Below are 56,714 nucleotides of genomic sequence, written 5' to 3'. Positions count from 1 at the left end.
TTATTGAAAGTGAAACGAAGTTAGTTCGGACATTGTTAAAGGCTAAAGAAAATCCAAATCAATTGTATATAATTGTGTTCGATGAAATGAACATGTCACATATTGAGCATTGGTTTACTCCGTTTCTATCCGTTCTTCAACTTGAAAAGAAAAATCGTATTTTGAGTTTGTATGAGAAAGTACAAGAAATAGAAAATCAAATTCCACCTTCAGTGGAAATTGGTGAGAATATTATTTTCGTAGGCACTGTAAATTTTGATGAAACGACGAAAGAGCTTTCCGATCGATTATTAGATCGAACAAATTTGATTACATTACAAAAAATTCCGTTTTGCGAGATGAGTATAGAACATGAGAAAGTTGTTCAGCAACCCCCGCTGAAAGTAACAACGGGAGAATTTCGACTCAATTGGTTTAGGAATAAAGAGATGATCGAAGTGTATACTGAAGAGGAATTAGAGTTATTGGATAAGTTACATGATGTATTATCATCACACGATATATCAAAAGGAATTTCTTTCCGATGTGCAAGCGCAATCGCTACGTATTTGCAAAATATACCGTTCCAAAATAATCAGTCCTATATGATTAGCAGGGAAGAAGGTTTTGATTTGCAAATAAAGCAGCGTGTATTAACGAAATTAAGGGGGACAGAAATGACAGTGGGCCCTCTACTTTCTGAAGAAGCAAAAAGGGGAGCGACATTGATACCACTTTTACAGTCTCCGCTTGCAAATCGTGTATCTACATTTGAACATTCTTTAGCTTATATAAGACAAAAGCGTAGAGAACTGGAGCTGTATGGCTATGCAAAATGAGGAGCGTTATGAAACAGCAATCGTCGATACGAAAGAAACGCTCCCGTTTGTATTGAAGCTAATTATTGGTACTGAGGGGAAAGGCGATTTTATTCTTTTAAACCGGCTTTGTACGTCTACTACAGCATTAGTTCAATGTATTTATAAAGTACAGGAATTAAAACCACTGAAATTACATTTCCATTATCAAAATCCAATGGATATTACATTCATATGGAATAAAGTATATGAGGGACAAAAGAATATAAAAGAGTCACAATATGAATTAAATGAAAAAAAACAAAGAGTATTAGTGTATGAACATGGAAAAACTGAATTTTTTTATCCGTGGCGCTGTGGCTTATACCATTTTGAAGTGCGTATAGAAGATAAAACTTATTATGGTGCGTTTCAAGTTGTTCCTAAAAACTTTTTTGATGACCAATTTGAAATGATTCAAGATTATGTGAAGTCAATTTTAAACGAGTTAATTTTAGATAGAGGTTATTACAAGAAAACTTTCTCAGCACTTAGCGATATTGAAGATTCTTCTTATTTGGTATTGTTAAGAAAGTTGCCACAAAAAATGAAAAGAATAAAACAAATTTTTAAGAAAGTAGAATCGAATGCGGAATTTGTACACGAATATGAATGGGAAACGAAAGCGCGGAAGGCAACGAGAAAAACTGCCATTATGACAGAAAGAAAGCTTTATGCGAAATATTACAACCGTAAATTTAAGGAGCAAAAAAATAGTATTGAAAATGCATTTCTTAAATTTAAAACGATGCAATTCTATTATTATTTACTTGAAGCAGAAATTTTTGTACGTAAAACTATTGAAATACTAGAAGGAGAAAAGAAGAAAAAGTCAGATGAATTTCAAGCTGTTAAAACAATTATGAAAACGATTGAACGAAATGGATCCGTGACGGATAGGGAAAAACAAAAATATAGAAATCTACATTTACTGAAAGAAGCAGATTTACGGAAAAGTTCTGTGAAAATACAAGAATATAAAATATTAGCTCATATCGTATATGAAAGTGTGCAATACTTTCGAAATTTATTGTATTCTCCATTTTGGAGGGAAGTTTCTGAAACAGCTACCATTAATTCGAACACTTTATCTATACCGCATCAACAATTAATCCACCATTTAGAATTGTTACCGCAACATACGGAGCAACCTCCATCTTTATTATTCGTATATAAACCAACGTTTTTAGTGTATGAGTATTACGCTTTTTTTATCGTTATTTCTATATTAGAACAAATCGGATTTGAAGATAAGAATCCTATCCGTGAACAAATACAAGAACATTTTTATTTAGACGGATTACAAGATGGAACGACAGTGATTTTACATCGAGATGATATAAAAGTGCACGTCGCGTTTAATGATTTAATTGAAACACACCCTCTTATTGCACTAAGCAAAGGAAGTAATTTTTATAACGGAGAGGACACAAAGAAGCCGGATATTCGTTTAGATTGTTATGTAAAGGAAGAAGAGAAGTATGTATATAAATCTTCTATTATTATCGAAGTGAAATATAGTCCTATGTACAATATTTTTCAGCCTGTAGGTAATACGAAAGCAACGGAGCAAATGTATAAATACTGGTCTATTAAGTATGTAGAAGAACAGAATGGTAAACGAATTTTTAAGCGAAGAGCGATTTATGAAGTGATTTGTGTATATCCAGGTAGCCATATGCATAGTAAAAAAATTGAATCTGGATGTGGAGTGTTTTTACAGCTATATCCATATAAAACGAAACAAGGAGAAGAGAAGTTGGCTGGGAAGCATGGGATGATTCAAATTTTTGAGAAATGGTTAAAAAGTAATGAAATGTAAAAGAAATCCTTTTTAATGAAGGATTTCTTTAGGTTAAGAAGAATTATATGCAGTACGGAAAGACACATTATACGGTTCGAACTTGATAGTGATTATCATTTTTTTATTAGAGTAATTGAATCTTGTTATGTTTGTAACAGTATGGGGAATTAAGGGGTTTTGCATGTGTATGAATGACTAATAAGTAGGAATTTAATTCATTTTGCAGAATATAATAAGACATAAATATTTTTAGTTGCATACGAAGATTTGTTCTTATATGATAGTAAGTGAAAGCGTTATCAAAAACAGAGCGGCGATGGGAAAGGCGGTTAAATATGTTCCAGCGTGTTCAAACAAAGGAAGAGCATTTTTGGTTCGAGCAACTGTGGGGAGATTTTTGTGAAGAAAGAAACTTAATGTTTGTAGAACGTAATTTAAATCCATCACGATTTTTATTAATAGAAGATGAACATCATATTGGTACAGTAGAATGTATTAAGTTTACAGTACCTGAACAATCAAATTCTGAGTTTTTCTATCCGTTTTCTAAAAATGATTTAGTGAAAGATTTGAAAAATGTGTATGAAATAGGAAAGTTAAGTATTGCGAAAACGTCTCGGGGGAGAGGACATTTCAAAAGGCTGGCAGCTATTTTATTTATGCATGCGTTAGAGACGAAAGCGGAATGGTATATTGCAGCAGTTACAAAAAGAATGTATATGTATTTACTTACACTCGGTTTTCCAATCGAACCGATAGATAGTCCATTCCAGTTTCATGATACTTTACAAGGTGTACCAGTGCGAATTCATGCTCGAAAAGGGGCTACACATCTGTATTCTTTGAAAGAATTCCGTGATATTATTCAAGGGAATGCTCATGCGCAGGCACTTATTGCAGAATACAGTAAAAATATTATGTTAACAAAATGAAAATATATGAATATGTATAGTATGAAGAAGAGTTACTTATTACGGGCATCTGTTTTCATACAAAAAGTAGACCCTTATTCTCAGAATAAGGGTCTACAATATTATAGTCCAAATATACTAAAAATCATTTTACGACGCTTCGGTTTCTTTTCTCTTTCATATGTTGGTTTTGCATCAGGAGTAATGTATATTGGTTCTTCTTTTTTTAGGGCAGCTTCTAGTTTTTGAATTCGTTCTAACATTTCCTCTATTTCGCGGCGATGTTGTAAAAGTTGGTATGTAACGACATCATTTGCTTTATCTTGCATTTGTTCTTCCATTCGATCTAGTCTTCTCGTAATTGTGGTAAATTGAGCTGTTAATTGCTCAAAATCATTCGATGATGTGTTTTGAACAATTGTGTTTACTTGAGTTTTTAATTTTTCTACATCATTTGAAGATGGTTTTTGAGTAGTTTGAGAGTTTTGAGGCTGGTCCATTTGAGAGCGATGGTATTCTAACATTAGATCTAAATCACCTTGTGTGAAAATAAAATGACCATATTTATTTTTTTTAATCGTAAGATTTAATTGTTGTGCAATCCGGACAACAGCCTTTGGGCTAACACCTAATTTCTTTGCGATAAATGGTGTTTTATATTCCAAAATAATCCCTCCTATATATATCCTGTTGAATGATTTCTAGTTATGTAGCAAGTTCCCTTCAGGTGTGACAAAAGAAGTGTGGAATCGGCAAAGAAAGTGTTTTTTCACGAAGTTCAGCTGTTTAGCACATACTATTTATATAAATTATTTTTAGTTATCGGAAAATTGGGCTTATTATAGTTTGACGATAATAAGCTAATTAGATTATCATAATTATAAATATCTTTTTTATGTATGCATATAATATATAAAAAGGTGGTTACTAATGTAGAATTTTATTAGAGTATAAGAATGCTTACTTCACTTGAATAAATTTAAGTAGGAGGTGGCTTCCTTGCTTACACTGTAAGTAAGGAAAAGTATTTGGACATATATAGTATAAGTATAGTGATTGTTTTAATTGCCTTAACGGCATTTTTCGTTGCAGCAGAATTTGCAATTGTTAAAGTGAGGAGTTCACGAATTGACTATTTAATTGCAAAAGGAAATAATCGTGCAATATCTGTCAAAACAATCATTACAAACTTAGACGAATATTTATCAGCTTGTCAATTAGGAATAACTGTTACAGCTCTTGGGATTGGGTGGTCTGGTAAACCTGCGCTGAAGCACATGTTTGATGTGTTGTTTGCAAATTGGAACGTCCCTACTCAACTCGCAGACATTTTAGCTATAATTTTAGTATTTTTGTTTATCACATTTTTCCATGTGGTAGTAGGAGAGTTAGCTCCAAAAACATTTGCGATTCAAAAAGCAGAACAAGTGAGTTTCTTTGTTGCTAAGCCACTCATTTTGTTTTATCGTATTGCATTCCCATTCATTTGGATTTTAAATGGATCAGCTCGGTTAATTACAAAGTTTCTTGGGTTGAAACCACCAAAAGGGCATGATGAAGTGCATTCAGAAGAAGAATTGCGGTTGTTAGTTTCAGAAAGTTATAAAAATGGTGAGATTAATCAATCTGAATATAAGTATGTGAATAAAATATTTGAATTTGATGATCGTATTGCGAAAGAAATAATGGTACCACGAACAGAGATGAATATTTTAAATAAAGAAATGCCTGCTGAAGAGGCTTTACAAAAAATGTCTCATGAAAAATATACGAGGTATCCGGTTGTTGATGGTGATAAGGACCATGTAATAGGCTTTGTGAATTTTAAAGATATATTTACAGATTTTGTGAAGCACCGAGTTGTTAGTGAAAAGACAGTGGAGCAATATATTAGGCCAATTATTTTAGTTATTGAATCTATCCCGATTCATGATCTATTTTTAAAAATGCAAAGAGAAAGAACACATATCGCTATATTAATTGATGAATATGGTGGTACATCAGGTCTTGTAACCGTTGAAGATATTTTAGAAGAAATTGTAGGGGATATTCAAGATGAGTTCGATACTGATGAACAACCGGAAATCCAACAAGTTAGTGAGACGAAAACGATTTTAGAGGGAAAAGTACTTGTTAGTGAAGTGAACGCATTATTAGGTTTGACTATTGACGACGATGATGTCGATACGATTGGCGGTTGGATCCTAACAAAAAATATTGAGATTTCCGAGGGTGATACCATTGAGATTGAAAATTATAAATTTTGCGTAAAAAAATTAGATGGACACTATATTAAGAGATTAGAAGTAACGAAACCTTCAGAATCGATTGTTATTGTAGGAGATGAAAAAAAGATTTCGCTCCAAGAACAAATTAGTTCGTAAACTCTGCTTTGTAGCAGAGTTTTTTTGAGCAAAATGTTTTTTTGATGTATTAGGGCTATGATACAATTACACAAGTCAGACCTTTCACTAGGTGAAATAAATGAAATGTATTATTGTATACATATATTCGGAAGGAGAACCACTATGAAAAAACATTTATATATAAATGGGGTATGGAAATCAGTAGAGACGTATAAACCATTGTATGCACCATATTCTGAAGAAACATTAGCGGAGATTGCGCAAGGTACAGAAGATGACGTTAAGGAAGCAATAGTTTCGGCCAAAAATGCAATGAAAGAAATGAAAAAATTATCCGCATACGACCGTGCAACTATTTTAGAAAAGGTTGCACAAAAAATGGATGAGAGAAGAGAAGAGTTTGCAGAGATTATCGCAAAAGAAGCTGCAAAACCAATTCGTGCTGCACGTGGAGAAGTAGATCGCACTGTTCAAACATATAAGTTTGCAGCTGAAGAAGCGAAGCGAATATATGGTGAGACGTTACCATTAGATGCTGCACCAGGAGCAGGTGGCCGTATAGCGTATACAATTCGACAACCAATCGGGGTTATTGGTGCTATTACACCGTTTAATTTTCCACTTAATTTAGTAGCACATAAGGTAGGACCAGCAATTGCGGCTGGAAATACTATTGTGCTAAAGCCTGCCGACCAAACGCCACTTTCTTCGTATGCATTGGTAGAATTATTTGAAGAAGCTGGTTTACCAAAGGGAGCTTTCAATATAATTTCTGGACCTGGATCTGTTGTAGGTGAGGCATTAGTAAAAGATGAGAACGTTGCTAGTATTACTTTTACAGGAAGTCCGAAAGTAGGTATTGGAATTAAGGCAAAAGCCGGGTTGAAACGAGTGACGTTAGAATTAGGATCGAACGCTGCAGTAATTATTGATGAAGATGTTGAATTGACAGACGAAATAATTGAACGTGTAAAATGGGGCGCGTTTGTGAATAATGGACAAGTTTGTATTTCAGTACAACGTGTTTTTGTGCATGAACGCAAAATGGAAGAGTTTATTACAAAATTAACGAAAGCAATGGAAAACGTTGTAGTAGGAGATCCGCTTCATGAAGAAACAGATGTATCAGCACTTATTTCAAAAAAAGATGTAGAACGTATAAATTCATGGGTGGAAGAGGCAGTTAAGGAAGGCGCTAATGTTGTATACGGTGGTAACAAACGTGATGCAAGGATTTTTGAACCAACTGTATTAACAAATGTTCCAGATTATGTATCTGTTCAGTGCCAAGAAGTATTTGGTCCACTTATGACTGTAAATACATTTAAAGAATTTGATGAGGCTTTAGAACAAGTAAATAATTCACGTTATGGATTACAAGCAGGTGTATTTACACACAATCTATGTAAGGCAATGCGTGCAATTGATGAATTAGAAGTCGGTGGTGTCATGATTAATGATATTCCAACGTTCAGAGTAGATCATATGCCTTATGGCGGTGTGAAAGAGAGTGGAACAGGCCGTGAAGGGATTAAATATGCAATAGAAGAAATGACAGAAATGAAATTAGTGTGTATTAAAAAATAAAGTAGATCGAGCTTAAACACCGCAATAAAAAACGAGCAGGAAATGTTTACGATTCCATACTCGTTTTTTATTGTTTGTTTTACGTTTCTCGGAACGATTACATTTAATCAAGTGTACCTTTTACTTCATTTCTTGTTTGAAAATATCATCTTCGACATAAATATGTTCTTTATCTACAGCAGTGCTATGAGAGAGTACTAAACCTATTGGTGTTTCAGTACCTTTATTTTGAACAATTGTAAAATGAATATTTTTTTCAGTTGCTAATTTAATGTATTTTGATAAATGTGGGTAAGCAATGCTTCCATTTAGGAATAGTTGTAATGATTGAGAAGAACGTATGTTACCCGTTACTTCTGTATACACATTACTTTGCATTACTTGACCGATTGTTAAAGCGATTTCTACACGCTCACGTAATGTAGTTAAGTACATATTACGTTCTTCTGGTTTGTTTTGCTTTTGGCCATATATGCCTTCTTGGAGATAGTCTTCCACATTTTTATTTACCATATTTTTCACACCTTTCACTTCTTATTGTACGCAAGAATTAAAAAGGATGCAAAAAAAAAGTAGTTTTGAACAGGAAAATAATTTAAAAAATGAGAAGGGAAAGGGATATAGGAATACAACTTATTTAAATAAGAAAGGAAAAATAAATTTTATCAACAGAAATTAACAAAATGTGACAAAAATCTATTAACGAAATGTATTTTTTGTGTTAATATTCAAAATATAAAGGGTATTCGTCGTATGGAAATGGAGGAATGGAGGTTTTTCCAATCGATAAGGATATTAAAGAAGTATTTTGTTCGCACTTGAAAAACAACAGGCACCAATTCGTAGAGAACTGGAAAAACAAAATGATAATTTCCGAAAAAGATCCATTTAAACAAGAGGTAGTTCAAAATGGAGCGAATTTATTAGAGTTAATTATCGAACTTATTATGGAAGATAAAGACATTAATTATCTTCAGCCATTATGTGAGAAAATTGCCATTGAGCGTGCAGGGGCAGATGCGAATATTGGAGATTTTGTTTACAATGCAAATGTGGGAAGAAATGAACTTTTTGAAGCGATGTGCGAATTGGATGTAAGCGCTCGAGAACTGAAACCGATTATGGCCAAAATACATACTTGTTTTGACAAATTAATTTATTATACCGTTTTAAAATACTCAGAAATTATATCGAGGAATTTAGAAGAAAAACAGCAATATATAAATGAAACACATAAAGAAAGGCTTACGATTCTAGGGCAAATGTCGGCTAGTTTTGTACATGAATTTCGTAATCCGCTAACTTCGATTATGGGATTTGTAAAGTTATTGAAGACAGATCACCCTAATCTATCGTATTTAGATATTATTTCACATGAATTAGATCAATTAAATTTTAGGATTTCGCAATTTTTACTTGTATCGAAAAAAGAAATGTGGAATGAATCTGAACGTTTTTTGGTAAATGACTTATTTCAAGATATTATACAATTCTTATATCCAAGTTTAGTTAATGCAAATGTTTTGATTGAAAAGAATTTGCCGTATCCTATTCCACTCGTTGGTTACCGGAGTGAAGTGAAGCAAGTAGTTTTAAATATTTTAATGAATTCGATTGATGCTCTTGAATCGGTGAAAGAAGAGCGGAAAATTATCATTGATGTATTTGAAGAGGATCAGGCTGTTCGCATTGTTATAAAAAATAATGGACCTATGATTCCAGCAGACAATGTAGAGACTATTTTTGAGCCATTTGTAACTACTAAAAAGCTAGGAACTGGTATTGGACTATTTGTATGTAAACAAATTGTAGAAAAACATAAAGGATCCATATTGTGTCGTTCGGATAACGATTGGACAGAATTTCAAATTACGTTTCAAAAGTAAACAGTCTACACCATGCGAATGGTGTAGACTGTTTTAATTTGTAAGTATAACGGTTTCTAATTTTGGATCCTCAGTTGAATAACCAACTATTGAAATTGTGTAAATTGTATTTGGTTCAACGTTGAATTTTGGAATGGTTAATAGTACTTTTTTTGTATCAGCAAGTGAAACTTCAATATCTGCTGTACCAGGGCTAACTTGTAAAAAATCTGTTATTTGCTTAAAGAGTACATTTTCAAATAAATGATCCCCATCTTTTAAATTTACATTTACAACTGGAGTGTCTGGTGAAAAATGTGCAAATCGTATTTTTGCTTGACCAGATGGTAAATGAGTATTATCAAGAATGGGTTGTAATTGGAGATGATTATCGCTATTGACCGCTGCAAGGGTATAAGTGTGATTCCCCATTATTGGTACTAATGCTGAAAATATTGGAGTTTCGTTTCCGACAGGGACAATATCAATACGGTATTTACCTTGCACTAATGATAAATACGGACTGAATTGTTTAAAAGAAATATTTTTAATAACCTTTTGTCCGTTTATTATAATATCAACTGCTGGTGTATGGGGAGCGGTGTGGAAGATTCTCATATGTGACGGTAAAGTCGCTTCTTGTGAATCTCTCTTTTCATATGCTTGTACAAGTTTTGTAATTGCATCATAGTATTTCATATAGAGTTCTACATATCTTTTAGGATTGCTATATTGATAGTAACGAGCGAGCTGTTCGTAACGTGCAGCTTCTTGGCCGTATTTTTCAATTTCGGATTGAGTCATGAACATTCCTCCTTTATCATCATTACAAATATATGCGAAGCTAGAAAGAGGTTATGCAAAAAACTTGCCTTTCTAGAAGGAAAAGTTTAAATGGGGATTTTTTTATTTATAGGCAAACACACATACAAATCGATAATTGTCCTACATAAATTATAAAGGAAAGGTAGTTTGACTTTGATGGAAGGAGTGGAACCATTGGGATGGGGATATCCCCATAGTTATTTGGAATGAAGTTATGGAGGATTTGGTGCTATAGGCTGTGGGACGAATTATGGATTTGTATTATGAGTATTTCTATTAATTTTAGTGATGCGTTGGATAAGGTAATACCGATAAAAGAGCGTCGTGCCGAACTGATTAATGTGGTTAATCGGTTCTTTTTTTATTGTTCTAAACAGGTGGTACTATTTGTTAAGAAATAGTTATGATAAATGAGGTGAAGTAAAATGTCGAATTTTGTTTGAAAATATGCAATATAAAGTAGGATAATAGGAAGGAGAATAACGGGAGTTTCGTCGAAGTTTACACAATGTCAGCAATTGAGGAAAGTTGATATTATATTAAAAAAATATTCAATTTGCTGTTATCTTAAATCAGGAAGGGGTATTTAAGCGTACAGGTAAGGTTGGTCTTCATTTTTAGTTCTGAATTTTCTGTTTTTAAAATAATATTTAGCAGTCATTTGTATATTTTATAATAGTTTTTTGATAAATTCACTGCTTTTGCAGAGGATTCTTTTTTATGAAAGAAACGTCAATTTTCTTCATATACATATACAAATTGGAGAAATGGGGGAGCGCTATGCGCGATTACTTAATTAAACCACTTGTTGGTCAGCCGTATCCGATGATTTCACATGGAAAAGGTGTGTATTTGTATGATCAAAACGGAAATAAATATTTTGATGGTTCGTCTGGAGCGATTACGGCAGGTATTGGACATGGCGTAGCAGAGATAGCAGAAGTTATAAAAAAACAGGCAGAGGAGATCGCTTTCGTTTATAGATCACAGTTTACGAGTGAACCAGCTGAAAAATTAGCGAAGAAGTTAAGTGATTTATGTGTAGGAGATTTGAACTGGAGCTTTTTTGTGAATAGTGGTACGGAAGCAAATGAAACAGCTATGAAAATCGCAATTCAGCATTTTCAGGAGCGTGGCATTCAAGGGAAACATAAAATTTTGTCACGGTGGATGAGCTATCACGGGATTACAATGGGAGCTTTATCTATGTCTGGGCATCCACTGCGCAGACAACGTTTCGTTTCTATTTTGGAAGATTATCCGACTATTCCAGCTCCATACTGTTTTAGATGTCCTGTACAAAAGGTATATCCAACATGTCAACTTTCTTGTGCGACTGAACTAGAAAGAGCGATTGATCGAATTGGTGCAGAACATATTGCAGCTTTTATTGCTGAACCGATTATCGGAGCTGCTGGAGGAGCGGTTGTCCCACCGAAAGAATACTATAAAGTAATTAAAGATATTTGTAGTCATTACGATATATTATTTATTGCGGATGAAGTAATGACTGGACTTGGTCGTACTGGTGCATGGTTTGCGATGGAGCACTGGGGTGTAGAACCGGATATTATGACCCTTGGTAAGGGGCTAGGAGCAGGTTATACACCAATGGCAGCAACAGTTGTAAGTGACCGTGTTATGGAGCCAATTTTACGTGGATCACGTTCTGTAATGAGCGGGCATACGCTTAGTGCAAATCCATTGTCTGCAGCAACGGCTTTAGCTGTTATTGAATATATGGAGAAACATAATTTACCTGAAAAAACAGCAGAAAAGGGAGAGTATTTATTAAAAGGTTTGCAGAAAGTTCAGCAACAATCGACAATCATTGCCGATGTTCGTGGAAAAGGATTGCTAATTGGAATAGAATTGCAACCGTTTACAAAAGCGTCGGAGCTTATTTCAGTTGCTGCTAAAAATGGACTGCTCTTATACCAAGCTGTTTCAGGGCAAGCAGGAAAAGAGGATAGTGCACTGCTTGTTGCACCACCAATGACAACTACATATTCCGAGTTAGATGAATTACTTTCAATTTTTGTAAAGAGTGTGGAAGAGATGATGCAAAAAGGAGGGCATAGTATCGCATGACAACTATTACAAATACATTCGGTAAATTAAAAGAAATAGAGGAAGTAATTTCTTTGTTCCATGATGATATGACATTAATGTTTGGGGGATTTGGAGGAATCGGATCCCCTCCATCTTTAATTCAAGCTGTTTTAGATAAAGGCATTACAAATTTAAATTTAATAGGAAATGATACTGGATTTCCTGATGTAGGAATCGGTCGTCTTGTTACGAATGAAAGGGTTAAATCTTTAGTTACTTCTCATATTGGGTCAAATCCAAATGCGGGAAGACAATTAAATGAAGGAAGATTGCAAATTGAATTCTCTCCGCAAGGAACACTCGCAGAGCGTATTCGCGCTGGTGGTGTAGGGCTTGGTGGTATTTTAGTTGACGTTGGTGTTGATACGATTGTAGAAGAAGGAAAGCGTACAGTTGAAATGAATGGAAAGACATATTTAGTTGAAACAGCTTTAACGGCTGAAGTCGCAATTGTATATGCGAAAAAAGCGGATCCGTTTGGCAATCTTGTATTTGATAAAAGCGCTCGTAATATGAATCCACACGTAGCTATGGCTGGTGACATAACGATTGTAGAAGCAGAAGAAATTGTTCCACTTGGAAGTTTAGATCCAGAAGAAATTGTCGTCCCAGGTGTATTTGTAAATTATATCGTGCCATCGGAAGGAGTGAATTGGAAATGGGTATGGGCGTAGAAGTAAGAGATAAGATTGCAAGACGTGCAGCGAAAGAAATTCAGAATGGTATGCTTGTAAATTTAGGTATTGGAATTCCATCGCTTGTACCGAATCATTTGCCAGAAGATATGAATGTTATGTTTCATGCGGAAAACGGTATTGTTGGTATGGGACCAACGCCAAGTAAAGGGAATGAAGATGAGAATTTATGTAACGCAGCTGGTTTACCAACATCTCTTATTACAGGAGCAAGTTATTTTGATAGCTGCATGGCGTTTGGCATGATTCGAAAAGGATTACTTGATGTTACGATACTTGGTTCGTTACAAGTAAGTGAAAATGGTGATTTAGCCAACTGGATTGTACCAGGAAAACGCGTTCCAGGTATTGGAGGAGCGATGGATTTAGCGCAAAAAGCGAAGCGGGTCGTTGTTGTGATGAATCATGTTGATAAATACGGAAATGCAAAGATTGTTTCGGAATGTACATTGCCATTAACTTCGAAAAAATGTGTAGATTTAATTATTACAGACATGGCTGTCATGGAAGTGACCCAAAGAGGACTTGTCTTACAAGAATTAATGAGTCCATATACTGTAGAAGATGTAAAACGACATACGACAGCTGATTTTCATATAAGCTCAAATTTACTAGTAATTGAATGAGGGGAGTTGTAATATATGGAGCAATTAAAAAAACAAGTTTGTGATTATATTGAGGGTCATGAAGAAGAGAGTGTAAAATTTTTAACACGATTAATTCAAGAAAAGAGCGTATCTGGTGATGAAAGTGGTGCACAGGCAATTGTTATTGAAAAGTTGCGTGAGTTAGGTCTAGATCTTGATATTTGGGAGCCTGCTTTTAATGAAATGAAAGATCACCCTTATTTCGTATCACCTCGTACAAGTTTTACAGATAGCCCGAATATTGTAGCGACTTTAAAAGGAAGTGGCGAAGGGAAATCTATGATTTTAAACGGGCATATTGATGTCGTGCCAGAAGGGGATGTAAATCAGTGGGACCATCATCCATATAGTGGAGAGAAAATAGGAAACCGCATATATGGACGTGGAACAACAGATATGAAAGGCGGCAATGTTTCACTTATGCTTGCGATGGAAGCGATTATTGAATCTGGTATTGAACTAAAAGGTGATATACATTTTCAAAGTGTAATAGAAGAAGAGAGCGGTGGGGCAGGAACATTAGCTGCTATTTTACGAGGATATAAGGCAGATGGCGTTATTATTCCTGAGCCGACGAATATGAAGTTTTTTCCGAAACAACAAGGATCAATGTGGTTTCGTCTACATATAAAAGGAAAAGCAGCACACGGTGGTACACGTTATGAAGGAGTAAGTGCAATTGAAAAAAGTATGTTTGTTGTAGAGCATTTGAGAAAATTAGAAGAGAAGAGAAATGGTCGAATTACAGATCCGTTATTTAAGGGGATTCCGATTCCAATTCCAATTAACGTTGGGAAAATTGAAGGGGGAAGCTGGCCAAGTTCTGTTCCCGATTCATTAATTTTAGAAGGAAGATGTGGTATTGCGCCGAATGAGACTATAGAGGCAGCAAAAGAAGAGTTTGAGGGCTGGATTGGTGAATTAAAAGATGTGGATAGTTGGTTTGTAAAAAATCCTGTAGAAGTAGAATGGTTTGGGGCTAGATGGGTTCCTGGTGAACTAGAAGAAAATCATCCACTTATTACAACGCTTCAACATAACTTTGTTGAAATCGAAGGGAACGAGCCGATTATAGAAGCTTCGCCATGGGGAACAGATGGAGGTTTGTTCACACAAATAGCTAACGTACCCACGATAGTATTTGGTCCAGGAGAGACGAAAGTAGCACACTATCCAAACGAATATATAGAAGTTGATAAAATGATTGCTGCCGCAAAAATAATTGCATGTACATTACTAGATTGGTGTGAGGTGAAAAAATGAAATACTATGAATCTTTTAGTGAACAGACAAAGCATTATACAGTAGAAGGGGTTTTAGATTATTTTAATAAACGTATTAGAGTTGATCACTATACAGGAAATGTTGAAAGCATCATACAAACAATCGATGAATTAGCAAAGAAACATTCTTTCACTAAATGTATTATTAAAGGAAAGGGAGAACATGTTTCAACATGGCTCTCTTTCGGTTTTTTACTGGAAGCAACGATACCTCATTATTTTCAAGGGCACGATGCGCACTTCTTCGTGAAATATCATAATGATGAAAGACGAAATAGTATTCATTGGACTGAGGAAGATACTATTTTAAGTGGTGTAAAAGAAAAAGAAGTGAAAGAAAAAATAGTCCCAGAGGAATTTGTGTTAAGAAAAGCGACAGAAGAGGATGCGGAAGAATTAGCAATTGTCTTTGGAAAAGTATTTGAAGTTTATCCGACACCTTTAAATGATGGGAATTATGTAAAGCAGACGATGAAGGAAGACGATACAATTTACTATGTTTATGAATTCGAGGGGAAAATTATTAGTACAGCATCTGCTGAAATGAACGTGAAAGAAGGTAATGCAGAATTAACGAATTGTGCTACATTACCTGAATATCGAAAACATGGTTTTATGAAAAGTCTGTTAATTAAATTGGAGGAAGAGCTCCAAGAAAAATCTATTTTTTGTTCTTATACAATTGCTCGCTCGCTATCTTTCGGTATGAATGCAGCCTTTCATCAATTAGGCTATACATATACGGGAAGGCTTGCGAATAATTGCTACATTTTTGATAAGTTGGAAGATATGAATATATGGGTGAAAGATTTATCAAGCTATTCGAAAGCAGTAAGACTCCCGCCTCAAAATTCGGCTGTAAAGCAAAGAAGTTAAGTGGGAGTCGGGTTAATAATAAAGCCCCACTGATTAAAGTTTCACTTAACCATAAATAAGCAATAAAAATATATATACATTTCATCAAAATAATAGAACGGAATCGTCATGCTTATAATCGCACAGAGGGTGCCGGAAATTCGGCGTTGAATTTGCTGGATTTTCGGCAAAAGGGGGGATGACATTGCTAGCAGTTTCGACACAGGAAGTCATTGAAGCGATTTTGGGCAGTATAGATGAGGCCATACATGCAGTAGATGAAAATGGGATTACAATATTTTATAATACAGTTGCTGCAAAACATGATGGATCTAAAATTGAAAATGTGCTAGGAAAGCATTTATTAGAAGCATTCCCGTCATTATCCAGAGAAACAAGTACGTTGATGAAAGTATTAGATACAAAAAAACCAATCGTACACCAAGTTCAACATTACCAAAATTTAAATGGGGAAGACGTTTGTACGGTCAATACAACGTTACCTATTTTAATAGATGGAAATATTGCTGGTGCTGTAGAAATTGCGAAAGATTATTCTACTATTCAAAAGCTTACTGATACGATTGTAGATCTACAATCGAAAATAAAACGATCGACTAGCAAAAAAACGGTGAAAAAGCATGTTGCATTCGAGACAATTGTAACTGATGATTCCCGCTTTAAACAGACGAAAGAGTTAGCACAAAAAGTAGCGCCAACCGATGCGAATGTTTTAATATATGGTGAAACCGGAACGGGGAAAGAGCTATTTGTGCAAGCGATTCATGAGGCTTCTAAACGAAAAAACAAGCCGTTTATTGCACAAAACTGTGCAGCTTTGCCAGAGTCGCTATTAGAAAGTTTGCTGTTTGGCACGACAAAAGGTAGTTATACAGGGGCAATCGAACGAGCAGGATTATTTGAACTTGTAGATGGAGGGACATTATTTTTAGATGAACTGAATTCAATGCCGCTCGATTTACAAGCAAAAATGCTACGTGTATTAGAAGATGGAGTTATTCGTCGCATTGGTGATAATAAGACGAGAAAAGTAGATGTTCGCGTTATTACTGCAATGAATCAGCCTCCAGAAGTATGTTTAAGAGAAAATAAAATTCGCACTGATTTATACTATCGATTAAATGTGTTTTCATTATATATCCCGCCGCTTCGCGAAAGAACTGAGGATGTACTGTTATTAGCGTCTTACTTTTTGAAAGAATATAATAAAAGTTATAAAAAAGGTGTACTTCAAATTGATAAGGAAGCGAAAGAAAGATTACAAGCTTATCAATGGCCTGGAAATGTTCGTGAGTTAAAGCATACGATTGAACATGCTGTCATTATTACAGAAGGGAATTCGTTAACAGCAAATTGCTTGCCACGAACATTTCGGAAAGAGAAACTTCCGAAGAAGAAAAGTATATTACCGCTTAGGGAAGCTCTTCATCAAATGGAAAAGGAATTAATAGATCAAGCGTTAATTGAAACGGAAGGGAATATTTTGCAAGCAGCAAAAATGTTAGGTATTCCGCGTCAAACGCTTCAATATAAACTGAGCAAGTATGACAAAACCGCCGAATAACCGGCGGTTTTTGTGTGTTTGCACCAATAAAAGAGCGTTTACATATATAACAAGTAATGAATATGATAGTAAATATCGTTTTAGTACAGCACTTAAAAATATTTATTCTCTTATATAATAGGGTATTTCTCGCATTTACTTATCAAGAATATGAAGTTGGCATAATTATTGCTTATATAAAGGATGAGCGTATAAAAAGGGGGAATAGCAATGTTACATGATGTATACAAACCAAATCGTCACTGGAAGGATATTGAATTATGGAAAGATGTTACAGAAGAACAATGGAATGATTGGGTTTGGCAATTAACGAATACGATCAAAACTTTAGATGATTTAAAGAAAGTAATTAACTTAACACCTGACGAAGAAGAAGGCGTTAAAATTTCAACGAAAACGATCCCGTTAAACATTACACCGTACTATGCTTGGCTAATGAATCCTGATGACCCACGCTGTCCGATTCGGATGCAATCAGTACCGATTTCGGAAGAGTTATATAAAACAAAATATGATTTAGAAGATCCTCTTCATGAAGATGAAGATTCACCAGTTCCAGGATTAACTCATCGTTATCCAGACCGTGTACTATTTTTAGTAACGAATCAATGTTCTATGTATTGTCGTTACTGTACACGTCGTCGTTTTAGTGGACAAATTGGAATGGGCGTACCGAAAAAGCAATTAGATGATGCGATTGCTTATATTAGTGAAACACCACAAGTACGTGACGTTTTAATTTCTGGCGGTGATGGACTTCTAATTAATGATAAAATTTTAGAATATGTATTAAAGAATTTACGAGCAATCCCGCATGTTGAGATTATTCGTATCGGAACGAGAGCACCAGTTGTATTCCCACAGCGTATTACAGAAAACCTGTGTAACATAATTAAAAAATACCATCCAGTATGGTTAAATACTCATTTTAACACTTCTATTGAGATTACAGAAGAATCGAAACTAGCATGTGAAATGCTTGCAAATGCAGGTGTTCCAATTGGAAACCAAGCTGTAATTTTAGCTGGAATTAATGACAGCGTTCCAATTATGAAAAAACTTATGCATGATTTAGTGAAAATTCGTGTTCGTCCATATTACATTTATCAATGTGATTTATCAGAAGGTATCGGTCATTTCCGTGCACCAGTTTCGAAAGGTCTTGAAATTATTGAAGGCTTACGTGGACATACGTCTGGTTATGCAGTACCAACTTTCGTTGTCGATGCACCGGGTGGAGGCGGAAAAATTGCGCTTCAGCCAAACTATTTAATTTCACAAAGTGCGGATAAAGTTGTTCTTCGTAACTTTGAAGGGGTTATTACAACGTATCCAGAACCAGAAAACTATATCCCAGGAAGAGCAGAAGGCTACTTTAAAGAAATTTATCCGACTTATGAAGAGAAACGTTCTGATATCGGCGTTGCAGGATTGATGAGTGATAAGAAATTTAATCTTGTTCCAGATGATTTACAACGTATGAATCGCCGCAAAGATTATGAAGTCAATGAAACGCATGCTTCTTTAAAAGATAAACGTGATAAGCGTGATCAATTAAAAGATAAAAAATATCAAGCACAAATAGCAAAGTTAGATGATGACAAAAAAAATGAGGGTGACGTAGTATGAATTGTATGTGGTGTGACAGTACAGAAGCGAAAGAAAGCTTGAATACTGTATATTGGGAATTACCAGATGGTACGAAAGCCATTGAAATCCAAGAGACACCATGTATTACTTGTTCCTCATGTGGAATGGACTATCAAGCAGACCATACTGTAAAAGAAATTGAAGATCAGTTGTTTTTAATTTATACGAAAGATTTGCCAAAACAACTAACATACGAAGAGTTGATGGGAAGACCACGTTTATTAAAAAGGAATTATTTCGACTTTTAACCAGCTTTTATGCTGGTTTTTTTCTTTTTTGCCTTGTATAATGTACCCAAGTTAGAAAGGTAGGGAATATTTTTGAAAAAGACATTTTACCATTATATGATGAAGCACCGTGCAGCTTTATTTAAAAATGAAATATCAGATTTAGCAGAGGCGATGTATGATGATTTAAGTTTTCCGAAGCAATCTGAAGACTATGATGTAATTAGTTCATACTTAGAGTTAAGTGGAATGCTAGAAAGTATGTCTATATTTGATGATGCATGGGATTTATATATACAAGAGAGATAACGATATGAAGTTTTAGGGAAATGAAAGCATAATGAATACATTACTTTGAAAGAAGTGAAGTATTCATTATGCTTTTTTATTTACAATACGTCTTGTTGTTAGAACATAAATGAAAAGTGAAAGCTAGTTTAAATACTAGCTTTTTTAAGTTATATACAAATTCTACTTTTTTATTGAAAAAATTTATGAATATAAGCTTCTGTGATAAGCGTTTTTATGTAGGTTGCATATACTGTTATCAAAATCACGACGTTTAAAAAAGGAGAGATATTGATGGCAAGGAAAAAACAACCTAAATATAACGTAGGAGACATAGTCGTGATTACGCTATATGGAACCGTTGGGAAAGTTACAAATGTTAATTTTCTATTTTTACTCGGTGGATATTATGTTATCATTCCTAATACATATATTAAGAGGTGAAACAAATGGGGTTAGCTGCAATATACTTACGCTTATCGAGGAACGAAGAACAATTAAACATAGATGAGATTTTATTGAACCATCGAAACGCATTAACTAAGCTTGCAAAACAGCAAAAGTTGACTTATGACATCTATCAAGAAATCTCAAGTGGAGTAAATACGGAACGACCAGAACTAAATTTATTGTTAAGCAGATTAGATGATTATGACGCTCTTCTTGTAATGGATATAGACAGAATTTCACGTGACAACGCTCATGCCGAAGAAATTAAGAAGATGTTGATTATCCACGATATTAAAATTTTGACTCCTCAAGGTGCAATTGATTTATCACAGGAAAGTAATGAAATGCTTTTCTCCTTCCAAGCAATGATGGCGAACTTTGAATATAAACAAATTCGTAAAAGATTGGGAAGGGGACGATTAGCAGCAGCCGAGCAAGGAAAATGGACAATGAGTAACAGAGTTCCTCTAGGTTATAAAAAGAATGAAGAGAAGCGTCTAGAAGTGGTTGAAGATGAAGCCAAAATAATTCGTTTTATTTTTCAAAAGACATTAGAACGTGTTAGTGCAAATGAAATTGCGAAACAGCTAGATATACTAGGATGGAGAAGTAGGCAAGGTAAAGTATTAACTTCGACACACATTTCAAATATGAGAAGAAATGTTGTTTATTATGGAGTTGTAAAAGCAGGTAGGAAAGTAAATGGTAGAGTGGTTGATGAAGTGTTTGTTGAAGATGCTCATGAACCAATTGTAAGTAAGCAAATGTTTTTAGAAGTCCAAAAAATATTGGAGGAAAATACGACTGGAAATTTCTTTAATAAGTTAAAAGCGACAAGAAAGCTCCAAAATCTAATTTACTGTAATTGTTGTAAAAGGAAACGATACATACAATGCGATGGAAATGGTATTGATTATATAAAATCATGTATCTATAAAGTTGATAATAATAAATGTAGAGATCGTGGATACAAATATGAGCCAATTGAGCAATTTGTATTACAAAAGGTTAAAGAAAAGAAACCAGCTTTTGAACAAGAGTTGCAAATGTTGAAATCACTTGATACGACAGAGGTAGAAAAGAAACTATCAATTCAAAGGGAGTCTTTAGAGAAACAAATAAACAGATTTAATAAACGTCAACGGAATCTTAAAGAAATGCGGATGGATGGAGAAATTTCGAAAGCTGAGTTTTATGAAATGCGTGATGAAAACGAAGAACAAATCAAACAAGTTAAGCAACAGATGGAACTCATTGATATTAAACTCGAGAATTTATCTAATACAGATGAGGAACAAGCTAGATTGCAAGATGCTATTAAAACGTTAGATAAATTGGAAGAGCTTAAAGCAGAATCATGTAATACATTTTTGAAGAAATTTATAAAGAAGATATGGTTCAGTAGTAATACAGAGGCAAATCATGACACAACAAAACCGAGAGAAGACGCTACAATAGAAATTGAATGGTTATAAATTGATGAGGCTTCAGAATGGCTCTTAGAAGGCTTTATAAGGCTAACTGTTGAATTTTAATGTAGGATTAATATGTAAAATATGGAGGTTGGAGCATGAGCGCAGAGGACATTTTAAGACTCATTGAAGAGATGGAAAACGGAGAACGTTGGAAACTACTCAATGAGATGTACGACTTGTATTACAATAAAGATGAATCAACAAAAGGAATACCTTTAGATATAGATTATTAATCAGACTATCTAGTTTAATCTCTTTATTTCTGTTTATGAATTTAAATAGCCTCCAGAAGCTTTAAAATTATCCAGATTGAATAATAAATATTTTTTAATATAATTAAATGTGAAGGTGAAAATTAATCTGGGATAATCTAAGGAAGGGATAAATATGGCTAATCAATGGGTTAGAAGATCAGTTGTACTTTATAAAAAAACTGACAACAGTGAGGAACAAATTGCATTGTTTAGAAGTATGAACGAAGCTATAAAATGGTCTAATGCAAATAACATTATGAGTGTAGGGTGGGCGATAAAAAGTTTAAAACTTAATGTTTATCCTACACCTATACTATCTTCTAGGAAATTTCCGTATGCAAGTCAGTATCGATTTGAGCATGCACCGAATCAAGAGCATTCAGAGTATACAGTTCCATTAAAAGAAAACGATAATGAAGATGCTGTCCCACCCGAACTACGATACGCCGGGATTCCTTGCGTGCTTTACAAAGATAATCAGAAGCTAGGAACTTTTAGTTCTGTTGGAGAGGCCAAAGTATTTTTAGAAGAAAGAATTGGCGGAGCTTTGGGTTCGGGACTTTATTCACTTCTTAAGGGATGGGTTCCTTCAAAATCAAGCCAGCTATATGGATATTCAATGAAGCGTTTAGACAGACAACCAGAAGTTCCAGAATTAAATTGAATGATCGAGCTTAATGCTCGGTCTTTTTTTAATCATAAAATCAATATTTTATTACAAAAAAAGACACTTCTTAAAAGTGTCTTTTTTGTAATAATAGAAAGGTTTCATTATAAAAACATTTTTTCCACTGTAATAACAATTTGAAAATATAGAACACTTCTACTTAATAAATACTTATGCTATATATTTTTCAATAATTCTCATTAATGCATCTGAATATTCTTCAGGACTTGTTTTAATATTAGGGAGATTTTTTTCTATATACTTCATTTCGCTTACTATGTGTTTATGATTTTGTAGCAAAATTTCATAAAGACCATATATAGCAGGATTAGATTGTAACTCATTGTATTCCAAATTATCAAATAGATTGTAAACCTCTATATATTTAATGAAGTTTAAACCAGGTAACGTAAACAAATTATAATAAAGTAATCCTAGCTGGTCTTCAGAAAGGGGAGCTCTAATTATATCCATATATTCTAGAACTTTTTTTTCATTTTCTGAGCTTTTAAACTTGTACTCATCGATAAATTTTATAGTTCTATATAAAAATCTTAAATAATGTGTAAATTTATTACCATGTGATTTATAAAATTTTTGAATGTCCAAAACAGTATCACGATAGTATTCTATCTTCTTTTCTTTACTTAGTAAGTTGAATTGTTGCCTATTATAGTCTCTCATTGTAATTTCGTCGGATGGTTCGTTTGGAGAGCGATAAACACAAGTTCTCATACGATTCTGAATACTACTTAATATATAAAAGAAAGCTTGGTATCCTTGGTATGTATTAGTTGAGATTTTAACAGAAAGACTATCAATTATTTTATTATTTGTATTAAGAAGTTCAAAAAAAGTGTTTTCAAACCTTTGTAATTCCATGGTTTCGGCTTGTGTTAAAATATCTTTTTTTTGATCGTTAATATCTTTCCTTTGTATTTTTAATGTACTTATTAGGATTAAAGTACTCGCAAAAGTTAATAAAGGAACCATTGTACCTGCTATAAAGTCCCCAATAGGGCCAGCTGAAGTTACCTCTCCGGGAAAATCAAATTTTATATATATAAAATAAATTAATGGAGGGGAAAAGATTGATAGGATTGCTATCATAAAACCAATTTTCCCCAATGTGTCAAAGGAATTCCATAGTTCCTTTATTTTCAACTTAAGTCTCCGCATTTTAAGCAACCTTCCTCTTTGTTTAATTAGTTTTATTTTAACTCATAAATAGTTCTTTTGGTTAGTTAAATTTATAAATTTAACTAATATATTATAAAATTCTCATTTTATTAAAGTAAACAAAAGGGGCCCGTTTTGCTCCTGGTAACTTTTCTTCCCCGTTAGTTGAAGAAAAAGTTATAAGAATTGTTTGATTATATGGATTTTCTTCTTTGAAAAAAGAAATTAAAATTATATAATAGGATAATAGTGGGGTGTCACTAAAAAATGGGAGATTTCTCATTCTACATACGCCCCCTTCTACGGTATTAGCCATATAAACTTATAAAAAAAGGGGAATTACAGATGCCTAATTATACTTCCGTTGAATCAGGTCACTTAAAATCTAAAATCGTTCGTTTTGTTGTGGACATCGGTGGCGGTAAAGAAGCCTTACATGTGTATGAAGTGCAATTTGCCGTTTATCCCGGTCTTAATAATGAAGTGATCTATTCTGGGGGATATAGACGAATTAACGTTGCTGAACAAGGGGTAATTGAACTATATCAACTTGAAGCAAAAAATGATGATGATGCACTAACAGAAGTAACTGAAGATATTAAGAGAGACAATAATTATAGTGAAGCGTAAACAAAAGAGAGACCTAGTAGGTCTCTCTTTTATCTATATTTTTAAAACTCTTCTGCTTTGTTAGTTGAAGAAGAATACAAATCCTATATTTTTAAAACTTTTTCCTCCGATTGATTTACGTATTTCAAATTGCATATATAAAAATAAAGTGAGAGAAATAAATTAATCGGAGGAACTAAATATGGAACAATATATGAACGACCATGCATTTTATTACGAAAGATATTTGATTAAGAATTATAACAGTAAAGTTGTCTTAGCGATGATAAAACTAATGAATGGAAATAGAAAGAGTTCATTTACAATATCTCAATTATCAAAGGTCAGTGGTGAAAGCAAACATGTTACAAAGACCACAGTTTATAAAATGATTGATGAGTATATGATAAACAAATTAAGAATCGAATTCATTCCAGCAGAATATTCGGCAAATGAAATGTTTGTTGTTCAATTCCCTTTGAAAATGGAGGACTTTTCTTATTTATATGAATTTGAAATTGATGACCTTCTTGATTTAGATAATGCTGAAGTCAAAGTATTCTTATCATTGTTTGGTTTAATGAAAAATTCGAACGATTACAAACTGAAGAAAATCAAGAATATTAGCATTGGTCGAGACACAATCGCTCGTTTAAGTGGAGTAAAAAATCTTAATACTTTGTCTGAATCTATCGAATCTCTAGAAGAAAAAGAGTGGCTAAAAATTATTGACAAAGGAAATAATCTCAAAACAAAAAATACAAAATATGAGCTTTTGAAAGATTACAAGATTCGTTGAGAACTGATTATTCAGTTCTTTTTTTGCCTAAAATGAGTCATGTATCAAATTTGCTCCATTTGATTAAATTTGTAAGAACCATGTATCAATGTTATTCCATATGATCAAATTTGATACGCTAAATAATTAAATATATATATAAATAAAATATATTTATACGCAACAAAAGAAACTTCGTTGCACTACGTTTCTTTTATTACGTATGAATGAAATCAATTAACTAACGACTATTCAGTTTTGCACTTTCTCCAAAAAGTTTTCAAATCTTATTTACAAATGAAATATTACTGATACAAAAATATCAAATAGAATATTCGTAGTAATTTGGAGGCGTATCATAATGGAAAAGTGGAGAATGATTGAGAAGAATGGAATATTATTTAATGTAAGCAATATAGTACGTACATAATAAGTAGCTTGTATATATTAATATTAGAGAGATAAAAAGTTTCATAAATGTGAAAATCTCTCTTGTTTTTAATTCTTTAGTGTTTTCCATATTTGATTCCTCCGGATGTGGAAAGTCAGGAAGAATCACCAGTTGCAATCATCTTGGCATAGATGAAGAGATCCATTAAGTTTTTAGAGTTCCTTAATTCGAACTTTAGAATCTTTTTGGATCTCACCTCCTTCTAAAGATTATTAAGTAAAGTGTTTGAAGTAGTCTCTTTGAGGATTTTATTTAATAATTTTAACCATTGGATATTAGTGGCGGAAACCACTAATATTTATTTATATATACAAGTGAATTTAGAGTACGCCATGACAGTTTTAAACTCGAGCGACCTAGATAGTATTTTTTGTACCATTTAAAAGAGGACTTGAGCTACCCTCGAACTAAGGCGATACTTCGGTATCGTCTTTTTTATTTTTACGTTTTTTTAGTTTTTCACAAGTGTGAAACTTTTATAGAGCACCTTCAAAGAAAGGAACGATATGATGGCATTTCCCTTTAGCTTTAATAAAAATAAAAAAGATTACTCTAAAAATTCTTTTTCTACAGCAATTTATTCGGGTAAGCCTGCAACAATTATCAGTGAAGAAGAAGCGTTAAAAATTCCTTCTGTTAAAGCAGCGGTAGAATTAATTAGTAACTCCATTTCAACGCTTCCAATCTATTTATATGTAGAGAATGAGATTGATAAGAGTATTGAAAAAGTATCAGATTCGAGAGTGAACATCCTTAATCACAGCAGTAATAAGTTTCAAACAGCCCAATCGATTAAAAAGAAAGTTGTTACTGATTATTTATTACATGGCAAAGCTTATCTTTGTAAGAAAAATGGTGAGCTTCATCATTTAGAAGCGAGCGGTATGAAAGAGACTCATTACACTGACGACGGTTATACATACAGTCGTAAAGAATTTACTTATAATGGTGCAGTTGAAGTTGAGTTAGACCCGTTAGAAGTGATCGTTATTGATAGTGCAACAAATGGAATTCTTGCCGATGGTGGAAAGATTCTTGTACAAGCTTCTCAGCAAATAGAATATTCTTTAGCGTTGCTTACTAACTCGGCTGTTCCAACAGGAGTTTTGAAGTCGGCTTCGAGGTTAACTGAAACTGTAATTAATCGCTTACGAGAGAGCTGGGAAAGTTTATATCAAGGTGCTTCTCGTTCAGGACGAACCATCATTCTAGAAGAAGGTATGGAATTCGTTCCTCTTTCAATGAAGCCTGATGAAATGCAACTAACAGATAGTCATAAAACGATGATTTCAGAGATTGCAAGGCTGTTTAATATTCCTGAAAGTATGATTAACAGTTCAGCTAACAAATATAACAGCTTAGAACAAAATGGCGCTCAATATCTTAAAGGAACTCTTTTCCCAATTATTACAGCTATTGAAAGTTCATTAGATAATGAGATGTTAAACGAGACAGAACAGCAACTTGGCTATTTCTTCAGATTTGATACGTCAGAGATTCTTAGAACAACAGAATCAGAAAAGGTTAAAACTGTTTCTGAAGCTTTATCAAATGGTCTTATTTCATTTAATGAAGCAAGAGCGAAACTTGATATGCCGAAGATTGAAAAAGATTATTATACATTGTCACTTGGTAATGTGTTAAAGGATGCAAAAACAGGTGAGCTAACTATTCCTAACATGGGTGTTGTAGATAATCAGGTCAAAGGAGAAAGAACTAATGAAAACAATGGAATTAAGAAGTAACAAAGTAGCCCTCACTTCAAACAGTGAGGGTTTAATTGTGTTTGGCTACGTTAATAAACCTGGAGCTTTAAGTGAAGTTCTTGGAACTACTAAAAAGTTTCGAGAGAAAATTGCTCCCGGTGCATTTAAACGAGCTATTGAGAAACGCTCTAAGGACATTGACTTCCTTGTTGAGCACGATGCAAAGCAAGTTCTTGCTTCCACAAGAAATGAATCGCTTACTCTTCGTGAAAGTGAAGAGGGGTTATATATGGAAGCTAAAATCAGTCAAACAAGTTATGGAAAGGACTACTATCAATTAATTTCTGATGGCCTTATTCGTAACATGTCATTTGGATTTTCTGCCTTAAAAGATTCTTGGCAACAAGTAGGTGGAATGATGATTCGAACTATTGAAGAGCTCGAATTATTCGAAATTTCAGCAGTACGTAATCCTGCATATTCTCAAAGCTCACTTGCAGCAAGAGATATTAATTTAATTGAAGAAATCGACGTTCCTTCGATGGAACAACTAAATAACGAAAGAGGTAATCATACAATGATGAAAATGGAAAAACGCTCAAACGATATTAAGGCATTTGAACAATACTTACGAGAAGGTTCTGAATCTCGAGCTTTAACAACAACAGCGAATGGAACAGCAGTTATTCCTGAAAATGTTTCTGGAATAATTGTTAAGAAGATGGAAGAAGTATCTCCAGCTTTCGCTCAAGCTCGTAAAATTCACTCTGTTTCAGGTTCTTTAAAAGTGCCTCGTGAAGATGATGGTATTACTGGTGGTTTCTGGGAAGAAGGAGAGTCAATTCTAGAAGAAATGTTGGATTTAAAAGAAGTTAAGTTGCGACAAAAACGACTTGGTGCAGGTATGGCAGTAAGTAATCAATTAGCAAATGACGCTGGCGTTGATATTGTTGCTTACTCTCAAGATTTACTGTCGCGTCGTCTTTCTAAAACTGCCGAGCATGCAATTTTTGTGGGAGACGGAAAGAAAGAATTCAAAGGAATTTTAAGTGAAACTGATATTGCGACAGTTGATGCAAAAGATGTGGTTGATATGAGCCCCCTTCTTGAGCTATATACTTCAATTCATCCTGACTTTATTTCAAACTCAGCGTTCTATATGAATCGAAACCTATTTAACGCTGTTGCAAAATTGGAAGACGGCAATAGGCACCCATTCATTCAAAACGGTGTTGTGAACGGTGCTATTACTTATACGTTATTTGGAGCGCCGGTATATGTAACTCAAGCACTTCCAGATACAACTCCGGCGGTATTCGGTGACATTGCAGAAGCTTATACAATTCTTGTAAAGAAAGAAATGTCAATTCTTAATGTTGTTGATACTGCTAATGCTTTACGTGGTAGCAGATTATTAGTTGCGGATGCTTACATGGACGGTGCTGTAACAAATCCACAAGCAATTGCTCGATTAAATGTGGTTCCAGCCTAATTATAAATGTGAAATGTTTTATAAAATTGAGGGCCGTAAAATCGGCTCTCTTTTTTTATTTGACTAAAGTAAAAGAGGGAATTGAACATGACTAAAAAAATTTCAGGTATGAAAGTAAAGCTATATATTGAAGATGCAACGACTGGTAAAGTCTTAGCAGGACAGCGTAATGCTTCATTAAGTCGTAGTGCTGAAAGTATTGATGCTACATCTAAGGACACTGAAGGAAACTGGAAAGAATCCTTACAAGGATTTAAAGAATTCTCTATTGATGCAGATGGAGCATTCGTTGAATCAGATGAAGCATATGCAATCTTAGAAACAGCATTCTTAAACTCAGAGAATGTAAATGTATATTTAGAATTTCCATCAGGTGCTAAATATCGTGGAAACTGTACGATTACAGATTTCAGCTTAGATATGCCATATGATGATTTAGTTACTTACAGTATTAGCTTACAAGGTAATGGAGCTTTAAAGGTTACTAGTAAATAACTGTATGAAGACTGAGAGCGCCTACTCTTAGTCTTTCTTCTATTTTATAAAAGATGGAGAGAGGTTGTAAGCTGATGATTAAAGTAACAGATATTGATTTAACATTCACAAAGAATTATTTAAGAGTAGAGCATACAGATGATGATCAGTTAATAGAGCTTATTATAGTGGCAGCTAAGAGCTTCATTCAATCGTATTTGAATAAGAAGTTCAATGAGTTTGAAGAACTACCTGATGAACTGACAGTACCTTGTTTAGCATTAGCTTCACACTGGTATGAAAGACGTGAAGTACAAACGGATAAGAGTGCTAATAAATTGCTGTATACATTCGCAGGAATATTGGATATGCATCGTATATTTATTGGTGGTGAATTACTGTAATGAGCGGATAAGAAGGGAGTAATAAGATGAAAGAGAAACTACAATGCTTACAGCTAATTAGAGAGGGATTAGATGAGAATACATTTCGATTTGTGGTAGCTGAAGTAATCGTTAAACATTATACAAAAGAGATGGCAAAAAGAAAGAACAACTTCTACATTCGAGATGTTCATTGTAGAACGAATCTAATGCTGAGATCAATGGGATTAGATGAGGTTAGTTATAGATTTGTTCATAAGAATAGTTATGTTTTATTTTAATTCATTTAAACTAAACTTTTTATTTAAGGTTTTATTGAGAGTGAATGATGTTGAATGTATCGCCTACCTTTTCAGAAAAAAACATAAATATACGTATAATAACTGGGGAGGGGACGTTTACACATATTGAAATTTTTTATAAAAACTATTTTTATGTAAAAAAATGTAAAAGAGGTATTGAGATATGCAGGCACCAGAATATTTTAACGAAACAGCCAAAATTTCTTTTGAATTTGTTGTTGAGGAATTACAGAAAATAGATAAATTGAATCCAACAGATCAGCCAGTGATTGAAGCTCTTGCTTTTAATCTTTGGACATTACAAAAATGCCAAAAGACCTTGATGGAAGAAGGATTTATTCTTGATGGTTTACATGGTAAGAAGGAACATCCAGCAGTTTCAATTTCTATGAAAGCTCAGGCGAAAGTATTAGAAAGCTTCAAAGTTCTTGGATTAGATGCATCAATGCGTTTGAAGATTGATAAGAATGAGGATAATGTGGGTCCATCTGAATTCATTCAAAACTTAATTGGAGGAAAGTATAAATGAGTTTAGAAGAAATTTTAACTGAAGATAATTTACAAATTCATAATTGGAAAGTTAAGCCTAATATTAAATTGTTCAAAAGAATTATAGAAGAAAAAGAAGTTATTGATCCTTTGATCTGGGTTTTAAAAATTGAAGAACAAGTTCATGTAGAGTATGAGAAATATATTGAGGCTATGGAAGAACGACATAAAGAAAATCCTAAAGTTCTCAAGAAAATTCAACAAGCCAAACAGTTTTAAGAAGACCATGTCTATTATTGAGGATATGGTCTTCTTATTTTTTTGCCTTTTTCTTGTCTCACAGATCAATTGACTATCCTTTATTACAAATTGAAATAGAAATCGGTTATTTTTGAATGAAAGAGATTATATATGACTAATCTATAAAATAAGTATCACTTTCAATTCTATTTTATTATAATAGAGAGAAAGGATTCGTTTTACGACTTTGTAATGCGAAAGGAAGAAATTCAAGGGGAGGGGAGGATTTTTTGGCAACAGAGAATGTACGGAGTATTCTTTTATTATTAAAACAATTTGGTTTTACTGATAAGACATTAAAAATAATTTATCAAAATGAAGAGGCTATTTTAGAAGTTATTTTTAATAAAAATCATCCCTTTCATAACAAATATTTTAATATTTATACAACAAAGGAGAAGGAAATTTCTCAAGATTTCAATTCTTTGGTTAAGTTTTCCGATGATTTTACCGAAAAGATGAAAGAATACAAAAGAAAAAACATTAAAATTTATTGTAGCTTGTATGAGGGTTATCCAAAGCATTTATTTGTTGAAGAAAATGAACCATTATTTCTCTATTGCTATGGAAATTTAGAACTTTTAAATAATAATTTACAAAAAGTGTCGATAATCGGGACTAGGAAAGCAACAAATAAGGCAGAAACTAAAACAATGGAATATGTTAAAGGCTACCTGGATCGAGGGTGGATTACAGTTAGCGGATTGGCAAAAGGTATTGATACTATAGTACATCAGGAAACATTAAGATATAGCGGGAAAACAATTGCAGTACTACCAACTTCATTTGAAAAGATTTATCCTGCTGAAAATAAAGAGTTATTTAATGGAATTATAAATAATAAAGGGTTAGCAATATCAATCACAGGGCCATTTGAAAATACATATAAGTCTAACTTTATTGAAAGAAATTCGATAGTTGCAAAAATGAGCAACGAAATTTTAGTTATTGAAGCTTCTATAAAAAGTGGCACATTAAATACAGTTCGAAAAGGGCATGAATTTAATAAAAAGATTTATTATGATTCATCGTTATTAAATGAAGAAGTTATTAATTATATGGGGAGATTTAATGCTATAGATGTGAAGAATAAGGGGGAAAGATGATGTACTTTCTTTTGATTTCAAGAAATGTTTTTTTTGATAAAAAAGATAATATAAGAAAAGAAATATATGAATTGTTAAGCATGATTGAAGATAAGGAAATTGAAATTGTTCTTGTTTCTAGAAATAAAGATATGTATAAAAAAATTATTGAAGAAAAACTGCCTAATACTAATAAAATAAGATATGGTCAACGGGGACTATTATCTAAAAAATTTGTAAAAAACCCTAAGAACATTATGCTAGTTGGTGCTGTTGAAGAAGACATTCGTATAGCAGCTAATAATAAAATATTATTGATTAATCCCTTATGGTTAGACAATGTGGATTCGAAGATTGTTAAATATGGGTTTGATTTGAAAAACTTCAATCAAATTATTCAATGTATTGATATATTAAACTTAAATAATGAAATTTTTTATGATTTTCCAATAGATGAAAAGACAAGATTAATTGCTGTGTCAAATGCAAATAAGTATTTTGCTGTGGAAAATGAAGGTGAGATGATTAAGAAGTATAAAGCAACTCTTAAATATGGAAATGAAGATTATAAATACGCTGTTTATTTCCATTATTTGAAAATGATTATAGGCATGGAAGAGTTTGATGATGTTTATTATTGGATGAGTGTACCATCATCTACTGGATCAAATGAAAATAATATATATGATATTGTCAAACAAACCAGATATTTATTGAAAAATAGCAGAAGTGAAGAATTGTTTATACGCCATAAACCAGCTAGAAAATCTACATCTATGACACCAGAGGATAGGATTAAAGAAGGGTGTAAAAGACATTTTGAAACAATTCATTTAAATCCTAAATATAAGGGTAAGTTAAAGGGTAAGAAAATATGCGTGCTTGATGATTACTTTACGAATGGATCATCATTTGAATGTATAAGAAATTTACTAATTAATGAAGAAGTTAGTGAAATTATATTAGTGGCAATTGGAACTTTCCGAAAGCCTTATCATAAAGAAAACTACAAGATTAATGGAAATGTATATGAGGCTGGATTTGAGTATTCATTTGTAAATAAAAGGGTCATAACAGGGACATCAAATGAAAAATCCTCAGAAATTATTAACGAAATACATAATATAATTAAAAGTTGAATTTAGTATAAAAATCGCCTCGTAATGCTTAAATTTTAGCATTACGGGGTGATTTTTTACTATGTATAAAACAATAGAAATATAAAATGAATGTAAGGTTTTATATCCATAAAAAGGAATATTTGATATAATATTCTTATAGTTCTATATTAAAATTGAACAGGAGAAGTGAATATGAAAAAGAAAATATTAATTTGGTTAGGATCAATCATAGGGTTAGTTGTTCTTACAATTGGCGTAACTCTTGGACTATTACATTTTGCAACCAATTCCGCAGACAAGAAAGTAAGCAAAGAAAAAGATATGAGTGAATATAAAGAAGCTCCAAAAGAAGAAGTAGATAAAGAAGAAATCACCGCACCAATTGAAGGTGTTCTCATGGATCTTCCTATTAATGAAAGTTCTAGTGAAGAAGAAGTTATTACAGCAATGCACCACATGACTCACCAAAAAGTAATAGCTGAAAAAAAATGGGGAGTTATCCCAATGTCTAGAAAGAATGCAGAGAGAGTAAGAGACATCTTAAATGTCAGCAACTTTGAAAAGAAAGCAGAACTTTTAGAGATTGCTGAAAGATGGACTAAGGGAGAATATTATAGAGTTGCACAAGATCATAACTACTTCTGGTCTATTCAAGATGGTTATGTTGGTAAAGCTACAGGAGTTTTAGATTTGGCATCCGAGAAAAAATTCGTTTTAAATAACTTCGGTGAAGAGATTTTATCGCAATTAATTAAACAAGGCGACCTTATTAAATAAGCTAAACAATAAAGACTACGAAAAAGCTTCCCTTATGGGAGGCTTTTTTATGTTTTTTTAGTTTTTTGATTTACACTTTTCATTCTCTCGATAGAAAAACGATAGGGACAAAGAACACAGACAAAACGTCTCGCATATCATATCGGCAGAGGTGAGAGGCATCATGAATTTTAAATACAAAGAAATTGGAAAGTTTGATGCTCGTAAAGCAGCAAAAGCCCTCCTTGAATTGGCACAAGAAATAAAACTGGAAGATGAAAAAGAACGTAAAAGTGAAGATAAAAATGATAATGAGAAAGCAAGTTAAACCCGTACATATTCTGTGTGTACGGGTTTTTCTTTTTGATTTATAATTATATAAAGGAGTGATACACATGAATATGAACGAATATTCCGTTGATTTAGAGGATGTAAAGAAGATGTTGGAACTTTACTCAAAATTAAAGGATACGGATATTTTCAAGGAGTTTTACGAAGAAGAACTTGAGCCAATAGCCAATAAAAATAGAAAGATTACAAATATGAAAGTTTTAGATGGAGTTTACGTATACGAAGTAAATAATCACGATGGATTTTATGTAGAACAAACTTTGCAGCATGTTACAGAGCAAGAAATGAAAAAGGGCGACACAGAGTGGATTGAATTAAATTATAACTTTACGTTTGGTGATCTCGTGCAAGTAACTGGATATGATAAAGATGTTTTTCGTATTGTTGGTTTTCGTACAGAAGTATGGAGATATAAAAATGATGCATGGGAAGATACTATATATGAATTGTCACGAATTACTGATGGTGAATGGTTAGAAGCTGATGAATCGGATTTAACATTACTTGCCAATGCACAAACGGCAAATGCAATTTTGAAGAAAATGAAACAAGATAAAGCGGGTATGAATAAATTAGATTTAGGAAAATTGAAGTCAATTAACAATTCGAAAAAAGTAAGTGTAAAGACGAATCGCCAAGAAATTATTGATGGGTTATTAGATATTTATAATGATTATCATTTATTATTCGATACATTTAAAGATGAAGAATATAAAATTGTTATGGATGTTGTTCAAAATTATTTAGTTAAATTGACAGAGAAAAAATAGTTAACTAGAAAGAGAGAATAAATTGAACAACAACATATGCAGTATAAGGTATGCCTACAATTATTAAAAAAATAAAAAGCCATTTAATAAGAGAGTCTGCCCATTGATCTTCATGCATGAACTCTTCTTTTGTTTGCCCTACTTTTTGATCTACTTCATATTGGTATTCCATTATTATTTCCCCCCTTTGGATAGCTTGTACTAACATCGTATGCCCTTTACCTACATGATATGACTTATAAAAAAGAAAAACTATTTTTCTAATCTCATATACATAATTTTGAGATTTTTTCATAAAACAGAAATAAAGGAGTGATGCTCATGAAGGAAATTGAAGTCGTAATTGACACGGAAGAGATTGCGGAGTTTTTTTATGAGCGACTAATTGAAAGAGGGTACGTTCCAAAAAGAGAAGAAATTGAGGACCTGGCAGATATTACATTTGAGTATTTATTAGAGAAATGCATGATTGATGAAGTTTTTGATGAAGAGGAAGATTGAAAGTAACGGCGGGCTTAACTCGTCGTTTTTTACTCTTTACAAACTTGTCACAAATATAGACAAGAATTGTTGGTATAATTAAAAGAAAATTTTATACAAGAGGTGAAGGGATGTTCAAAAAAATTATTGATTCTTTATTAGGAAAGAAAAAACATCGTTCGTATTCAAGTAGTGATTATCGTCAAAGAGGGCGCTCTTATTCAAGTAGCGACTATAAACGACGTTCATCTGGTTATGGGCATCAGCATTATAAAAGAAAACGTAAAAGCCGTAGCTTCTTTTCAAGTAGCTGATGAAATGGCGTCGTATACTAGCTTTATTTGATAGACCACTGCGAAAAAATACAATCGTTGCAGAGCGTTATAAGATTGAATCAGTAATTGGAATGGGCAGTTATGGGGTTACATATGTCGTTAATGATTTACAAATAAATAAATATAAAGTCTTAAAACAATTAAGGCAAAGTAAACAAAGATATGAGTCTGGTAGAAAATCATTTGAGCAAGAGAAAATGATTCTACAAACATTAAATCATGCGTCAATTCCTAATCTACATGATCATTTCATATGGGAGAAAAAGAACTTTTTTGTGATGGAGTATATGCCGGGGGAAAATTTCGAAGATCATATTTTCTTAGATGGGCAAGTATATGATGAACGTGAAGTTTTTGAAATTTTATATGAAGTACTAGGAATTGTTTCGTATTTTCATAGTAAAGGTATCATTCACCGAGATTTACGTATTCCAAACATATTAATGAAAGAAAATCAGATTAGTATTATTGATTTTGGATTGGCTAAATTGAAAGGTGAGGGTGATGAGCGAGCTATAACTTATGAAGGTGAACAAGCTTTGATGCGAGAAGTTCACTTTCGTAGCGACTTTTATGCGCTTGGTCATTTCGTATTATTTTTATTGTATGCTAGTTATCAATCGACTGAAAAAAAGGAAAAACCTTGGTATGAAGAGTTAGTGCTGGAAGAATATAATCGCGACATGCTGATGCGAATGTTACAAATGAAAGCGCCATACTATGAAAATGTACAAGATTTGAAAAAAGATGTAGCTTACGCTTTAGAAAGGATGGAGACCCCATGTTTCAAAAGTTTTTAGCAAGCGTTGGAATTGGAAGTGCAAAAGTAGATACTGTTCTTGAAAGAGATGAGTATACAGTTGGAGAAGAGATAGTAGGGAAGGTTCATATAACTGGAGGTTCAGTTAGCCAAGAAATTGAAAGCATTTACTTAACGTTGTCGACGTCATATGTAAGAGAAGTGGATGATAAAAAAGTAACTGCAACGTATGATTTGGAGCGAGTTCGTTTAACAGATCCATTTTCTGTAGAGCCAAATGAAAAAGTGGAAATTCCATTTTCATTTTTAATGCCAATTGAAGCACCGCTAACACTTGGAATGAAAACGGTTTGGGTTCATACAGGTCTTGATATTAAACGTAGTATTGATCCAAGTGACCGTGATTATATTCAAGTATTGCCGAATGCACTATTGAACAGTGTATTAAATAGTGTAAATCAATTAGGTTTTAAAGCGCGTCATGTAGAATGCGAAGAATTACCGTATCGATTACGTAAGCAAGTTCCATTCGCGCAAGAATTTGAGTTTATTCCAGTCTCCGGAGAGTATTATGGGAAATTAGATGAATTAGAATTATTAATTTTGCCAAGTGCCCACGACCGATTAGAAATTATTATGGAAGTAGATAGAAAATCACGTGGATTGGCTGGTTTATTCGCAGAAGCACTTGATCTTGATGAGAAGGTTATTCGCTTTACAGTAACAAACGAAGATATTCCAACGATGCAGCAAAAAATTAACAATAATATTTTTTAATAAACTATGCATAAAAAAGAAATGGAGAGGAAAACTAAAACAACCGCTCCATTTTTTTGCATAGTGAGGTTATGTATGTGAAACGATACCGACATTTATACTTGTTAAGTTGTACACTACTCATTTGTTTTGTCGCACTATCACTTTCGTATCATACCGCTTGTATTGAAAAATTTGATAATGTAGTCGCACACTTTATTCAAAGTTTCCGAAACGAGTATTTGACAACCTATTTTACTTGGGTGTCCTTTATCGGTTCAAAAAGAATATATTTCCCGTTACTCATTATACTTGTAATGTATTTTCTTCTTAGAAAAAAAATATTAAGTGCATTACTTCTAACAATTAATTATTACGGATCACGTTATTTGAACAGTATGCTCAAACTATGGTATGAACGAGCACGACCTGATGTGACACAGCTTGTTACAGCAACTGGATATAGCTTTCCGAGCGGTCATACGATGAATGCTACTGCTTTTTTAGGATTTATTGCATACGTCACAATTACAGAAGATCGTATTTCATTGCATAAAAAGTTGCTAATTATTTTTATAGCAAGCTTCGTTGTATTATCTATTTCAGTTAGCCGAATTTATCTTGGCGTGCACTATCCATCTGACATATTAGCCGGATGGGCAGCGGGCGGTAGCTGGCTCGTTTTATGTATTATATTTCATAAGGCGTTCATTAAAAAAGAACCTATGTCATAATAGGTTCTTTTTGCATGGGCTCCACATGAATATGAGCATGGTAAATTCCGAATTTTTTTCGAAGCATATCTTCAATATTGTCAGTAATACAATGGCTTTCGCTAACATCCATTCGAGCATCTACTTCAATTGTAATATCCACATACGTTTGGTTCCCATACATACGAGCACGAATATCTACAATATGTTCTACACCTGAAATATGCCCTATAGCATCAGCGTATTCATCCATTTTTTCAGGATCAATTCCATCCGTTAGCATATGAGAAGCTTCTACGAAAATTTCCCATGCGGTCTTACAAATAATAAGACCGACAAGTAAAGCTGCAATAGGGTCCAAAATAGGCATTTGGAACTGTGCTCCGACTATACCTACTACTGTACCAATACTTACAAGAGCATCTGATAAATTATCTTTTGCAGCAGCCTCTAATGATTTACTTTTTGTTCGCATTGCAATCTTTTTCGTATACTTGTATACACCGTACATAACGCCAGCAGAAAATAAAGCTACCCATGCAGCAAGTACATTAGGTGCTGCTTGTTTCGGATTGAAAAACGATTGAATTGCACTAATAACAACTTCTAATCCGACCGTTGCCATAATAAAGGAAGCAACAAGTGATGCGATTTGTTCTGCACGCGAATGCCCATATGGATGATCTGGGTCACGAGGCTTACGAGAAATTTTCAGGCCAATTAATATTGCTAAAGAAGCACCAATATCCGTTAAGTTATTCAAACCGTCAGCACGTAATGCGCTAGAGAGGGTAATATAACTGATGATGATTTTCATAGAGGATAAAAATATGTAGGCTATAATGCTGACAATAGCACCTTTATCAGCTTCTTTATGAGAAAGAGAATCCATTTTAATCACTCGCCTTTCTACAAGGAATTTCTTTCTATACATAGAGTATCAAACGAAACTCGTGTGGGTCTATACAAACATTGTTGACGTTTTATAGCTTTTTAAGAAGGGGATAACAAAGTTTCGTTAAGGAAAAATATGTTGAAAAGTACAAAGTAGAAATTTATCCCGCTATTTGAGGGCAGTAAGACCCCCACCTCAAAATTCAGTTGGAGCAAAGAAGTTAGGTGGGAGTCGGGCTGCCCGTAAACGCCCGATTGGTGAAGGCTAATAATCAGTGGGGGATGAACAAAAACCCCACTGATTAAAGTTTCACTTTATTAAACAATTAATGATGATTATGGCAAATGGAAAGAGGGCGAGAATAATGATTCTCAAAATTTTTTTCATATATATTTTTCGCAAAATGACTCTTTGTAATTCCTCATGTGAGTAATATATAAGAAATGATAACAAAATTCTTCAATAAGAAGAGGAGAAAGCATTATAATATTCACTTTCCAGAAAGAGAAAAAGGCAAAGAACAATTTGAAAACGAAAAAAACCTCTGATGATTTTTCAGAGGTTTTTCGTTTCTTAGTATGCTTCTAAAAACTCAGTAACTTGCTCTTCCGTTTTTGCATTTGCACTATGTAAGTGACCTAACTTTTCGCCATTTTGATATACAAGTAGGCTTGGAATACCCATTACTTGATACTCTTCAGCAATACTTGGGAACTCATCTTTATTAATAGAATACCATTCAAATTTATTGAACTCTTCCATTACATCTCCGATAAAGTTGTCCATACGCACGCAATCTGGGCACCATGTAGTAAAGAACTTAACAACTACTGGCTCCTCGCTTGCGATGATGTCTTTGAATTCTTGTTCAGATTTGATTTCTTTCATGTTTTGTTTCTCCTTTTTCACTTATAATATTTGGGGTTATTTAGGCGATGTTTTTGCCTAGAAACGAAAACTTCTAACAAAAAATTCGTTTACAAATTGATCCACCGCAGTTTCCTGAAGTCCTGGTACAACATGTGAGTAGGTTTCCAATGTGATGCCTACTCTTTTATGTCCTAATCGTTCACTTACAATCTTCGGATGTATACTTTGTTTTAACATAATTGTTACACGAGTATGTCTCAGAACATGGAACCGAATATCAGGAACCTCACTTTTCTTTATAAGCTTTTTCAGGAGCTGTGTCAAACTTCTGAAACGGCAGACCAAATCGTAGTCATTATAGCTTTCAGCATATCGCTCTTTTTCCTCAGAGATTTTTTGCAGATGGTCATTTAGTGCCATTAAAGTAATGTCAGGTAAAATCAGCAATCTCTTTCCATTGTAGACCTAAGGTTTCACCTTTACGCATTCCACATGTAATTGCAAGAAGATAAGCGATATAATAACGGTTTTCTTTTGCATCTTCTAAAAAACGAAGATCTTCTTCATCGGTTAAAAAAACAGGGGGTTAACGCTGATTTAGTGGAGAGAGCTCATTATATCACTCTTTCGGAGGAGGTGAGTTAGGATGCGGAAATGGTGAAAGAAACTATTTTTGAAAAAACGCCCACCCTGCATTGTTCGTGAGGAACAAGAAGGTGAGCTTCAATTAAACGAAACTGATAGGATCTGTGAAAATTGTGTCCAAATTATGCATGGAAAAGGTATTGAAAGAGATGAATAGTACTCTTTACATCTTATTCCATATATAACAAAGCTGGTTAGCTTCTGATTCAAGCGCTATTAAATGATCATTATTAATAGAGTTATTCGTATACATTCTGTTCTTTTGGATGTTAAGAACCGTATAATTCACATCGTTATGTTCATTTGAAAATGTCGATTCGTTTAATAATGTCAGCGTTGAGTTGATGTTGTATTTATCAATTCGCTCTTTTTTTCCTTTGAAAAACAGTTTGATAAGATGCGGCTCATCATTAATGAGCAAACCGAGTTCAGGTGATGAGCGGACGATTAAATCATCTGATATCCAATGTGATTTACCTGGATCGAACCAAGAGACGTCTTTGTTTTTAATAAATTTTTTGTACTGTTTTATGACATCAATGTAGTTTTGTTTTTTCTTCTGATCAACCGTTTGCACTAATGTTTCGAAACATTCAAAAGGTAGTTCGTTTTGATGAAATTTAATAACAGTGTCTCGTAATTGTTTCCAGTAATCAAAAGCTGGTTGGTATTCCGGTTGAGATTTTAGATTTTTCACAAAGTTTGTTTTAGCTGCACTACTTTTCAGTGTGAAATCTAAAAATTGTGTAAGTCCTACTTTAATTTCTGCCATATTACACCCCCTTTTCAAACATTACTAATTCGATAATGGAAAGGAAAATCCTGCATTTTTTAAGAAGGTGAGCTAGATGCTAGAAAACCAGATGTCCATGCACAATGGCTATGGTAAAGCTGATCCACAGGAGCAAGAAGGTATCATGACAAAGTCTATCGATGCCGAAAAGTTACAAGATGCCATAAGTCGATTCCAAGCGTACGGGATTTAAAGGTACAACGCAGAAATGCAATCCTGCAACATCCTGAATACCCGTGGATGCTTGCAAATGTAGACCGATTGATTGTCGGTGAAAAGATGGGCCTTGAATGCGAAAAATCGCCGGAATATTTCGGGAAAGAGTGAGGGTCAAAAGAAGGAAGGTGAACAAAACGCTATTTGAATAAAAGCTAGTGGATTAGTTTTTAACACTCACTGAAATTAAGAATCATAACATACTTTGTAATAACTTATATGGAAGTGAGTTGAATAATAATGTTTTATTCATATTTTGATACCCGAGATAGAATGCGTCCGTATGGTACGGCGGGTATTACGTATAGCGGAGCACAAACTACAATTCAAGCTGTTCAACAAGCGTTACAAGCACAGCAGCAAATGCAACAAATACAGCAAGGCATACAACCGTACTATCCATCTATGGAGTATTATTACCCAATGCATCATATTACACCATACGGAATTTCTGTTTCAACAATTCCATATGGAACTGTATACAATTTATAAAAATATGCGGGGAATAAATTTAAGTATTTATATAAGGGCGCAAGTACAGAGCGTCCTTATAAGAAATGATTCGTATCTAGGGAACAATTATAAAATTTTAGATATTGGAATGAGAATGTTACAACCTCATGAGTTATATGCAACGCAAGGATTCTTAAGTGGGGGGATATTATTTTTCCAAAATGAAAGGTGACGATAAGAATGATGAGAGAGGAATTTGGCAAAAATTATTGCCAAGCGTTTATAAATTTTGGATGCTTTCCTAAAATGGCAAAGAGTAACTCTTACCTTATTTCTTGTCGATAGAATAAAACTCTTACGTTTGTGCAGGTCAATAATTCACAATAATAATATTTGAATATAATGTTTAATAATAATTCTAGAGGATAGAAAAATATTTGGCACAGGAGATATTGTTGATTTTAAAGGGAATACAAGAGATTGTTATCACTTCATCTGTAATAAAAGAACATTAAAATAATAAAATATGAAATATTGCATATCTCACTTAACAATATAATCTATTCAATAATAATAAAATCGTACAGAGGAGTTTTTTCTGAAAATCCGAGTTGATGAAACTAGATAATTTGTATTACTGATTTAACCAGAATATTACATGAGTGCTTTGTTTTTAAAAGTTATACTTTCTCTTCGCTCTGCCTTATGGTGGAGCATTTTTATTTTTGTAATCGCAATAACCTGTCCAAACTTTTCAAGTTTAGCATACATATTATGCAGTAGTAGATTAGAAAGGAGCACTATATATGTCTTGTTATTACTACTGTAAGAATTGTGAGAGTTACCAAAAGAAAAATCATGATTGCTGTAAAAAAAGAAGTGATTATTATAATAAGTGCGGTAAAAGATGTGATGACTGTTCTTGCGATCATAAGGAGAATAACCTTGTAAGAGCATCTGCTTTTAGAGCTGTAAATACAGTTAATCAAAACCTTCCAGCTAATACTTTTGTTAAAGTATTATTTCAAAATGAACAATTTGATTTAGCGAACGAATATAACCCAGTAACATCAGATTTTACTCCGAAGACTAGAGGAGTTTATTCCGTAATTGGGACGATTGGTTTCTTTCCGAACGATACAAATTTAAATTATAGAGCGCGTGTAGAAGTTCGAGTGAATGGAAATGCGGCAATTGCTATAGATAACGACTTTTTTGGTCCGATAAATTTCGGTAATGTCGTAAGTGTTTCAACAATACTTCAATTACATGCAGGTGATATTGTCGAGATTTTTGCACAAAGTAGTATAGATGGCGTTATTAGTAGTACAGAAGACGGTTCTCATTTTGAGGCTGCAAGATTCCCATCTCCAATTGTATAAATATTAAAAAGGAAAAAATTTATTAACTCTGCTTTTCGGTGGAGTTTTTTAATTTCATAATAGCAATAGCTCGTCCAAACTTTTTAAATTTATTTTGCATAGTATACAACAATAGATTTAGAAAGGGGATATAAATATGTCTTATTATTATTGTAAGCATTGCAATGGCTATAAAAAGACAAAGCATACTTGTTGTAAGAAGAGTACAGATTATTACGATAAGTGTTGTGATAATGAGAAAGATAAACTTGTAAGGGCATCTGCTTTTAGAGCGGTTAGTACAGTAGATCAAAATGTCACTGCAAATACTTTTGTTAAAGTATTATTCCAAAATGAACAGTTTGATTTAGCGAATGAATATAATCCAGTAACATCAGATTTTATTCCGAAGACTAGAGGGGTTTATTCTATTATTGGTACAATCAGCTTTGCACCTAATGATAGTAATACGAATTATAGAGCGCGTGTAGAAATTCGGGTAAATGATAATCCAGCTATAGCGATAGATAATGACTTTTTTGGTCCACCCAATTTTGCAAATGTCGTAGCTGTTTCAACAATACTTCAATTACATGCAGGAGATGTAGTTGAAATTTTTGCTGAGAGTGATGTAGATGGACTGATTATACAAAATGATCCAGGATTTATTAGTACGCATTTTGAAGCTGCAAGATTCCCATCTCCAATAAAATAAAAGACATGTTTGTGATTTATGGACTATTTTTTTGAAAAAGGCTCTACCTTATGGTAGGGCCTTTTAGTTAAAGGTGTTAAATTGGTAATATATTAAAATAAGTTCATAAACACTTGATAAGCAACACCTAGAGTTAATACGATAGCTAACAGTTTTGCTACCCATCTCGTTGCATTTAAATTTAGTAAAAGGGAATGACATATACTAAATGTAATGCCGAGTGTTAAAAGAATTGCGATAAGATATAAAATTAATAGGAATAAAGGTTGCTCTATGGAGCCGAAGTCAATTTTGGATGGATTCATGTAATATGTACCTCGGTTTTTATTAATATATTAATGAAATAATGAAGAATATAAGGAATTGGAAGAGTAATGTAATAAATACTATAAAAGTAAATTTGAAGTTATGGATGGAGTAGATAAAATAATCTTTGAAAGACTATTCAGAGCCAACATTTGTTTAAGTTTAATATACAAGAACGAACGTTCTTGGTATACTGGAAAATAAAAAAGGTGCGTTTACATGACAAATTTTAGTAATATAATTGAAAAACTAGATGAAATGATTTACAAACCTAATAATCTATTAATTACTAAACGAAAAGAAGAAAAGCAAAATTCAGAATATGCAGGAGGGGTATTCCAGCTAAATAATAGAAGCATCCGATTTAGGGTATCAAAAATTACGCCTAATAAGATTGGACAATTTGTATCTTTTTGGGAGAAGAATGCCTCTATGAGCAATCAGGCATTTTCTTATGATTCAGCTCCTAACCTTTTAGTTATCACTTGTATAGCGGATAATAAACTAGGACAATTTATTTTTCCAAAAGAGATTCTTCTAAAAGAAAAAATATTAAAAACTCAAAATCAAAAAGGGAAAATGGCTATGAGGGTTTACCCTATTTGGGATAAACCTATTAGTAATCAAGCTAAGAAGAGTCAATTGTGGCAACTTCATTATTTTGTCGATTTAAGTGATACTGAAAATGTAGCTACAGATAAATTATTAAACTTATATTCATAGCACATAATAAAAAAATTGAAATATTCAATGTTCGTTCAAATGATATTTGGAAATATTAACAGGGTAAGCCGTTAAGTAAAGAATAAAAAAGGAGCATACAAATAAAGTATGCTCAAAAAAAGATAGGTTTTATGAGTGGAGAATCTCCATACGATAATATATGCGCATTTCATTAATATGTGTAAAATATCAATAAAATATCAACAGAATATCAATTAATGAGTTATTTTAGTTTTTTAATGAAGTCATGTTTTGTGAAATGAAAAAGAGCCGTTTCTTTTGAAAGATGCGGCTCTTTTTATTATTTTGTTATCGTACTGTTCGAAATGATAAATCATAAAATTATACGATTAACAATTTGATAATGATCGGACTTCAGTTATATATTTCTTGAAGTCTGGATATTGAGATACAGTTTGGCAGGTAGGGGTGAGTAGTTGATTAATTAAAGATACATTTGTAATTACTTCGTTACAAGGACCATAGAATGTAACTTTTAGCTTTGAATTCGGGGGAACTTTGAATACGATAGGGATTTTTTTCATTAAATAAACTCCTTACATAACAGAGGTTATATGTTTATTTCCTTTTAATTAGGAAGACATATTAATATAATATGTAATTTTTATTGTAGTTGATTATTACATATACCGTATGAGTTGATGTAATTTCTATTACGTATCAAAATAGTGTTGTGAAAAAATATATATCATGTTTATAAAAAGCTTAAAAACAGACTAATATGAGGGAATAAGCGTTAATTAACTTGCCTTTTTACAGGGAGATTGAAAAATCTTGGAGGTCATTCATGAGTATAAGCAAAAATTGCTTATATGTAGTATGTACATTATTTATAGTTTTATCCCAATATTTAGTATGAAATAAACGCAAGTTTATCGTTTACAAATGAAAAAAAAGAAGGACTTATTTATTATGGATAAAAAGAAATTATTTAGTTTTAAAAAATGATGAAAATATATTTATTTGTCTTATAGAAGCTTGCTATTAGGCGTATGGGTCTAGCAATAAAACAAGCTTTGAATAAGATAATAAAAAGGAGTTGATTAGTAATGGGTTATATTGTAGATATTTCGAAATGGAATGGAAATATTAATTGGGATATTGCAGCGTCTCAGCTAGATTTAGTTATTGCTAGAGTTCAAGATGGTTCGAATACGATCGATTTTATGTATCAAGGTTATGTGAAAGAAATGAAGAAACGTAGTATCCCATTTGGGAATTATGCATTTTGCCGTTTTATATCTATTTCAGATGCAAAAAAAGAAGCGCAAGATTTTTGGAATCGTGGCGATAAAAACGCTAAATTTTGGGTGGCAGATGTAGAAGTTCAAACAATGGTAGATATGCAAGGCGGGACTCAAGCATTTATTGATGAATTACGCCGATTAGGTGCAAAAAAAATTGGTTTATATGTAGGACATCACACGTATGTATCATTTGGAGCTCGCAATATTGATGCTGATTTTATTTGGATTCCTCGTTATGGAGGGAATAAACCAGCATATCCTTGTGATATTTGGCAATATACTGATTCAGGAAATGTTCCTGGTATTGGAAAATGTGATTTGAATCAATTAATTGGGAATAAAAATCTTTCTTGGTTTATAGGTTCAAATCAAACAAATCAATCTAGTATTGGAGACAGTAAGCGACCAAATGGAATTGGTATTGCAGTTTCAAAATATGATGATGGATACGGAATTAATTTATATGAAAATCCTGCGAACCCGCAATTTATAGGAAGACTTACGAAAAAAATCCCATATTTAATCTATAAAGGTTATTGGGGAGGTGGCGAAAAAGATATGATTTGTTTAGGTGGTGAACAACAGTGGGCTAAGTTAGAACATTTTAATGTACAATGGTTTTATGCATATTCAAAGTATACACCTGGATATGAAATTAGAACGTACGATGGGCCAAACGGGAATGATACAGGTGCGGTCGATGGGAGGGTTCCTTATCGTATTTGGAATCGTCAAGATGGATATATAGATATAGGTGGGAACAAATGGATCAAAGAAGAACATGTGCAGATTAAATGATGTTAAAAGTCGGATTTATGCCGGCTTTTTTATTTAATAAAGCTTGTCTCTGGCATGAAGAGAAATACTTGCAGAAAACACATTGATTTCACAATAGCGCTGTATAGTTCCTAATATACATTTATCAAAGTGAGGTATTTGAATTGAAAAAGAAAAAGCTATTTATGGGAACTATTATTGCATGTGTGGCGCTAACATTGTCTGCGTGTGGTTCCTCAGAAAATGTTGCAACATCAAAAATAGGAAACGTGACAGAGAAAGAGTTAAGTAAAGAATTAAGGCAAACATATGGAAAAAGTACTTTATCTCAAATGATGTTAAATAAGGCATTGCTAGATAAATATAAAGTTTCAGATGAAGAAGCTAAAAAACAAGTAGAAGCAGCGAAGGAACAAATGGGTGACAAGTTTAAAGTGGCTTTAGAGCAAGTAGGATTAAAGAATGAAGATGAATTAAAAGAGAGAATGAAGCCAGAAATTGCACTTGAGAAAGCGATTAGAGCGACTGTCACAGATAAAGATGTGAAAGATAACCATAAACCTGAAATGAAGGTAAGTCACATTTTAGTGAAAGATGAAAAAACTGCGAAAGAAGTAAAAGAGAAAATAAATAATGGTGAAGATTTTACTGCTTTAGCGAAACAGTATTCGGAAGATACTGGTTCAAAGGAACAGGGCGGAGAAATCGCTGGTTTTGCTCCTGGTCAAACTGTGAAAGAGTTTGAGGAAGCTGCATATAAATTAGATGCAGGACAAGTAAGTGAGCCAATAAAAACATCTTATGGTTATCATATAATAAAAGTGACGGATAAAAAAGAATTGAAACCATTTGATGAAGTAAAAGATACGATTCGAAAAGATTTAGAACAACAAAGACTGCAAGATGCGACAGGTAAATGGAAACAACAAGTAATCAATGATCTATTGAAAGAAGCAGATATTAAAGTAACAGATAAAGAATTTAAAGATACATTTAAATTCTTAGATGAGAAATAAGGTTTAGAAGAAAAACAGAGATTTAGCATAATGCTATATTTCTGTTTTTTTGTTTTCAATAGAAAAGGGAACTCATATAGAGTTCCCTTTTCGCGTTAGTGTGTGAGTTATAAATAGATAGTAAGACAATACAATATTACATTTAAATATTAAGAATTACAATAGGAAAATTTGGATGTAGATAAAAGGAATAAGCAATTAAATTCGCAAAATGTTGAAATGATAATGTTTTAGTTAATTAATTTTGTTAAATATAAACTAAATATATTTTCTTGGAGAGTGAATTGAGGACATAATTTAAAGAATGGTACATATCATATTTATTGGAGTATAAATTAACTTTATAGGAAGTGACATGTTGAACATTTAGTACAAAAAGATGTTCTTAATGATGATAAGAATTATTTATCCCGCTATTTGTGGGAGTCTTACTGCTCGTAAAACCCCCACTGATTATTAGCCTTCACTTTATTAAAATAGGATGAATATTTTTATATTTACTAGATTATTAAATTAATTTGGGGGAGAATATATGAAAGTTATTTTTAAGAGAGAAGGCGGAGGGAAAATTTTTGAATCATCTAATGAAAATATAAGCGTTCTATTAGCTGTATTAAAAGAAACAAAAGGGATAAAGATTGGGATGGTTGAGTATGAAGTATTAGAATATAAACTGGAATATTATCGGAATCCGAAAAAAACAGAAACAGAGAGAGAATTACATATTATAATGCAATCCAAGCATATTCAATAAAGAAAGTGAAAAATTGATGAGTGTGAATCTTACTGCCTACAAATAGCAGGATAAATGGTAGTAATTGTCGATATGTATGAAACTTATGAGGAATGAATTGTTTTACATCATAAGTTTCTAAAGCTTTGTGAGTTCGTTCATAATAAAAGTGTATGCTTTTGTTGAAGGATGGTTAATGAGATATAGCTGAAATTTGTATTCCAGAAAGAACGTTAGTTAGGATAGAAAAGTAAAATTAGAAATATAATTAGTTCAATAAAAGCGACTTCACATTAGGTGGAGTCGCTTTTATTGTTGCTACATGTATTCTATGATGCGATAGGAAGTGCAAAGAAATTTGATTAATAAAAGGGAGTAATAAATGAGTATGAATAAACTTCATATATTAAAGTTGCATTTTGTTTGAAAAATTTACATGTTGCACTTCCGTAAGAACGTTCGTTCGTGTATAATTAGAACGAATGTTCTTTCGAAGTGGAGATGTCTACAAATTCATAAATAGTTTTGAATTGGAAAGCTACGCTACGTATAAATAAGAGATGGATAAAGAATGAAGCGATAAGGCTTCTAACCGCAAGGGCTGCGGAGATAGCCTAATGAATTAGAGTTCGATAGAACTCTTTACTTAGGAATCCCCCACTTCTAAACGAAGTGAAAGTGGGGTAGTTCAAGAATGGATAGATATAGAAAATTGAGGAGTAAAGAAAATGAATTATGTAAAGATACAGGAAAAAGGAAGAGAGTGGGTTCCGTTTACAGTAATGTCGGAACAATTATTAAGTATGAAAAAAATTATTGGAGAGAAATTAAAAGTCCAAAGACCGCTAATAACAAATGAAGCGAAAGACAGCATTTCAGACAAATTATTAACTTCATTATTGTCTGAAGAAGAGATGTTAGTGACATATTTTGAAGAAGGATACATACTTACGAGTTATATGACAGTGGTTCATATAAATCCAATTCAACAAATTGTAAAATGTACAGATGCATTTTATAAAACATATATATTTTCTGCAATGGACATAATTGATGTAACCTAAAAGAAGCTGAACTTTGAAGTTTAGCTTCTTTAATTTATCTAGCTATTTACGGACAGGCAGATTCACACCTCAAAATTAGGCTGTGAGTCAGGCTACCTGTTAAAACCTAATTTTTTGAAGAGGTGAAGAACTAAATGAAAAAGCAGCTAGCTGCAAGCTAGCTGCTTAGTCCCAGGGAAAGGGAGAAAAAGATTGGCACTCAAAAAATCAATGATAGCTGTGTATCAGCCTGAGTATAGTATAGACAAATTTTAAAATGTTATACAAAAATGATTACAGATCTGGTTAGGCCGTACCAACTTGGTTTTGATCTGCTAGATCAGAATCAAATGTATTAGTCGCGCTAACCCCACTAAAAGTGTTCACTACGAAACCAACGTTAGATGCGCCAGAGCCGTTATAAGCTTTCGTATTCTCTTTTGGAGAAACATTGTAGAAATCACCTAAGTTGAAAGATCCGTTACTATTTTGTACAACTAAATTCCCAACAACTGAGGGCATAATTTTCACCTGCTTTATAAGTAATTGTTTGCATTACTATATGAAGGTATAGTCTAATTGGTTCATTTGACAAATATTCCGGAATAGAAAAATGTTTGAAGCTTTGTTTAATCAATCGAGCAAAAAGTATGTTAAAATTAATGAAGAGCTGAATTTTAAAAAGAATAAATTCGAATAATTAATATATATGGAATTAAAGGAGGCAAAATGTAATGGATAATGTTATAAAAACAGTGGATTTAACAGATGCAGAATCAAGTAAACTTATTGCTTATATTTATAGTAATGATGTCACATTGATCGAAAAAGCATTTTGTCCTAATGAAATAAAATTAAAGTTTAATGAAATAGCAATTTTATCGGCAATTAAAACCGCATATATTACGAAAGTATCTATAAGGAAAGAACTTGAAGCAATTTTTCACGATACAGGCGTTTTATTAGTAAAGCAAAATGTTGAAAGGAATAGTATTCAATCTATAACAATGCATTTTGAGCAATTTAAAAAGTTGCAAAATGAGATTGAGAATTTAAATAAAAGTATGTTATAAGACTAGGTGGAAATTTATTGATAGAGGTGGGCTCTGTTAAGTTGAAAAAGTGGATTGAAAAGTATTTGGATAAATCGAACCGTAAACATAAATATACTTTCATTAAGGTGTAACCTATATTTATCGATGTGAGAAATGTAGGGAATAGAAGATACAATTTAAAAATAATAACGATACAAACAAAAAGAGTAACTATGATGGTTACTCTTTTTGTTTGTAATATGTAATATCAAAAATACTTCTAAAGTATGAAATGAATTGATACTTAAGTGAGAAGTTGAATAAGAATAAAAAGAGTAATATTAATGGAAAGGAGGAGATGAAGTTGGAGCGAAACGACATTGGGAAACTTGTAATTATTACTGGAGTAACGCAAGGGTTAGGACGTGCAATGGTTGATAGGTTTCATGAATTGGGGTGGAACATAGCAGGGTGTGGGCGCTCAAAAAATAAAATTGAAGAACTTAATAAATATTACGGTGCTTCACATGATTTTCAAATAATTGATGTTTCAAATCATCACCAAGTTAGTAAATGGGCAAGTCGTATTCTTAATAAGTATAGGGCTCCCGATATGTTAATAAATAATGCATCGATTGTTAATCAAAATGCACCTCTATGGAAAGTTACCGCACAAGAATTTGAAAGTGTAATGAGTGTAAATGTGAACGGGGTAGTAAATGTCATTAGGGCGTTCGTCCCGGCGATGATAGCTAGGAAAGAAGGAATTATTATTAACATGAGCTCTAGTTGGGGAAGAGAAGGTGAGGCTGAACTTGCGCCATATTGTGCCTCGAAGTTTGCTGTTGAAGGTATCACGCAGTCAATGGCAATGGAACTGCCAAATGGTATGGCAGTAGTTGCTTTAGATCCAGGTGGCAGTATTAGCACTCCAATGCTTCACTTATGTGCACCTCAATATGTAAAAGAATCTCCTACACCTGAAATGTGGTCACATAAAGCAATTCATTATATATTAAATATATCAATAGATAAAAACGGTGAGTCATTGACATGTCCGGCATACATTCATTGAGAAACTCCTTGTCAAAAAGAGCGCCTGAAAGGTGCTCTTTTGTATTATTAGTACATTATGTGATGCACAAAATTACATATGAAAAATAGAATAATGAATTAAAGGTGATATTTGTTTGTTTTGAATGTACTAGAAAATTTAAATATAGGTGATGGGAAATGAACCTACGCGATTTAGAATTGACAGGTGCCTGGTTTCAAGTAGGAGGAAATCTTATAGCAGCAATTGGAACAACTAGAGGGTTTGCAGGGGAAGAAAAGATTGAGTCGGATCTCGTTATTGTAGGGAGTTCATTACAAGCTCTCGGATATATATTACAAATTATAGCAACTAATGATGCGAAAGATGAAGATAAATGTGAGAAGCAAGAGGTAACTATAGATAATAAAAATAAAGCGCTAGCGAAAACGGGGATTGAGTTATTAGCTTTAGGTAATATTTCAAATGTAATAGGAACGTATTTTAATCTCAATGAACAAATGAAAGAAAATGATTTCCTTATAATTACTGGAAATAGTTTGCAATCAATTGGCGCTTTTTTAGGAGTAGAAGTAGCATTGAATGAGATAAATGGAATACAGTGGATTATCGTATTAGGGAATTCAATGCAAAGTTTAGGTGCGGGATTACAAGCATATGAAGGTATTAAAAATATACCAAAAGAAGAAAAGGGAAAAGAAGACAGTAATATAGATAAAGAAGATCAACGTATAATAGGGCTAATAGGTATTTGGATACAGGCAATAGGTACTGTAATTTCAGCAATTGGATTAACCGAAATAGTAGAGGAACAACGATTGGAATCTAAGAAAAGGTGATGAAATACTCATTTCAATGAAGTTTGGAGTATTTCAATTTTAGAAGTAGGACAAGATGGATGTGTTAATTGTTTTTGTAGGCTTTTTCATATAGGCGTAGAATATACATATAAACGAACAGGTGAAAATAACTTGTTAACGTTAGTGAGAGGCTTCTCATTTAGTTATACTATTATATGTGATTTTTGTAATGATGAGTTCTTATATACGCTTTTAGAAATAACATGATTTCATAGGTTTGATAGTGTAGGAGATGGATGGGGAAGAAGCGAAAAATAAACATTAAGGAGTTTTTCAGACATGATGTACTTATTAGCAATTTTACTTCCGCCGGTAGCTGTTTTATTTTGCGGAAAGCCGTTTCAAGCGATTATTAATTTCATTTTAACCTTAATTTTTTGGGTTCCAGGAGCGATACACGCAGTTCTTGTCGTACATGATAAAAAAGCCGACAGGCGACTTAAAAAACAAGTTCAAGCGTATGATGAAATTAATAAAAGAAATAGAAGGTAAATTGCGATTGACATACAAAAAAGAAAGGGGATTTGATTCGCCTTTCTTTTTTGTATGCCAATCAAGTTTAAATTTTAGTATAGCGGTAAGAATTTTTAATATAAGTATTATGATAATAACTTTTAGAGTGTGCGTTTAATAAACCGGTGTAAATGCTTTCTGGCACATTAAAGAAATCATACATACCATTCTTTAGTTGAATACGTAAAATCATAGAAAAAGGATTATAGCCAACAGCAACTAATTTTTTTGAAATAACGGGAGATAGCTTCATCATTACGCAACTCCTTATTTTTCATTTTAGATGGTTTCTTGTAGAGAAGGGGATTGTCGTGTTGAAATCCTAATAATTAAAGGAGTATTATACTTATATGCAATATATTAAATGTTTGTTATACGTAATTATAAGGAAGTTCACACGAAGTACATATCGTTGTGCTATTTTTATTTCACCTTTGATTTATAAATAAGAAAATATTGACCATTTGAAAAAAAGGTATATTATTTATACGAGGTATTAAAAATTCACTTCTTACATTCTATGCTTTAAGGGGCAGTATTATTAGAAAAAATAGAAGTGAAAATAGTTTGTATAAGAAGTATTCTAAAATGTATAATCTGTGAATTGGGAAAATATTGAATGCTCCAGGTCAATATACTTTCTTGATTAAATGTATTTGGGAAAGTGACCTCAATATTTTCAAGTAAATCAACGGGAGAATTGAAAGGCAGGAGAAAGTAACATGTCAGAAAATTATCGTTCTCGAGAGGAGCGACGACAAGTTCAAAAGAAAAAACAGCCAGCTTCTAAAAAAACAAAACCAAAAGGTAAAACATCGTTTTTTCGTAAATTTTTAATCAGTTGTTTACTACTGGGTATTGTAGGTTTAGTGGCAGGGGTTGCTACCTTTTTCGTAATGATTAAGGATGCACCAAAACTTGAGAAAGCAAAACTTGTTAATCCGTTATCCTCAAAAATTTATGATAAAGACGGGAATTTGGTATATGAATATGGGAAAGAAAAGCGGACGAATGTTACGTATGATCAAATCCCAAAATTAGTAGAAAATGCATTTTTAGCAACAGAAGATTCGCGTTTTTATGAGCATAGCGGAGTAGATTTTAAAGGTACTGCTCGTGCAGTTTTAGTTAGTCTTAAGGGAGATTATGGCTCTCAAGGTGGTAGTACGATAACGCAGCAAGTTATTAAAAACTACTTCTTATCGATGGAAAAAACGTCAAAACGTAAGGTTCAGGAAATATATTTAGCGTATAAGCTAGAACAACAATATTCAAAACATGAAATATTAGAGATGTATTTAAATAAAATTAATTTAGGAAACCGTTCATATGGAATCGCAACAGCGGCACAAAACTATTACGGTAAAGAATTGAAAGATTTAACATTACCAGAAGTTGCGATGCTAGCTGGCTTACCAAAAGCACCGAATAACTATGACCCAACGAAAAAAGAAAATGTTCAAAGGGCAACAGAAAGAAGAAATACTGTACTAAACTTAATGAATAGACATGGTTATATTACAAAGGCAGAAATGGAAGAAGCATCGAAAGTACCAGTGGATAAAAATATTAAGAGTGCAGCTGAACTACAAGCGATGCCATATACTGCATTTATGGATGCAGTAGTTAAAGAAGTAGAAAAGGAAATACCAGATGTTAATATTGGATCTGATGGTTTAGAAATTTATACAACATTGGATCCAAAAGCACAGAAATTAGCTGATAATATTTTGAATACAAATATTATTAATTATCCAAATGATAAATTCCAAGGTGCTTTCACATTTATGGATACGAAAACTGGAGAAGTTCGCGCTATAGGTAGTGGGCGCGGTGAAAATAAAGCAGTATTTAAAGGGCATAATATGGCGATTGAATTAGATCGTGCAGCTGGTTCAACTATGAAGCCAATCTTTGATTATGCACCGGCTATTGAATATTTAAAATGGGCTACGTATCATCAAATCGATGACTCTCCATTTAAATATTCAACTGGACAAGAACTTCGAAATGCGGACAGAAGTCATTTAGGCCCAATTACTATGCGTGAAGCGTTAAAAATGTCACGTAACGTTCCAGCAGTTAAAACAGCTAAAGAGGTAGGTATTAGTAAATCGAAAGAGTTCTCTGAGAAATTAGGTATTACATTTAATGTAGCACCGACAGAATCAACAGCGATCGGTACAAATGAAGCGTCACCAACTGAAATTGCAGGTGCTTATGCGGCATTTGGGAATGACGGTAAGTATACGAAGCCGCATTTTGTTAAGAAAGTAGTTTATCCAGACGGCAAGTCACAAAGTTTTGGACAAAAACCAAAATCAGTTATGGCGGATTCTACAGCATATATGATTACTGATATGCTTCGTTCTGTAGTTACATCAGGTACTGGTACATCGGCAAATGTGGCCTCTTTAGATGTAGCTGGTAAAACAGGTACAACTAACTATTCTTCAAAACAACTAGCACAATATGGAATTCCAGAAAGTGCAACTCGTGATAGTTGGTTTGCAGGATATACACCGCAATATACGATGGCAGTATGGACTGGATATACGAAAGATGGTAAAGACGAGTATATTAGTAGTAAAAATACGAAAATTGCACAGTTGATCTTTAAAGAAATGATGAGCGAGATGGCTACAGATAAATCACGCTTTAAAATGCCAAGTAGTGTTATTCAAGAAGGTAGTGAATTGCGTATAAAAGGTGAAAAACGTGATTCATCTCCAAATACTAGCGTACCGGATACAACGGAACAACCAAAACAAGATCAACAGCAAAAAACTGAAGAAGAGAAAAATCAAGAGGAATTAAAGAAACAGGAAGAACTTAAGAAACAAGAAGAGCAAAAGAAACAAGATGAACTTAAGAAGCAAGAAGAGCAAAAGAAACAAGATGAACAGAATAAGCAAAATGAACAAAACAATGGAAATGGTCAAGGAACTCCAAATCCACCAACTAATGGTGGTGACCAAGGAACTCCAAATCCACCAACCACTGGAGGTGGTCAAGGAACTCCAAATCCACCAACCACTGGAGGTGGTCAAGGAACTCCAAATCCGCCAACCACTGGAGGTGGCCAAGGAACTCCAAATCCACCAACCACTGGAGGTGGCCAAGGAACTCCAAATCCACCAACCACTGGAGGTGGCCAAGAAACTCCAACCCCACCAACTACTGGCGGGAACACAGGAGAGGCTCCTTCCAATAATGGACAATAAATAATGCATTTTAAAAGCACCGAAGGTACCGGGAAAAACGGTTTCTTTGGTGCTTTTTGTATTATAAAGAGTAATATTATTTTTAAATATTAAAAGTACCATAGAAATTTTGAAAGTAAATTGATGGGAAATGATAAAAAATTTGAGTTGGCGGTATTGGATAACTAGGGCCATAAAAAGTAGGACTACTCGGGTGTGTACCATGATGCCAAAATGAAGGGGTGACTTGGTCAGTCGATTGATATTGTTGCCAAGCGGCAGGAAGTTCGATACCAACATCAGAACTAGCTGTATGAACGACAGGAACATGTATTGAGGGAGCTGATGGGACAACGGCGGTTATTCTTGGTGATACCCACATGAAAACGATCACTCCTAAGTTTAATAATAAAATAGTATATTCTTCTAAAACATATAAAGGTACATATATAGGTTTTTTGCTTAAAACATAGGCATAAAGTCGTAAGACCAACTTAAATTGATGGTAGACCATTTATTATGAAAAGATACGTCTATTAGCGGAGGGCAAGGGAACATGAAAAA

The 56,714-nt window shown here is 33.2% G+C and carries 67 protein-coding genes and 1 pseudogene (1 of these 68 only partly in view); 53 read left to right on the top strand and 15 right to left on the bottom strand.

Features of this window, described 5'->3' with window-relative positions; genetic code table 11:
- The 3 genes from MR066_RS12855 to MR066_RS12845 form a co-directional block, all read left to right on the top strand.
- A protein-coding gene (locus tag MR066_RS12855) for an AAA family ATPase (protein WP_002012669.1) crosses the window boundary here: on the top strand, window positions 1-818 show its end. The gene continues 1,000 nt to the left of window position 1, outside the view; only the last 818 of its 1,818 coding nucleotides appear in the window; the start codon falls outside the window, past its left edge; the stop codon is at window positions 816-818.
- On the top strand, window positions 808-2,658 hold the full coding sequence (locus MR066_RS12850) for a hypothetical protein (protein WP_242247408.1): 1,851 nt from the start codon (window positions 808-810) through the stop codon (window positions 2,656-2,658). Before MR066_RS12855 ends, MR066_RS12850 begins: the two co-directional genes overlap by 11 nt.
- Window positions 2,659-2,975: 317 nt before the next feature.
- Window positions 2,976-3,572 (top strand): hypothetical protein, encoded by a 597-nt coding sequence (locus MR066_RS12845; protein WP_002085820.1) that lies wholly within the window; start codon window positions 2,976-2,978, stop codon window positions 3,570-3,572.
- A gap of 101 nt (window positions 3,573-3,673) precedes the next feature.
- On the opposite strand, the gene racA is transcribed toward MR066_RS12845, so the two are convergent.
- On the bottom strand, window positions 3,674-4,216 hold the full coding sequence (racA, locus tag MR066_RS12840) for a chromosome-anchoring protein RacA (protein ID WP_002012665.1): 543 nt from the start codon (window positions 4,214-4,216) through the stop codon (window positions 3,674-3,676).
- Window positions 4,217-4,579: 363 nt separating this feature from the next.
- Between racA and MR066_RS12835 the strand changes: the two genes are divergently transcribed.
- Both MR066_RS12835 and MR066_RS12830 read left to right on the top strand, forming a co-directional pair.
- The gene (locus tag MR066_RS12835; RefSeq protein ID WP_002127238.1) at window positions 4,580-5,935 is read left to right on the top strand and encodes a hemolysin family protein; all 1,356 of its coding nucleotides are present in this window, start codon (window positions 4,580-4,582) and stop codon (window positions 5,933-5,935) included.
- Window positions 5,936-6,079: 144 nt separating this feature from the next.
- Complete coding sequence (locus tag MR066_RS12830) at window positions 6,080-7,504, top strand: aldehyde dehydrogenase family protein (protein ID WP_242247407.1); 1,425 nt, start codon at window positions 6,080-6,082, stop codon at window positions 7,502-7,504.
- 120 nt (window positions 7,505-7,624) lie between these two features.
- On the opposite strand, the gene MR066_RS12825 is transcribed toward MR066_RS12830, so the two are convergent.
- Window positions 7,625-8,017 (bottom strand): YueI family protein, encoded by a 393-nt coding sequence (locus tag MR066_RS12825; protein ID WP_002141658.1) that lies wholly within the window; start codon window positions 8,015-8,017, stop codon window positions 7,625-7,627.
- A gap of 254 nt (window positions 8,018-8,271) precedes the next feature.
- Here MR066_RS12825 and MR066_RS12820 point away from each other — a divergent pair, with 254 nt between their 5' ends.
- Entirely contained in the window at window positions 8,272-9,390 is a 1,119-nt protein-coding gene (locus MR066_RS12820) for a BA2291 family sporulation histidine kinase (protein ID WP_002065228.1), read from the top strand.
- 33 nt (window positions 9,391-9,423) lie between these two features.
- On the opposite strand, the gene MR066_RS12815 is transcribed toward MR066_RS12820, so the two are convergent.
- Window positions 9,424-10,173 (bottom strand): DUF4397 domain-containing protein, encoded by a 750-nt coding sequence (locus MR066_RS12815; RefSeq protein ID WP_002012659.1) that lies wholly within the window; start codon window positions 10,171-10,173, stop codon window positions 9,424-9,426.
- An 801-nt stretch (window positions 10,174-10,974) separates the two neighbouring features.
- Here MR066_RS12815 and MR066_RS12810 point away from each other — a divergent pair.
- The 13 genes from MR066_RS12810 (at window position 10,975) to MR066_RS12750 (ending at window position 22,379) form a co-directional block, all read left to right on the top strand.
- Entirely contained in the window at window positions 10,975-12,285 is a 1,311-nt protein-coding gene (locus tag MR066_RS12810; protein ID WP_033708325.1) for an aspartate aminotransferase family protein, read from the top strand.
- Window positions 12,282-12,980, top strand: coding sequence for an acetate CoA-transferase subunit alpha (gene atoD, locus MR066_RS12805; RefSeq protein WP_002085805.1), 699 nt, complete (start codon window positions 12,282-12,284; stop codon window positions 12,978-12,980). The genes MR066_RS12810 and atoD overlap by 4 nt, the downstream gene beginning before the upstream one ends.
- Window positions 12,965-13,627 (top strand): CoA transferase subunit B, encoded by a 663-nt coding sequence (locus MR066_RS12800; RefSeq protein ID WP_002127246.1) that lies wholly within the window; start codon window positions 12,965-12,967, stop codon window positions 13,625-13,627. The genes atoD and MR066_RS12800 overlap by 16 nt, the downstream gene beginning before the upstream one ends.
- 15 nt (window positions 13,628-13,642) lie before the next feature.
- Window positions 13,643-14,911 carry a peptidase gene (locus tag MR066_RS12795; protein WP_002012655.1) on the top strand — a complete coding sequence of 423 codons (1,269 nt, stop codon included), beginning with the start codon at window positions 13,643-13,645 and terminating at the stop codon, window positions 14,909-14,911.
- Complete coding sequence (ablB, locus tag MR066_RS12790; protein ID WP_002085802.1) at window positions 14,908-15,807, top strand: putative beta-lysine N-acetyltransferase; 900 nt, start codon at window positions 14,908-14,910, stop codon at window positions 15,805-15,807. The genes MR066_RS12795 and ablB overlap by 4 nt, the downstream gene beginning before the upstream one ends.
- 178 nt (window positions 15,808-15,985) lie before the next feature.
- Window positions 15,986-17,371: an arginine utilization transcriptional regulator RocR gene (gene rocR / locus MR066_RS12785; protein WP_002012652.1), complete on the top strand. Its 1,386-nt coding sequence runs from the start codon at window positions 15,986-15,988 to the stop codon at window positions 17,369-17,371.
- A 210-nt stretch (window positions 17,372-17,581) separates the two neighbouring features.
- Window positions 17,582-19,000, top strand: a complete 1,419-nt coding sequence (kamA, locus tag MR066_RS12780; protein ID WP_002012651.1) for a lysine 2,3-aminomutase — start codon at window positions 17,582-17,584, stop codon at window positions 18,998-19,000.
- Entirely contained in the window at window positions 18,997-19,269 is a 273-nt protein-coding gene (locus MR066_RS12775) for a YokU family protein (RefSeq protein WP_002085797.1), read from the top strand. The genes kamA and MR066_RS12775 overlap by 4 nt, the downstream gene beginning before the upstream one ends.
- A 72-nt stretch (window positions 19,270-19,341) precedes the next feature.
- Window positions 19,342-19,557 (top strand): YozE family protein, encoded by a 216-nt coding sequence (locus tag MR066_RS12770; protein WP_002085796.1) that lies wholly within the window; start codon window positions 19,342-19,344, stop codon window positions 19,555-19,557.
- Between the two features lie 273 nt (window positions 19,558-19,830).
- Window positions 19,831-19,980: a hypothetical protein gene (locus MR066_RS12765; protein WP_170960748.1), complete on the top strand. Its 150-nt coding sequence runs from the start codon at window positions 19,831-19,833 to the stop codon at window positions 19,978-19,980.
- A gap of 5 nt (window positions 19,981-19,985) precedes the next feature.
- Window positions 19,986-21,461, top strand: coding sequence for a recombinase family protein (locus tag MR066_RS12760; protein WP_242247406.1), 1,476 nt, complete (start codon window positions 19,986-19,988; stop codon window positions 21,459-21,461).
- 95 nt (window positions 21,462-21,556) lie between these two features.
- A complete protein-coding gene (locus tag MR066_RS12755) occupies window positions 21,557-21,694 on the top strand; it encodes a hypothetical protein (RefSeq protein ID WP_176542084.1) in 138 nt (45 codons plus the stop codon).
- A gap of 154 nt (window positions 21,695-21,848) precedes the next feature.
- Window positions 21,849-22,379: a hypothetical protein gene (locus MR066_RS12750; protein ID WP_242247405.1), complete on the top strand. Its 531-nt coding sequence runs from the start codon at window positions 21,849-21,851 to the stop codon at window positions 22,377-22,379.
- 174 nt (window positions 22,380-22,553) lie between these two features.
- Here the strand turns inward: MR066_RS12750 and MR066_RS12745 are convergent, their stop codons facing one another.
- On the bottom strand, window positions 22,554-23,546 hold the full coding sequence (locus tag MR066_RS12745; protein ID WP_242247404.1) for a putative phage abortive infection protein: 993 nt from the start codon (window positions 23,544-23,546) through the stop codon (window positions 22,554-22,556).
- Between the two features lie 106 nt (window positions 23,547-23,652).
- Window positions 23,653-23,844, bottom strand: coding sequence for a hypothetical protein (locus MR066_RS12740; RefSeq protein ID WP_242247403.1), 192 nt, complete (start codon window positions 23,842-23,844; stop codon window positions 23,653-23,655).
- A 62-nt stretch (window positions 23,845-23,906) separates the two neighbouring features.
- On the opposite strand from MR066_RS12740, the gene MR066_RS12735 reads away from it, so the two are divergent.
- The 14 genes from MR066_RS12735 (at window position 23,907) to MR066_RS12670 (ending at window position 34,628) form a co-directional block, all read left to right on the top strand.
- Window positions 23,907-24,191 carry a hypothetical protein gene (locus MR066_RS12735; RefSeq protein WP_151153675.1) on the top strand — a complete coding sequence of 95 codons (285 nt, stop codon included), beginning with the start codon at window positions 23,907-23,909 and terminating at the stop codon, window positions 24,189-24,191.
- 181 nt (window positions 24,192-24,372) lie between these two features.
- Window positions 24,373-24,969 carry a hypothetical protein gene (locus tag MR066_RS12730; RefSeq protein ID WP_242247402.1) on the top strand — a complete coding sequence of 199 codons (597 nt, stop codon included), beginning with the start codon at window positions 24,373-24,375 and terminating at the stop codon, window positions 24,967-24,969.
- Window positions 24,970-25,905: 936 nt separating this feature from the next.
- A complete protein-coding gene (locus MR066_RS12725) occupies window positions 25,906-27,144 on the top strand; it encodes a phage portal protein (RefSeq protein ID WP_242247401.1) in 1,239 nt (412 codons plus the stop codon).
- The gene (locus tag MR066_RS12720; RefSeq protein ID WP_242247400.1) at window positions 27,119-28,597 is read left to right on the top strand and encodes a phage major capsid protein; all 1,479 of its coding nucleotides are present in this window, start codon (window positions 27,119-27,121) and stop codon (window positions 28,595-28,597) included. Before MR066_RS12725 ends, MR066_RS12720 begins: the two co-directional genes overlap by 26 nt.
- 87 nt (window positions 28,598-28,684) lie before the next feature.
- The gene (locus tag MR066_RS12715; protein ID WP_242247399.1) at window positions 28,685-29,092 is read left to right on the top strand and encodes a phage major tail protein, TP901-1 family; all 408 of its coding nucleotides are present in this window, start codon (window positions 28,685-28,687) and stop codon (window positions 29,090-29,092) included.
- Between the two features lie 74 nt (window positions 29,093-29,166).
- Entirely contained in the window at window positions 29,167-29,475 is a 309-nt protein-coding gene (locus MR066_RS12710; RefSeq protein ID WP_242247398.1) for a head-tail connector protein, read from the top strand.
- 26 nt (window positions 29,476-29,501) lie between these two features.
- Window positions 29,502-29,735 (top strand): hypothetical protein, encoded by a 234-nt coding sequence (locus MR066_RS12705; protein WP_098085433.1) that lies wholly within the window; start codon window positions 29,502-29,504, stop codon window positions 29,733-29,735.
- 184 nt (window positions 29,736-29,919) lie between these two features.
- Window positions 29,920-30,285, top strand: coding sequence for a phage terminase small subunit P27 family (locus tag MR066_RS12700; RefSeq protein WP_098173282.1), 366 nt, complete (start codon window positions 29,920-29,922; stop codon window positions 30,283-30,285).
- Window positions 30,282-30,524, top strand: coding sequence for a hypothetical protein (locus MR066_RS12695; RefSeq protein ID WP_098173283.1), 243 nt, complete (start codon window positions 30,282-30,284; stop codon window positions 30,522-30,524). Before MR066_RS12700 ends, MR066_RS12695 begins: the two co-directional genes overlap by 4 nt.
- A gap of 251 nt (window positions 30,525-30,775) precedes the next feature.
- Window positions 30,776-31,651: a DNA-processing protein DprA gene (locus MR066_RS12690; RefSeq protein ID WP_098173284.1), complete on the top strand. Its 876-nt coding sequence runs from the start codon at window positions 30,776-30,778 to the stop codon at window positions 31,649-31,651.
- Window positions 31,651-32,769 carry a hypothetical protein gene (locus MR066_RS12685; RefSeq protein WP_098173285.1) on the top strand — a complete coding sequence of 373 codons (1,119 nt, stop codon included), beginning with the start codon at window positions 31,651-31,653 and terminating at the stop codon, window positions 32,767-32,769. Before MR066_RS12690 ends, MR066_RS12685 begins: the two co-directional genes overlap by 1 nt.
- A 174-nt stretch (window positions 32,770-32,943) precedes the next feature.
- A complete protein-coding gene (locus MR066_RS12680) occupies window positions 32,944-33,528 on the top strand; it encodes a PRK06770 family protein (protein ID WP_098173286.1) in 585 nt (194 codons plus the stop codon).
- Window positions 33,529-33,691: 163 nt separating this feature from the next.
- Window positions 33,692-33,835: a hypothetical protein gene (locus MR066_RS12675; protein WP_002031747.1), complete on the top strand. Its 144-nt coding sequence runs from the start codon at window positions 33,692-33,694 to the stop codon at window positions 33,833-33,835.
- Between the two features lie 214 nt (window positions 33,836-34,049).
- A complete protein-coding gene (locus MR066_RS12670; RefSeq protein ID WP_002031745.1) occupies window positions 34,050-34,628 on the top strand; it encodes a hypothetical protein in 579 nt (192 codons plus the stop codon).
- 4 nt (window positions 34,629-34,632) lie between these two features.
- Here the strand turns inward: MR066_RS12670 and MR066_RS12665 are convergent, their stop codons facing one another.
- Window positions 34,633-34,800, bottom strand: coding sequence for a DUF3930 family protein (locus tag MR066_RS12665; protein ID WP_242247397.1), 168 nt, complete (start codon window positions 34,798-34,800; stop codon window positions 34,633-34,635).
- Window positions 34,801-34,949: 149 nt separating this feature from the next.
- On the opposite strand from MR066_RS12665, the gene MR066_RS12660 reads away from it, so the two are divergent.
- The 5 genes from MR066_RS12660 (at window position 34,950) to MR066_RS12640 (ending at window position 37,693) form a co-directional block, all read left to right on the top strand.
- Window positions 34,950-35,129, top strand: coding sequence for a YozD family protein (locus MR066_RS12660; protein WP_002012644.1), 180 nt, complete (start codon window positions 34,950-34,952; stop codon window positions 35,127-35,129).
- A gap of 110 nt (window positions 35,130-35,239) precedes the next feature.
- Window positions 35,240-35,422, top strand: a complete 183-nt coding sequence (locus MR066_RS12655; protein WP_002085792.1) for a hypothetical protein — start codon at window positions 35,240-35,242, stop codon at window positions 35,420-35,422.
- On the top strand, window positions 35,422-36,243 hold the full coding sequence (locus MR066_RS12650) for a serine/threonine protein kinase (RefSeq protein ID WP_242247396.1): 822 nt from the start codon (window positions 35,422-35,424) through the stop codon (window positions 36,241-36,243). Before MR066_RS12655 ends, MR066_RS12650 begins: the two co-directional genes overlap by 1 nt.
- Window positions 36,225-36,980 (top strand): sporulation protein, encoded by a 756-nt coding sequence (locus MR066_RS12645; RefSeq protein ID WP_016092671.1) that lies wholly within the window; start codon window positions 36,225-36,227, stop codon window positions 36,978-36,980. The genes MR066_RS12650 and MR066_RS12645 overlap by 19 nt, the downstream gene beginning before the upstream one ends.
- A 77-nt stretch (window positions 36,981-37,057) precedes the next feature.
- A complete protein-coding gene (locus tag MR066_RS12640; protein WP_002127255.1) occupies window positions 37,058-37,693 on the top strand; it encodes a phosphatase PAP2 family protein in 636 nt (211 codons plus the stop codon).
- On the opposite strand, the gene MR066_RS12635 is transcribed toward MR066_RS12640, so the two are convergent.
- From MR066_RS12635 to MR066_RS12620, 4 genes are all read right to left on the bottom strand, one after another.
- Window positions 37,683-38,564, bottom strand: a complete 882-nt coding sequence (locus MR066_RS12635) for a cation diffusion facilitator family transporter (RefSeq protein ID WP_242247395.1) — start codon at window positions 38,562-38,564, stop codon at window positions 37,683-37,685. The genes MR066_RS12640 and MR066_RS12635 overlap by 11 nt on opposite strands.
- Before the next feature lie 576 nt (window positions 38,565-39,140).
- Window positions 39,141-39,455, bottom strand: a complete 315-nt coding sequence (locus MR066_RS12630) for a thioredoxin family protein (RefSeq protein WP_000658777.1) — start codon at window positions 39,453-39,455, stop codon at window positions 39,141-39,143.
- 57 nt (window positions 39,456-39,512) lie between these two features.
- Complete coding sequence (locus MR066_RS12625; protein ID WP_313954303.1) at window positions 39,513-39,884, bottom strand: tyrosine-type recombinase/integrase; 372 nt, start codon at window positions 39,882-39,884, stop codon at window positions 39,513-39,515.
- A 361-nt stretch (window positions 39,885-40,245) separates the two neighbouring features.
- Window positions 40,246-40,854: a hypothetical protein gene (locus tag MR066_RS12620; RefSeq protein WP_002012636.1), complete on the bottom strand. Its 609-nt coding sequence runs from the start codon at window positions 40,852-40,854 to the stop codon at window positions 40,246-40,248.
- A 76-nt stretch (window positions 40,855-40,930) separates the two neighbouring features.
- On the opposite strand from MR066_RS12620, the gene MR066_RS12615 reads away from it, so the two are divergent.
- From MR066_RS12615 to MR066_RS12600, 5 genes and pseudogenes are all read left to right on the top strand, one after another.
- The gene (locus MR066_RS12615) at window positions 40,931-41,068 is read left to right on the top strand and encodes a hypothetical protein (RefSeq protein ID WP_242247394.1); all 138 of its coding nucleotides are present in this window, start codon (window positions 40,931-40,933) and stop codon (window positions 41,066-41,068) included.
- Window positions 41,065-41,199, top strand: a pseudogene (locus MR066_RS27375) (YqaJ viral recombinase family protein); the annotation flags it as partial. The gene MR066_RS12615 and the pseudogene MR066_RS27375, both read left to right, overlap by 4 nt.
- A gap of 132 nt (window positions 41,200-41,331) precedes the next feature.
- Entirely contained in the window at window positions 41,332-41,583 is a 252-nt protein-coding gene (locus MR066_RS12610) for a DUF3947 family protein (protein ID WP_002127261.1), read from the top strand.
- Between the two features lie 767 nt (window positions 41,584-42,350).
- Entirely contained in the window at window positions 42,351-42,926 is a 576-nt protein-coding gene (locus MR066_RS12605; protein ID WP_242247393.1) for a C1q-like domain-containing protein, read from the top strand.
- 136 nt (window positions 42,927-43,062) lie between these two features.
- Window positions 43,063-43,620, top strand: a complete 558-nt coding sequence (locus MR066_RS12600) for a hypothetical protein (protein ID WP_002065254.1) — start codon at window positions 43,063-43,065, stop codon at window positions 43,618-43,620.
- Window positions 43,621-43,712: 92 nt separating this feature from the next.
- Here MR066_RS12600 and MR066_RS12595 read toward each other — a convergent pair whose 3' ends face one another.
- Complete coding sequence (locus MR066_RS12595; RefSeq protein WP_242247392.1) at window positions 43,713-43,925, bottom strand: hypothetical protein; 213 nt, start codon at window positions 43,923-43,925, stop codon at window positions 43,713-43,715.
- 220 nt (window positions 43,926-44,145) lie between these two features.
- On the opposite strand from MR066_RS12595, the gene MR066_RS12590 reads away from it, so the two are divergent.
- Window positions 44,146-44,649, top strand: a complete 504-nt coding sequence (locus MR066_RS12590; protein WP_002012628.1) for a MepB family protein — start codon at window positions 44,146-44,148, stop codon at window positions 44,647-44,649.
- 350 nt (window positions 44,650-44,999) lie between these two features.
- Here MR066_RS12590 and MR066_RS12585 read toward each other — a convergent pair whose 3' ends face one another.
- Window positions 45,000-45,194, bottom strand: coding sequence for a hypothetical protein (locus MR066_RS12585; protein ID WP_002085768.1), 195 nt, complete (start codon window positions 45,192-45,194; stop codon window positions 45,000-45,002).
- Window positions 45,195-45,719: 525 nt separating this feature from the next.
- Between MR066_RS12585 and MR066_RS12580 the strand changes: the two genes are divergently transcribed.
- The 4 genes from MR066_RS12580 (at window position 45,720) to MR066_RS12565 (ending at window position 49,507) form a co-directional block, all read left to right on the top strand.
- Complete coding sequence (locus MR066_RS12580; RefSeq protein WP_012260898.1) at window positions 45,720-46,715, top strand: glycoside hydrolase family 25 protein; 996 nt, start codon at window positions 45,720-45,722, stop codon at window positions 46,713-46,715.
- 143 nt (window positions 46,716-46,858) lie between these two features.
- Window positions 46,859-47,710: a peptidylprolyl isomerase PrsA gene (locus tag MR066_RS12575; protein ID WP_242247391.1), complete on the top strand. Its 852-nt coding sequence runs from the start codon at window positions 46,859-46,861 to the stop codon at window positions 47,708-47,710.
- A 532-nt stretch (window positions 47,711-48,242) separates the two neighbouring features.
- Complete coding sequence (locus MR066_RS12570; protein ID WP_242247390.1) at window positions 48,243-48,464, top strand: hypothetical protein; 222 nt, start codon at window positions 48,243-48,245, stop codon at window positions 48,462-48,464.
- 707 nt (window positions 48,465-49,171) lie between these two features.
- Complete coding sequence (locus MR066_RS12565) at window positions 49,172-49,507, top strand: YolD-like family protein (RefSeq protein WP_002085766.1); 336 nt, start codon at window positions 49,172-49,174, stop codon at window positions 49,505-49,507.
- Window positions 49,508-49,792: 285 nt separating this feature from the next.
- On the opposite strand, the gene gerPF is transcribed toward MR066_RS12565, so the two are convergent.
- A complete protein-coding gene (gene gerPF, locus MR066_RS12560; protein ID WP_001141569.1) occupies window positions 49,793-50,008 on the bottom strand; it encodes a spore germination protein GerPF in 216 nt (71 codons plus the stop codon).
- 212 nt (window positions 50,009-50,220) lie between these two features.
- Here gerPF and MR066_RS12555 point away from each other — a divergent pair, with 212 nt between their 5' ends.
- From MR066_RS12555 to MR066_RS12540, 4 genes are all read left to right on the top strand, one after another.
- A complete protein-coding gene (locus MR066_RS12555) occupies window positions 50,221-50,559 on the top strand; it encodes a hypothetical protein (RefSeq protein WP_002031841.1) in 339 nt (112 codons plus the stop codon).
- A gap of 325 nt (window positions 50,560-50,884) precedes the next feature.
- The gene (locus tag MR066_RS12550; protein ID WP_002085764.1) at window positions 50,885-51,595 is read left to right on the top strand and encodes an SDR family oxidoreductase; all 711 of its coding nucleotides are present in this window, start codon (window positions 50,885-50,887) and stop codon (window positions 51,593-51,595) included.
- A 158-nt stretch (window positions 51,596-51,753) separates the two neighbouring features.
- Window positions 51,754-52,413: a DUF6944 family repetitive protein gene (locus MR066_RS12545; protein ID WP_002035373.1), complete on the top strand. Its 660-nt coding sequence runs from the start codon at window positions 51,754-51,756 to the stop codon at window positions 52,411-52,413.
- A gap of 300 nt (window positions 52,414-52,713) precedes the next feature.
- Entirely contained in the window at window positions 52,714-52,926 is a 213-nt protein-coding gene (locus MR066_RS12540; RefSeq protein WP_002085763.1) for a YqaE/Pmp3 family membrane protein, read from the top strand.
- A 67-nt stretch (window positions 52,927-52,993) separates the two neighbouring features.
- Here the strand turns inward: MR066_RS12540 and MR066_RS12535 are convergent, their stop codons facing one another.
- Window positions 52,994-53,203, bottom strand: coding sequence for a KTSC domain-containing protein (locus MR066_RS12535; protein ID WP_002085762.1), 210 nt, complete (start codon window positions 53,201-53,203; stop codon window positions 52,994-52,996).
- A 466-nt stretch (window positions 53,204-53,669) separates the two neighbouring features.
- Here MR066_RS12535 and MR066_RS12530 point away from each other — a divergent pair, with 466 nt between their 5' ends.
- Window positions 53,670-56,171: a PBP1A family penicillin-binding protein gene (locus MR066_RS12530; RefSeq protein ID WP_242247389.1), complete on the top strand. Its 2,502-nt coding sequence runs from the start codon at window positions 53,670-53,672 to the stop codon at window positions 56,169-56,171.
- Between the two features lie 82 nt (window positions 56,172-56,253).
- Here MR066_RS12530 and MR066_RS12525 read toward each other — a convergent pair whose 3' ends face one another.
- Entirely contained in the window at window positions 56,254-56,532 is a 279-nt protein-coding gene (locus tag MR066_RS12525) for a hypothetical protein (RefSeq protein ID WP_242247388.1), read from the bottom strand.
- Window positions 56,533-56,714: the final 182 nt, after the last annotated feature.

The sequence above is a fragment of the Bacillus cereus group sp. BfR-BA-01523 genome (assembly GCF_022662615.1).
GTDB lineage: Bacteria > Bacillota > Bacilli > Bacillales > Bacillaceae_G > Bacillus_A > Bacillus_A mycoides.
Note: the sequence above shows the minus strand (reverse complement) of the source record. Positions and strands in the feature narration are given on the sequence as shown.

Excerpts from the sequence above, each read along its gene's own strand:
- MR066_RS12845 (WP_002085820.1), top strand. The coding sequence starts at position 2,976 with ATGTTCCAGCGTGTTCAAACAAAGGAAGAGCATTTTTGGTTCGAGCAA.
- MR066_RS12595 (WP_242247392.1), bottom strand. The coding sequence starts at position 43,925 with ATGAATCCATCCAAAATTGACTTCGGCTCCATAGAGCAACCTTTATTC.
- MR066_RS12765 (WP_170960748.1), top strand. The coding sequence starts at position 19,831 with ATGGCAAGGAAAAAACAACCTAAATATAACGTAGGAGACATAGTCGTG.
- MR066_RS12655 (WP_002085792.1), top strand. The coding sequence starts at position 35,240 with ATGTTCAAAAAAATTATTGATTCTTTATTAGGAAAGAAAAAACATCGT.
- MR066_RS12830 (WP_242247407.1), top strand. The coding sequence starts at position 6,080 with ATGAAAAAACATTTATATATAAATGGGGTATGGAAATCAGTAGAGACG.
- MR066_RS12665 (WP_242247397.1), bottom strand. The coding sequence starts at position 34,800 with ATGGAATACCAATATGAAGTAGATCAAAAAGTAGGGCAAACAAAAGAA.
- MR066_RS12810 (WP_033708325.1), top strand. The coding sequence starts at position 10,975 with ATGCGCGATTACTTAATTAAACCACTTGTTGGTCAGCCGTATCCGATG.
- MR066_RS12750 (WP_242247405.1), top strand. The coding sequence starts at position 21,849 with ATGGCTAATCAATGGGTTAGAAGATCAGTTGTACTTTATAAAAAAACT.
- MR066_RS12720 (WP_242247400.1), top strand. The coding sequence starts at position 27,119 with ATGAAAACAATGGAATTAAGAAGTAACAAAGTAGCCCTCACTTCAAAC.
- MR066_RS12800 (WP_002127246.1), top strand. The coding sequence starts at position 12,965 with ATGGGTATGGGCGTAGAAGTAAGAGATAAGATTGCAAGACGTGCAGCG.
- kamA (WP_002012651.1), top strand. The coding sequence starts at position 17,582 with ATGTTACATGATGTATACAAACCAAATCGTCACTGGAAGGATATTGAA.
- MR066_RS12850 (WP_242247408.1), top strand. The coding sequence starts at position 808 with ATGCAAAATGAGGAGCGTTATGAAACAGCAATCGTCGATACGAAAGAA.
- MR066_RS12725 (WP_242247401.1), top strand. The coding sequence starts at position 25,906 with ATGATGGCATTTCCCTTTAGCTTTAATAAAAATAAAAAAGATTACTCT.
- MR066_RS12735 (WP_151153675.1), top strand. The coding sequence starts at position 23,907 with ATGCCTAATTATACTTCCGTTGAATCAGGTCACTTAAAATCTAAAATC.
- MR066_RS12545 (WP_002035373.1), top strand. The coding sequence starts at position 51,754 with ATGAACCTACGCGATTTAGAATTGACAGGTGCCTGGTTTCAAGTAGGA.
- MR066_RS12685 (WP_098173285.1), top strand. The coding sequence starts at position 31,651 with ATGTACTTTCTTTTGATTTCAAGAAATGTTTTTTTTGATAAAAAAGAT.
- MR066_RS12620 (WP_002012636.1), bottom strand. The coding sequence starts at position 40,854 with ATGGCAGAAATTAAAGTAGGACTTACACAATTTTTAGATTTCACACTG.
- MR066_RS12585 (WP_002085768.1), bottom strand. The coding sequence starts at position 45,194 with ATGAAAAAAATCCCTATCGTATTCAAAGTTCCCCCGAATTCAAAGCTA.
- MR066_RS12650 (WP_242247396.1), top strand. The coding sequence starts at position 35,422 with ATGAAATGGCGTCGTATACTAGCTTTATTTGATAGACCACTGCGAAAA.
- MR066_RS12715 (WP_242247399.1), top strand. The coding sequence starts at position 28,685 with ATGACTAAAAAAATTTCAGGTATGAAAGTAAAGCTATATATTGAAGAT.
- MR066_RS12695 (WP_098173283.1), top strand. The coding sequence starts at position 30,282 with ATGAGTTTAGAAGAAATTTTAACTGAAGATAATTTACAAATTCATAAT.
- MR066_RS12630 (WP_000658777.1), bottom strand. The coding sequence starts at position 39,455 with ATGAAAGAAATCAAATCTGAACAAGAATTCAAAGACATCATCGCAAGC.
- MR066_RS12705 (WP_098085433.1), top strand. The coding sequence starts at position 29,502 with ATGAAAGAGAAACTACAATGCTTACAGCTAATTAGAGAGGGATTAGAT.
- rocR (WP_002012652.1), top strand. The coding sequence starts at position 15,986 with ATGACATTGCTAGCAGTTTCGACACAGGAAGTCATTGAAGCGATTTTG.
- MR066_RS12755 (WP_176542084.1), top strand. The coding sequence starts at position 21,557 with ATGAGCGCAGAGGACATTTTAAGACTCATTGAAGAGATGGAAAACGGA.
- MR066_RS12530 (WP_242247389.1), top strand. The coding sequence starts at position 53,670 with ATGTCAGAAAATTATCGTTCTCGAGAGGAGCGACGACAAGTTCAAAAG.
- MR066_RS12605 (WP_242247393.1), top strand. The coding sequence starts at position 42,351 with ATGTCTTGTTATTACTACTGTAAGAATTGTGAGAGTTACCAAAAGAAA.
- MR066_RS12610 (WP_002127261.1), top strand. The coding sequence starts at position 41,332 with ATGTTTTATTCATATTTTGATACCCGAGATAGAATGCGTCCGTATGGT.
- MR066_RS12590 (WP_002012628.1), top strand. The coding sequence starts at position 44,146 with ATGACAAATTTTAGTAATATAATTGAAAAACTAGATGAAATGATTTAC.
- MR066_RS12740 (WP_242247403.1), bottom strand. The coding sequence starts at position 23,844 with ATGAGAAATCTCCCATTTTTTAGTGACACCCCACTATTATCCTATTAT.
- MR066_RS12710 (WP_242247398.1), top strand. The coding sequence starts at position 29,167 with ATGATTAAAGTAACAGATATTGATTTAACATTCACAAAGAATTATTTA.
- ablB (WP_002085802.1), top strand. The coding sequence starts at position 14,908 with ATGAAATACTATGAATCTTTTAGTGAACAGACAAAGCATTATACAGTA.
- gerPF (WP_001141569.1), bottom strand. The coding sequence starts at position 50,008 with ATGCCCTCAGTTGTTGGGAATTTAGTTGTACAAAATAGTAACGGATCT.
- MR066_RS12555 (WP_002031841.1), top strand. The coding sequence starts at position 50,221 with ATGGATAATGTTATAAAAACAGTGGATTTAACAGATGCAGAATCAAGT.
- MR066_RS12730 (WP_242247402.1), top strand. The coding sequence starts at position 24,373 with ATGGAACAATATATGAACGACCATGCATTTTATTACGAAAGATATTTG.
- MR066_RS12825 (WP_002141658.1), bottom strand. The coding sequence starts at position 8,017 with ATGGTAAATAAAAATGTGGAAGACTATCTCCAAGAAGGCATATATGGC.
- MR066_RS12680 (WP_098173286.1), top strand. The coding sequence starts at position 32,944 with ATGAAAAAGAAAATATTAATTTGGTTAGGATCAATCATAGGGTTAGTT.
- MR066_RS12580 (WP_012260898.1), top strand. The coding sequence starts at position 45,720 with ATGGGTTATATTGTAGATATTTCGAAATGGAATGGAAATATTAATTGG.
- MR066_RS12660 (WP_002012644.1), top strand. The coding sequence starts at position 34,950 with ATGAAGGAAATTGAAGTCGTAATTGACACGGAAGAGATTGCGGAGTTT.
- MR066_RS12775 (WP_002085797.1), top strand. The coding sequence starts at position 18,997 with ATGAATTGTATGTGGTGTGACAGTACAGAAGCGAAAGAAAGCTTGAAT.
- MR066_RS12670 (WP_002031745.1), top strand. The coding sequence starts at position 34,050 with ATGAAAGTTTTAGATGGAGTTTACGTATACGAAGTAAATAATCACGAT.
- MR066_RS12535 (WP_002085762.1), bottom strand. The coding sequence starts at position 53,203 with ATGATGAAGCTATCTCCCGTTATTTCAAAAAAATTAGTTGCTGTTGGC.
- MR066_RS12760 (WP_242247406.1), top strand. The coding sequence starts at position 19,986 with ATGGGGTTAGCTGCAATATACTTACGCTTATCGAGGAACGAAGAACAA.
- MR066_RS12815 (WP_002012659.1), bottom strand. The coding sequence starts at position 10,173 with ATGACTCAATCCGAAATTGAAAAATACGGCCAAGAAGCTGCACGTTAC.
- MR066_RS12795 (WP_002012655.1), top strand. The coding sequence starts at position 13,643 with ATGGAGCAATTAAAAAAACAAGTTTGTGATTATATTGAGGGTCATGAA.
- MR066_RS12700 (WP_098173282.1), top strand. The coding sequence starts at position 29,920 with ATGCAGGCACCAGAATATTTTAACGAAACAGCCAAAATTTCTTTTGAA.
- MR066_RS12565 (WP_002085766.1), top strand. The coding sequence starts at position 49,172 with ATGAATTATGTAAAGATACAGGAAAAAGGAAGAGAGTGGGTTCCGTTT.
- MR066_RS12540 (WP_002085763.1), top strand. The coding sequence starts at position 52,714 with ATGATGTACTTATTAGCAATTTTACTTCCGCCGGTAGCTGTTTTATTT.
- MR066_RS12820 (WP_002065228.1), top strand. The coding sequence starts at position 8,272 with ATGGAGGTTTTTCCAATCGATAAGGATATTAAAGAAGTATTTTGTTCG.
- atoD (WP_002085805.1), top strand. The coding sequence starts at position 12,282 with ATGACAACTATTACAAATACATTCGGTAAATTAAAAGAAATAGAGGAA.
- MR066_RS12525 (WP_242247388.1), bottom strand. The coding sequence starts at position 56,532 with ATGTGGGTATCACCAAGAATAACCGCCGTTGTCCCATCAGCTCCCTCA.
- MR066_RS12600 (WP_002065254.1), top strand. The coding sequence starts at position 43,063 with ATGTCTTATTATTATTGTAAGCATTGCAATGGCTATAAAAAGACAAAG.
- MR066_RS12645 (WP_016092671.1), top strand. The coding sequence starts at position 36,225 with ATGTTTCAAAAGTTTTTAGCAAGCGTTGGAATTGGAAGTGCAAAAGTA.
- MR066_RS12615 (WP_242247394.1), top strand. The coding sequence starts at position 40,931 with ATGCTAGAAAACCAGATGTCCATGCACAATGGCTATGGTAAAGCTGAT.
- MR066_RS12635 (WP_242247395.1), bottom strand. The coding sequence starts at position 38,564 with ATGGATTCTCTTTCTCATAAAGAAGCTGATAAAGGTGCTATTGTCAGC.
- MR066_RS12570 (WP_242247390.1), top strand. The coding sequence starts at position 48,243 with ATGAAAGTTATTTTTAAGAGAGAAGGCGGAGGGAAAATTTTTGAATCA.
- MR066_RS12675 (WP_002031747.1), top strand. The coding sequence starts at position 33,692 with ATGAATTTTAAATACAAAGAAATTGGAAAGTTTGATGCTCGTAAAGCA.